Consider the following 54929-nt stretch of genomic DNA (forward strand, 5'->3'; position numbering starts at 1 on the left):
GGGGCGCGGGCCGCGCCCGGGGGGGGGGCCCGGGGGCGCGGCCCCGGCGGGGGGGGGGGGGGGGGGCGGCGGCGCACGGCCCGGCCGTCCGGGGGGCGAGGGTCGCGGCGAGGGACTCGGTGAGCAGGGTGACCACCGCGCGCGCCGGGTCGGGTGTGCGCCGGGGCCGCCTGGTGCTGACGTTCAGCATGCCCAGGTACCGGCCGTCCGCGGCGAACAGGCACTGGGCCACCCCGCCCTCGACTGCCCGCGCGGAGCGCGCCCGACCGTATCGCGCACCGCCCCCGCCACCTCCGCGATCGACGCCACGGCGGGGTGGCCGAGGTCGACGGAGAGCGGCGGCGACGCCATCCCGTAGGCGCATCCGTGCAGATGGGAGTCGTTGATGCCGGGAAGGAGCGTCGCGCCCCGCAGGTCGACGACGCGGGTGCCGGGCCCGATGAGCGGCGCGACGTCCTCCTGCACGCCGACGGCGACGATGACCCCGCCGGTCACCGCCAGGGCCGAGGTGACGGAGAACTCCGCGTCGACGGTGACCACCTGGCCGCCGACGAACACCAGATCCGCATACGTGTCCACAGAAGGGTCCTTTCGAAAACCGGGCGGGCCGGGCACGGCGCGGCCGCCCGCGGAACGATCTCCCGAGGACTATGTCGACGTACCCGGCCCCCGCACATCGGTCATCCCACCGATACGGCCGCGCTCCTGGGGGCGGGCCCCGGGGACGGGCACGTCAGCTGTCGTCCTTGATCTTCTTCATCGTGAGGTGCGACTCCAGGCGCAGGACGGCGGGCAGACCGCTGAGCTTGTCGGTGAGGAACGCCTCGTAGGTGGCGTGGTCGGAGACGGCGACGCGCAGGAAGTAGTCGGGGCGCCCGTACATCCGCCGGAACTCGATGACCTCCTCGTACGAGGACACCGTCTTCTCGAACGCGGTGACCGTCTTGCGGTCCTGCGCGTAGATCTCCACGTCGATGAGGACCTCCAACTCGCGGCCCAGCGCCACCGGGTCGACGACGGCCCGGTATCCGGCGATCACCCCCGCCTCCTCCAGGCGCTTGATCCTGCGCAGACACGGGGGAGGGGTCAGCCCCACCCGCTTGGCCAACTCGACGTTCGACAACCGCCCGTCACGACGGAGGTGAAACAAAATTTCGTGGTCCGTGGCATCGAGGCTGACTTCATTGCTCATACAGAGATCATAAGGTCACTATCGGCAACCAAATGAGGCGGCTTCTTTAATAAAATGTCGGCATGCGAATAAGCACCACCGCTGCCGCCGTCGAGGCCGCACCCACCCGATGTGAACCCCGGACGGCGGGCGAGGCCCGCGCCGCCCTCGGCGACTGCGCGTCGGTGGGCCTCGGCATGCTCCCGCTCGGCCTCGCTTTCGGCGCACTCGTCATCCAGTCCGGGCTCGACTGGTGGTGGGCGGCGCTGTCGTCCGCGCTCATCTACGGCGGCTCGTTCGAGTTCCTGCTGATCGGCATGGTCGCCGCCTGCGCGCCGCTGACCTCCGTCGCCGTGGCCGCCTTCCTCGTGAACGCCCGGCACATCTTCTACGCCCTGTCCTTCCCGCTCCACCGGGTCCAGGGGCGGTTCGCCAAGACGTACAGCACCTTCGCGCTCACCGACGAGGCGTACGCGCTGACCGCGTCCGAGCAGGCCAGGAGCCGGTCCGGCCGGCGCATCGTGTGGATGCAGTTCTTCATGCACCTGTACTGGGCGGGCAGCGCCACCGCGGGAGCGCTGCTCGGCTCCCTGATCCCGGACGGCGTCACCGGCCTGGACTTCGCCCTGACCGCCCTGTTCACCGTCCTCGCCCTGGACGCCGTGCGCGACCTGCGCGGCGACCTCCCCACGCCGCTCCTCGCGCTCGGCAGCGCCCTGGCCGCCCGGCTCCTCTTCCCCGGCGAGATGCTCCTGGCCGCCTTCGCCCTGTTCGCCGCGGGACTCCTGGCCCGCCACCGCACCACCGCCAAGAGGCCCGCCCATGTCTGACACCGGCTACGCCGTCGCCGCCGTCCTCGTCGCCGCCGCCGTCACCTGGGCCCTGCGCGCACTGCCGTTCGCCGCCCTCGCCCCGCTGCGCTCAAGCCCCACCGTGCGGTACCTCAGCACCCGCATGCCCGCGGGCGTCATGGTGATCCTGGTCGTCTACTGCCTGCGCGACACCCCCCTCACCCAGCCGCGCGCCATGGCTCCGGTCGCGGCCCTCGCGGTCACCGCAGGACTGCATCTGTGGCGCAGGAACGCCCTGTTGAGCATCCTCGCCGGCACGACCGTGCACGTCGTCCTGGCCAGCACCGTCTTCACGCACTGACGTCCGGCTTGATTCACTGACACCCGAGTCACACCGTTCCACCGGAGGTACGCACCCCTTGAACACCGGCAGCTATTTCCAGCCCATCGACGAGCACCGCTACAAGCCCACCGCGCACGCGAGCGGCGCCTGGAGCACCGACGAGCAGCACTTCAGCCCGCTCGGCGGCCTCCTCGTGCACGCCATCGAGCGCGACCGCGCCGCGCGGCCGGACACCGGCCTGCTGCTCTCCCGGATCAGCTTCGACATCCTCGGCCGGCTCGCCCTCGACGAGTGCGAGATCCGGGTGGAGACCGTCCGGCCCGGCCGCACCATCGAACTCGTCGAGGCCGTCGCCCTCATCGCCAGCCGGCCCGTCGTACGCGCCCGCGCCTGGCTGCTCGCCGCCGGCGACACCACCGCCGTGGCCGGCGGCGGCGCGGACCCGCTGCCCGCGCCCGAGACGCTCGCGCCGTGGGCGATGGACGACGTCTGGCCCGGCGGGTACGTCGCGTCCGTGGACGTCCGGCCGGTGGGAGCGCCGCAACCGGGCCGTACGACGGCGTGGATCTCCACCCCGCTCGACCTGGTCGCCGGGGAGCAGGCGGGCCCGCTCGCCTCCTACGTCGCACTCGTCGACACCGCGAACGGCATCGCCGTACGACAGCCGCCGACCGCCTGGATGTTCCCCAACGTCGACCTCACCCTCCACCTGCACCGGCAGCCCACGGGCCGGTGGACGGGACTCGACACCACCGTCACCTTCGGCCCCACCGGCCAGGGCATCACCAGCACCGTCCTGCACGACGTGACGGGGCAGGTGGGATACGCCCAGCAGATACTCACCGTCCGCCCCGCGGCACCGGCAGGCCCCTGACCGTCACTCGTCGGCGGTGTCCTGGAGGACGTCGCAGGTGTTCTGGAACTCCTCCATCAGACGGGTGGCCTCGACGACGAGGACGCCGTACGGGCGGGAGGCGTTGGCCAGCGGCAGGTCCTGGTCGCGCGCCGCGGTCAGCACCTTCTGCAGGGCCTCCTGGGCGGTGTTGGCCAGGCCGCACATCTGCTCCGCCTGTTCGGAGAGGGTGTCGCTGTCGATCTCCGCGACGACGTGGGCGATGTCGCGCAGCGTGCCGGCGAAGTCGGCGTAGGCCTCCAGGACGGGGGCGTACGAGTAGGTGTCCTCGGTGTCCTGCCAGCGGCTGAGGCTCCGGGTGAGCGAGGCCAGCTGGTAGACCGCGCGCTCCAGGGCCTCCAGGGACTGGCGGTAGCGGCTGAAGGTGAGATAGCCGCGGTGCTTGGGCAGCAGCCGGCGCGGGTTGAAGGGCAGGCTGCTCTCCGCCGCGTCCAGGCCGGCGCGGGCCTGCCCGACGGCGGACTGGGCGCGTGCCCCCGCCGCACGCCACTGCTCGGCGCGCTCGGCGTCGATGTCGCCGCTGCCCAGGCCGTCGGCCATGTCGTCGAGGAGGGACTCCATCTCGGCGGCGAGCTTGTGCAGGCCCTGTTCGGCGCTGCGGTAGCGCAGCGGGGGAGCGATGCACAGGTTGACGATCAGGCCGATGCCGCAGCCGATGCCGACGAGCAGGATGATCTGCCCGAGTTGCAGGGCCCGGTCGCCGTTGGTCGTGGCCGCCGCGTAGGTGGAGAAGGCGAAGAACGCCGCCGTGCCGATCTGCGACCGCTGTTCGCCGAGCGCCGACCACTGGCCGAGCGCCAGCGCGATGGCGGCGACCACGACGAAGGCGAACAGGTCGGGGCCCGCCGTGAAGCCGATCGCCGCCTGCACCGCCACCCCGAGGACGACCGCGGCGATGTAGCGCAGCGTCTGATACACCGAGCGGTGGATCGTGACGTTCATCGTCAGGACCGCGGAGAACGGCGCGAACGCGGGCGACTTCGCGTGCAGGAGATCCTGCGCGATCCACCACGCCAGCGTCGCGGCCAGCACGCTCTTTGCCACCAGAAGAACCGTGTTGCGTTCGTGCCCGGACGAACCCCACGCCCGCGCCAGCCACGTCCACCCGCTCCGTACCCGATTCACCACGCGCTCCGACTGCCCTCTCCGTGCCCGGCCCCGCGAGTCGTGGCCGGAGCACGACAGGTAACCACAACAAACACGTTGAAACAGGGAGGAAGCAGCTCTGTGCGGCCGGGGCGTCCGCGCGGGTCCGTGCGCGGGCATGAAGCTGCCCCCGTACCGCTCGGCACGGGGGCAGCGCTCAGTTTCTGCGGGGCGGGTGGGTCACTCGGTGGTCAGCAGGCCGGCACGGAGCTTGCCCACCATGCGGGAGATGAGCCGCGAGACGTGCATCTGCGAGCAGCCGAGGACATCGGCGATCTGCTGCTGGGTCTGCTCCTCGACGAAGCGGAGGTGGATCAGCATGCGGTCCCGCTCGTCGAGCTCCGCGATGAGCGGGGCGAGGGAGTGGAAGTTCTCGACGAGTTCGAAGGACTCCTCGTCGATGCCGATGAAGTCGGCCAGCATCGTGTCGGACTCGTCGTCCGCGCTGTTGACCGCGGCGTCCAGCGAGACGGCGTTGTAGCCGTTGGACGCCTTCATCGCCTCCGTGACCTCGGCCGGCTCCAGCTGCATGAGCTCCGCGAGCTCGGCCGTGGACGGCATGCGGCCCAGGCGGGTGCGCAGCTCCTCGGTGGCCTTGGAGAGCTCGATACGGGCTTCCTGCAGCCGGCGCGGCACATGGACGGCCCAGGAGGTGTCGCGGAAGAACCGCTTGATCTCACCGGTGATGTACGGGACGGCGAACGACGTGAACTCGACCTCGCGGGTCAGTTCGAACCGGTCGATCGCCTTGATCAGGCCGATGGTGCCGACCTGGACTATGTCCTCCATCTCCTGCTGGCCCCGGTGCTTGAACCGGGAGGCCGCGTACTGCACGAGTGAGAGGTTCATCTCGATCAAGCAGTTGCGAACGTACTGATACTCGTGCGTGCCTTCCTCGAGGTGGGTCAGGCGGTCGAACAACCGCTTGCCGACCTCTCGCGCGTCCTTGGGCGCGATGGAGGAGGGGTCCGTGTACGCGCGCTCGACGAGATCTTCCCCGGCCCTGGTGGTCTGGGCCTGTTCCCGCGCCGTCACGGTGATCATTGAGTCCCGCCCTTTCGATTCGAGCTTGGCTGATGTTCCCCGTTGGGCGCCGGTTACCCGCGAAACAGTCGACTACACCCGCCGATTTCGGATGCGATCCGCCATGTTTGCCGGGCGGTTGAGTGGCCACACGAACGAACAGCACATGATGTCGATGCCAAGGAGCGTGAGCGGACCATGAGCGCCAACGAGAAGGCGAAGGCCAAGGGCGAGCAGGCCAGCGGCGCCGCAGCAGAGGCGGCCGGCCGGGCCGTGGGCAACGAAAGTCTCACCGCCAAGGGCCGTGCGCAGCAGATGAAGGGCGACGCGCGGCAGGCGAAGGAGAAGACCAAGGACATCGGCAAGCACTGAGCGCGAGACCGCGAGAACGCTAGAACGCGAGACGCCGTTGGGGCGGCCCCTGTCCAGGGGCCGCCCCAACGGCGTTGCCGGGTACGGACGGGCGGTCTGCGGGGCGTCACGAAGAAGGTCGGACACCTGCGGCGGGCTCGGTGGCGAAGCGGCTCATCGCCTCGATGTTCGCCTCGGGGGTCAGGGGCCGCCCTTCGGACAGCGAGTCGCGCAGCTCCCGGAAGTACTGGACGTACAGGTCCGGCGTGAACGTGCTGAGCATCACGGCCGGTTGATCCGTCACGTTGGCGAACGTGTGCGGGGCGCCGGCCGGGACCATCACGAGTGTGCCCGGTGAGGCGTCGTGATCCGTTTCGCCGACGGTGAACCGCACTGTACCGGCGATGACGTAGAAGCCCTCGTCGTGCTGGGCGTGCCGGTGTTGGGGCGGCCCCGACGTGTGCGGCGCGATCACGGACTCGGCCATTCCCAGCCGGTGCCCGGTGTTGCTGCCGTCCTCCAGGACGCGCATGAGGGTGGTGCCGAGCACGATCCTCTCGCCGTCGTCAGGCCCGACGACGGACACGGCGGGGTCGGCGGGCGGCGCTGCGTCGGTCTTGGTGGCTCCATCGGCCGTGGTGCTGACTTCGTCGCTCATGTCCTTGATTCCAGCGCGGGTGCCGGGCCCCCGTCCAAGACCTCTTCCGTGCCCTCGATACCGCATCGGTATCGTGGCGGCATGGAGCTCCGTGTGCTGCAGTACTTCGTGGCGGTCGCCGAGGAACTGCACTTCGGCAGAGCGGCCACCCGGCTGCACATGAGCCAGCCGCCGCTGAGCCGGGCGATCAAGCGGCTGGAGGCCGAGCTCGGCGCCACGCTCTTCGACCGCTCCTCCGCCGGCGTCGCGCTCACCGCTGTGGGCGCCGTCCTGCTGGACGAGGCGCGCGACCTGCTCGACCGCGCCGACCGGGCCCGGGTACGGGTGAGCGCCGCGGCCGGTACCGCGACCCTCACCGTCGGCCTGCTCGCCGGGGGCGCCGACCGGCACGCGGCCCGGCTGGCCGACGCCTATCGCCGGCGGCACCCGGACGTGGAGGTGCGGATCCGCGAGACCGACCTGACCGACCCCACCTGCGGTCTGCACGCGGGGTCGGTCGACGTCTCGCTGACCCGGGGGCCGTTCGACGAGACCGGCCTGACCGTGCGCGAACTGCGCGCCGACCCGGTGGGGGCGCTGCTGCGCGCCGACGACCCGCTGGCGGGCCGCGCCACCCTGACGCTGGCCGACGTGGCCGACCGCCGCTGGTTCGTGTTCCCGGAGGGCACCGACCCCCGTTGGCAGTCGTACTGGAACGGCGGACAGCCTCGTACGGGTCCGGTGGTGCGGGCGGTGCAGGAGTGCCGGGAGGCGGTCCGGTGGAACGGCACGGTCGGCATGACGCTCCTGGACGACGAGCCGGCACAGGGGCTCACGGTGGTGCCGCTGACCGACATGGAGCCGAGCCGCGCGGTGGTGGCGTGGAGCGCGGCCGACACCAACCCCCTGGTCCGCTCGTTCGTCCGCACGGCGATCACGACGTACCGAACCTGAAGATCCCGCCCGCGGCCCTCGACGGCTCCGCGGCCGTTGGCACGATGGGTGCCCATGACTGACCGAGAAAGCCCCGCCGCTCAGGCGCTCCGCCTGGTCACCACCCTCTTTCCGCACGCCGTGGGCGCCACGCTCGGCGGCTCGGCGGCCCAGGGGCGCGCCACGCCGACGAGCGACCTCGACGTGGCCGTACTCCTGCCGGACACGGACACGAGCCGACGGGAAGTGATCCGCCACGAAGGCCGGTTGGTGGAACTGTTCCTCAACACCGTCGCGGACATCCCGGAGTTCTTCGCCTGGGACCGCGCCCGCCGCCGCGGCACCGTACTGTTCGTCTACGACCAGGGGCTGACCCTGATGGACCCGCACGGTCACCTCGCCCGTACCCGCGAACAGGCCAGGGCCGTGCTCGCCGCCGGACCGCCCCCGCTGCTCCCCGCGGAACGGGAGCGGGGCCGTTACAGCCTCACCTGCTACCTGGACGACCTGGTGGACACCCCGCCGGATGAGCCGTACGAACAGCTCGTCCTCGCCGACTTCACCCTGCGTGAGGCCGCGCACCTGCTCACCGCTCACCACCGCGCCTGGACCGGCATCGGCAAGTGGCTGCCCCGGCGGCTCCTCGCCGCGGACCCGGTGCGCGGCCGGGCCCTGCTGGACGGTCACCAGGCCGTCGCCGCGCACGCCGACCCCGCACCGCTGGCCGCCGCGGCCGGGCAGGTGCTCGATCTGTACGGGGGACCGCTGCGCGAGGGATACGCCCAGCCCTGGCGCCCCTGACCTGCGCGCATCGGAAGAAGCGCCGCCCCGTGTGACGCGAGGGACGTGGGGGTACCCGCTGCCTGCGAGCGCGCGGCCGCCGTTCACCCATCGGGTCCGCCCGGTGTGTGGCGCGCCGCGCAGTACGTGAACCTGTGAAAGGGATTACGTGAACCTGTGAAAGGGATCCCCACGGACCCATATGGCCCCACGGACCCATATGAAGGAGCGCCACGCGCGATGACCGTCTACGGATACTTCCTGTCGTGCGAGGAGTTCGGCCCCGCCGAGCTGCTCGCACAGGCCAGGGCGGCCGAGCAGGCCGGGTTCGAGATGCTCGCCATCTCCGACCACTACCACCCCTGGAACGACGAGCAGGGCCAGAGCCCCTTCGTGTGGTCGATGATCGGCGCGCTCTCGCAGGCCTGCTCGCTGCCGGTGACGACGCTGGTCACCTGCCCCACCATCCGTATGCACCCCGCGGTCAACGCGCAGGCCGCGGCGACCTCCGCCGTGCTGACCCAGGGCCGGTTCCGGTTCGGCGTGGGCACCGGCGAGGCGCTCAACGAACACGTGCTGGGCGACCGCTGGCCCGACGCCGAGGTGCGGATGGAGATGCTGGAGGAGGCCGTCCAGGTCATCCGGCAGCTCTTCACGGGCGAACAGGTCACCCACCGCGGCCGCCACTACACCGTGGAGAACGCCCGGCTCTACACCGTCCCGGACGAGCCGGTACCGATCCACGTCTCCGGCTTCGGCCCACGGGCCGCCGCACTGGCCGGCCGGATCGGGGACGGCTTCGTGACGATGACGCCCGACAGCGACCTGGTGGAACAGTTCCGCAGGGCGGGCGGCGGGGGCAAGCCGGTGATCGGAGGGCTCAAGGTGTGCTGGGGCCCCGACCGTGAGCAGGCCGTCGACACGGCGCACCGGCTGTGGCCGACCGACCATCTGCCGGGAGAGCTGGGACAGCTCCTGCCGACACCGAAACACTTCGAGCAGGCGAGCGAGCTGGTCACACGGGACATGATCAGCTCCGCCGTGACCTGCGGCGACGACGTGGAGGAGCATGTGAAAGCGGTACGCGCCTACGCCGAGGCGGGATTCGACGAGGTGTACGTCAACCAGATCGGACCCGACCAGCAGGGCTTCTTCGACTTCTACCGGACCAGCGTCCTGCCCCGGCTCCGGAGCGGCTCGTGAGCGCCCGGCGCGCCGGCCGCGCGGCGCTCTTCGACGTCGACGGGACGCTCGTCGACACCAATCACCTGCACGTGACGACCTGGTGGGAGGCGTTCCGCCAGGCCGGCCACCGGGTCTCCACGCACGCCATCCACCGGTCCATCGGCCTCGGCTCGACCGACCTCATCGAGCACCTGCTCGGCGAGGACAGGGACACGGACCAGGACGAGCAGATCAGCTCCGCCCACAAGGCGCTGTACGGCGCCTACTCCGATCGTCTGGCGCCCCTCGACGGCGCGCACGACCTGCTGCACGCGCTGGCGGGCCGGGGCTGGCGCACCGTCCTCGCCACCTCCGCGGGCGGCCGGGAGCTCGACGCGCTGCGCCGCGCGATCGACGCGGACGAGGTGATCGTGGGGACGGCGAGCGCGGACGACGTGGCCGACGGCAAACCGGCACCCGACCCGGTCCACCGGGCGCTGGAGCTGGCCGAGGTGGCCGCCGACGACGCGGTGTTCGTCGGGGACACGGTCTGGGACATGCAGGCCGCGGTGCGCGCCGGGGTCCGTCCCGTGGCGCTGCTGTCCGGCGGCATCCCGCGGGCCGAGCTGACGGAGGCGGGCGCGGAGGCGGTCTACCGGGACCCGGCCGACCTGCTCGCACGGCTCGACGACAGCGTCTTCGCCCGGCTGGAGGAGCGCTGAGCGAGGGGCGGACCACGCCCGGGACGACCACGGACACCACCGGCACGAAGGAGACGGCCGCATGAGCCCCACCCAGGAGCTGCGGGTCGGCCGACGCACGGTCGAGATGAAGCGGGCCGACAAGGAGCTGTTCCCCGGGGACGGCATCACCAAGGCCGACCTCGCCGAGTACTACCGGCGCGTGGCACCGCGCATGCTGCCCGAGCTGCGCGGCAGGCCGCTGATGCTGGAGCGGATGCCGGACGGGATCGACGGGAGCCGCTTCTACCAGAAGGAGATCTCCGACTACTTCCCCGACTGGATCCACCGCGCGTCGGTGGCCAAGGAGGACGGCGAGGTCACGCACGTGCTGTGCGACGACACGGCGACCCTGGTGTATCTCGCGAGCCAGGCCTGCATCACCCCGCACCGCTGGCTGAGCCGCGCGGACCGGCCGCGCCGTCCCGACCGCCTGGTGTTCGACCTCGACCCGTCCGGCGACGACTTCGAGGGGGTACGGAGCGCTGCCCACCGCCTGCGCACGCTGCTCGACGAGCTGGAGCTGGCCTCGGGCCTGATGACCACCGGCTCACGCGGCCTGCACGTCGTCGTACCGCTGAACCGGCGCGACGACGTCGACGACGTCCTCGCCTTCGCCCGTGCCGCCGCGGACGTGCTGGCGTCCCGGTACCCGAAGGAGCTGACGACCGAGCCGCGCAAGGACGCCCGCAAGGGACGCCTTTACCTGGACGTCGCGCGCAACGGATACGCCCAGACCGCGGTCGCCCCGTTCGCCGTACGGACCAAGCCCGGCGCCCCCGTCGCCGTACCGCTGGCCTGGGACGAGCTGGACGCGCCGGAGCTGACGGCCCGCCGCTGGACGGTGACCGACCTCGGCGACCGGCTCGACACCGACCCCTGGTCGGGGCTCGCCCGCCGGGCGCGCGGGGTGGGCCCGGCGTCCCGGAGGCTGGAGCGCCTGGCGGCGTGAACGGAGTGACCATAGAGGCATGAGCGAAAACGGCATGAGCGAGAAAGGCGCGAGCGAGAGCGCGGTCATCGTCATCGACATGATCAACACGTACGAACACGAGGACGCGGACGTGCTCCTGCCCGCCGTCCGCGAGATCGTGTCGCCCATGGTCGGGCTGCTGAAACGGGCCAGGGCCGCGGAGATCCCGGTGATCTACGCCAACGACAACTTCGGCGAGTGGCGCTCGCACCACGGGGAGCTCGTCGACACCGCGCTGTCGGGCCCGCACGCCGACCTGATCGAGCCGATCCGGCCCGACGGCGACTCCCTGTTCGTGGTCAAGGCGCGGCACTCGATCTTCTACGAGACGCCCCTGTCGTACCTCCTGTCCCAGCTGGGCGTGCGGCGCGTGATCCTGTGCGGCCAGGTCACCGAGCAGTGCGTGCTCTACTCGGCGCTGGACGCCCACATCCGGCATCTGGACGTGGTCGTCGCCGAGGACGCCGTCGCGTCCATCGACGCCGAACTGGCGGACGCGGCACTGCGGATGATGCGGCGCAACATGGACGCGGAGGTCGCGGCCGTGGAGCACATCGAGTGGTGAGAGCCTGAATTCGCGTGGTGAGAGCCTGAGCGCGGGTCGCCTCGGGCCTCAGGACGTGGCCTTGTGCCGCCGTCCGTCGCGCAGGGCGTCGACGAGCTCGTCCCGGTTCATGCCGGAGCGGCCAGGAACCCCGGCCTCGGTGGCCCGTTCGTAGAGCTCGGCCTTGGTGAGCGTGTCGAGCGACCGCCCTTGCGCGCTCTTCTTGCGGCCCTTGGAACCGCCGCCCCTGGCCCGGCGCTTGGCGGCGGCGTCACTGATGTGCGTGGGCGGCCTGACGTCGTCGGAGGACGCCTTCTTGCCGCTGTCCTTCTTGCCACCGTCCCTCTTGCTGTCACCGCTCTTGCTGTCGTTCTTCTTGCCGCCGCCCGACGGCTTCTTCGCCCGGTCGACGCTCGCCTGCAACGCGTCCATGAGGTCGACGACGTTCGTGGACTCGGCCGGGGGCTCCGCCTTCTCGACCGACTCACCGGTCCGTTTGGCCTCGATGAGCGCGGCCACCTGCTCCTGGTAGGTGTCGTGGAACTCCTCGGGGTTCCACTCGATGTGCAGGGTGTCCACGAGCTGCCGCGCCATCTTCAGCTCGCGGTCGGTGACCTTCGTCTGCTTCGGCAGATCGTCGATCTCCTTGCGCGGGTCACGGATCTCGTCCGCCCAGTGCAGGGTGTGCAGCGTCAGCAGCCCGTCCTCGGCCCGCAACGCGACGAGGTACTGGTGGTTGCGCATCACGAAGGTGGCGATGCCGGCCCGGTCCGCCTCGGAGAGGGCCTTCTCCAGCAAGGCGTAGATCTTGGTGTACTCCTTGCCCTTCGGACCGAGGTAGTACGTCTTGTCGAAGAAGATCGGCTCGACGTCCGCCAGGTCGACGAAGCCGGTGATCTCCACCGACTTGGAGCGGCCGGGCGCGATGTCGTCCAGCTCGTCCGGTTCCACCAGGACGTACTCGTCACCGGCGTCGTACGCCTTGACGATCTCGTCGTAGGGGACCTCCTCGCCGGTCCGCTCGTTCACCCGTTTGTTGCGGACCCGATCGGACGTACCGCGCTGCAGCTGGTGGAAGCGGATGGTGTGGCTGTCCGTGGCGGTGAACATCTGGACGGGCAGCGACACGAGGCCGAAGGTCACGGTTCCGCTCCACACTGGACGCGCCATGCCGGTGCCACCCTTTCCCGTCACTCCCCGTGTCACCGCGGGGACTCTTGGCCTCTCCCCATGGCACCCCGGAGAGCGGCCCGGCGCATCCCGGGCCGGTCCGTTCCGCTCACCGGCCCGCGCGGCTCACCGGCCTACGCAGCTCACCTACCGCGCGTTCACCACGAAGAGCGCCCCGTCCGGGTCCCTCAGGACCGCCTCGGCCGAGCCCTCGTCGCGGAGCAGGACGCTGCCGCCGTGGGCGCGCGCGGCGCTGGCGCAGGCGTCCACGTCGGCGACCGTGAAATGGATCTGCCAGCGCGGGCGGATCGTGGGGTCGGGCGCGGAGTCCACCGCGCCGGAGTGGATGCGGGCCACCACGTCCCCCATGCTGCGCAGGACGACCTCCTCGTCCTCGTAGTCGACCTCGCACGCGCCCGGCTCCGAGGTCGCCCAGCGCAGCACCTCGCCGTAGAAGATGGCCGCGTCGAAGGCGTTACGGGTGTGCAGCTCGGCGAAGGTCGGCGCCGCGGCGCGCCACTTCTCCCAGCCGACCACCAGCTCGCCCTCCCAGATGCCGAAGACCGCGCCGTCCCGGTCGGCCAGCAGCGCCGCCCGGCCCGGCGGGAAGGAGATCGGGCCCACGGCCGTCGTCCCGCCGCGCTCGTGGCTGCGGGAGACCGTCTCGTTCGCGCTCGCCACGGCGAAGTAGGGGGTCCAGGCGACGGTCATCTGCCCGAGGCTGTCCATGGCGGAGACGCCCGCGACGGGCACCCCGTTCACGCTCGCGAACCGGTACTGGTCGCCCAGCCTGCCCTCGCGCCACGTCCAGCCGAGCACCGCCTCGTAGAACCGCTCCGCGGTCGGCAGGTCGCGTGCGGTCAGACTCACCCAGCAGGGCGCGCCATGGACCGAATCCGTGGCCGTGACCTCGCGTGCGACTGCTCCGTGGCTGTTCATCTTCGTACCGTCCTGGGGTATCCGTGCCGTACTGCCGCCGGGGAGGCCCGCGGGTCCGTCATCGTGGCGGGTCAGGGGGAGGGGGAAGAGGTGGGGAACGGGGAGGGCTCGGGGCCCGGGTCCGGCGTGGGATCGGGGCCGGGGGTAGGGACGGGGCCCGGCCCGGGGCGCGGGGGCGGTCCGCCCGGGCCGGGACCGGGCGTCGGTGCGGGGCGGGTGTCGGGGTCGGGCGGGACAGGCACGCTCATGAGGCTCTTCCTCTCGACGACGTCACCCGGGCAGCACGCGGGCAGGTCCGCGCGCGGGTCTCCTCATGGTCTCCGTGATCGCTCCCGTGCGCGAGCGCGCGCCATGAAACGGTATGGACCAGTTTATTCCAATCCGTTTTGGGGTTTTTGTCGCTTATATTTCGGGTAGTCGAATCTCATGATCATGGCAAGCGGCGAACTGTACGTCCTGGCTGCTTCCGGTGCGGAACTCGGGGCGATCGGCGCCTTCATCGGCGGACTGATCCTCGTGGGCGCGCTGCTGTGGGCCTTCTGGCTCGGCAAGCGGGTCCGCCAGCGCGAGTCAGCGCCGCCGCGCGCGGACGAGCAGCCCAAGATGCCCGAGTCCGGTCCCGTCCACGAGATCCGGGAGATGCGCGAGCCGGACGAGGTGCCGCACGCCCACGACGAGAGCGAGCGGCTGCGGCCGGAGAACATGCACCCGGGCGACAAGCGCAGCGACGACCAGGACCCGCGGCGCTGGAAGCCGGGCTCCAGCGGCTCCTTCGGAAGCGGCGGGCCAGGGGCGTAGGACCGCCATGGGCGCGGGCCAGGGGCGTGACACCGCCACTGGCAGGCCAGGGCGTGACACCGCCCGATTTCACGCTGTCCGCCACGACCATGCATGGCGGCCCACTCGGGGGACACCCGTGACGAGTCCGGCGCCACAGCTACGGAAGGAACACCCGAGATGCGTGCACTCACCTGGCACGGCAAGCGAGACGTCCGCGTGGACACCGTCCCCGATCCGCAACTGAAGGACGCCACCGACATCATCGTGCGGGTGACGTCCAGCGGTATCTGCGGATCCGACCTGCATCTGTACGAGGTGCTCGGCCCCTACCTCGACCCGGGCGACATCCTCGGCCACGAACCCATGGGCATCGTGGAAGAGGTCGGCGCGGACGTCACCGAGCTCTCCGTGGGCGACCGGGTCGTCGTGCCGTTCAACATCTCCTGCGGGCACTGCTTCATGTGCGACCGGGGCCTGCAGTCGCAGTGCGAGACCACCCAGGTCAAGGAGCGCGGATCGGGCGCCGCGCTCTTCGGGTTCAGCAAGCTCTACGGCCAGGTCCCCGGCGGCCAGGCGGAGTTCCTGCGGGTGCCGTTCGGCAACACGCTGCCCATCAAGGTGCCCTCGGGCCCGGCGGACGACCGCTTCGTCTTCCTCTCCGACGTGCTGCCGACCGCCTGGCAGGCCGTGGAGTACGCCGACATCCCGCAGGGCGGCACCGTGACCGTCCTGGGCCTCGGCCCGATCGGCGCCATGGCCGCCCGCATCGCGCTGCACCGGGGCGCGAGCCTCGTCGTGGGCGTCGACCTGGTGCCCGAACGGCTGAGCCGCGCCCACGCGGACGGCGTCAAGGCGCTCGACCTGCGCCGGCACGGCAAGGACCTCGGGGACGTCATCCGGGACCTGACCGACGGCCGCGGCACGGACGCCGTCATCGACGCCGTGGGCATGGAGGCGCACGGCGCGCCGGTGGCCAAGGCCGCCCAGTGGGGCGTGGGCCTGCTGCCCGACGCGCTGGCCGAGAAGCTCATGGACCGGGTCGCCGTCGACCGGCTCAACGCCCTCTACTCGGCGATCGACATCGTCCGGCGCGGGGGCACGGTCTCCGTCATCGGCGTCTACGGCGGCGCGATCGACCCGATGCCGGTCCTGACGATGTTCGACAAGCAGATCCAGCTGCGCATGGGCCAGGCCAACGTGAAGAACTGGGTGGACGACATCCTGCCGCTCCTCACGGACGAGGACCCGCTCGGCGTCGACGGCTTCGCCACCCACCACATGTCGCTGGAGGACGCCCCCGAGGCGTACCGGATGTTCCAGGACAAGGAAGACGGGATGATCAAGACGCTGCTCAGGCCCTGAGCGGAAGGGACGTCAGACGATCATGCCGCACTCCACCGAGTCACTCACCGGAGCGACCGCACTGGTCACCGGCGGCTCCCGGGGCCTCGGCCTCCTCATGGCCGACCGGCTCGCCGCCCGGGGCGCCACGGTGGTCGTCGCCGCCCGCGACGCCGACGAACTCGCCGCCGCGCAGCAGAAGCTGCGGCACCGCAACCCCGACGTCGACATCCACACGGCGGTGTGCGACGTACGGGACCAGGAGTCCGTCCACCACATGTTCAAGGCCGCCCACGACAGCTGCGGCGGCCCCGACCTCGTCATCGCCAACGCCGGGATCATCCAGGTGGCCCTGGTCGAGGCCATCGGGGCCGCCGAGTTCCGGGATGCCATGGACACCCTGTTCATGGGGGCCGTGCACACCTCCCTGGAGGCGCTCCCGTACCTCCGGGAGAGCGAGTGGGGCGGCCGCCTCGGGCTGATCTCGTCGGTGGGCGGCCTGCTGGGCGTCCCGCATCTGCTGCCCTACGCGAGCGCCAAGGCCGCGACCGGCATCCTGGCCGAGGGGCTGAACGCCGAGGCGGGCCCCACCGGGGTGAGCGTCACCGCGGTCTATCCCGGGCTGATGCGCACCGGCTCGCACCTGCACGCGCAGTTCGGCGGGGACCGCGGCAGCGAGTACGGCTGGTTCTCCGCCGCCGCGGGCGCGCCCGTCGTCTCGATGAACGCGCAGCGTGCGGCCGAGCGCATCGTCAAGGCTGTGGTCCGCCGCCGCACCCGGCTGGTCCTGACGCCCCTGGCCCGTGCCGCGGACCTGGCCCACGGGGTGGCGCCGACGGCCACGACCCGGCTCAACGGCGTCCTGGCGCGCCTGCTGCCCGGGGCGCCCGGCGGCAGGCGGGGCATGCGGCGCGGGGCGGACGTCGAACCGCCCCACGGCGCCGTGAGCGGCAGGTTCCAGGCGTGGGGGAGCGCGATGAACGAGACGGCCGCCGACGCGTACAACGCTCGCCGCCGGACGTGAGGCGGGGCGCCGGCGTCGGGGCTCCCGGTGCCGGTCCCTCGCCCCGGGAACGGGTGTTTCTCCCACCTGATACGCGTCACCGCTGGTCAGAAGCGTGTTGTGACTGAACGGGCCGATCACGGGCAGGTCAATGGGACGGTACCGCTTCCTTTGACAGGGGTACGAGCCATACTGGTCGGGCCCTGATCACTCACAGAACGACTCCATGACCAAGAACAGCACCCCCACCGCCACTGTCCCCGACACCGTGTGGCTCGCGCGCGGCAGCCATCTCGGACCCGAACCCGAGCAGGACGTCCGGCGCAACCTGATCGCCCTCAAGGCGGCCGGGGTGCTCGACGACTTCCTGGACCTCGACCCCGTCGAGGCGGCCCGCTCCACTGTCCTGTACCCACGGGACGAGACGGCCGACCCGGGCCCGACCGCGCGCCGCCTCTTCGAGGCCCGCTGGCGGGTCGCCGACGACATCACGGTGCGCGCCCAGCTGATCACGTACGACCCCGGGACCCGCCGCAAGGACGGCGAGGGGGTCAACTGGATCCTCGCCGCCGAGGCGGAGGGCGCGTGGGACATGCGCTGGCCCTCGCCCGCCACCATGTTCTGGCCCGACAGCGACCGCATCCCCTGGGACCACGACGCGGTCCCGGGCGTGCGCCTGCGCTCGGCGAACCAGCTGCCGAAGGACGACGACGAACTGCGCCACCGGCTGCGCGACTGCATCCGGCAGAGCTGGTTCATCCACGTCGTGGTGCACGAGGCGATGACGCCGGACGCCAAGGGGCAGCAGCCCGTCTCCGTGTACCTGCCGCCCAGCCTGCGGCACCAGATCGTGGAGCACCGGGGCACTCCGGAGCAGGCGCAGATCGTCGACTTCGCGATGAAGCGGGAGCTCGGCGCGCGGATGCCGCGCGGCGGCGGCGTCGTGCTGCCCACGGAACCGAAACTCCCGGAGTACGACGCGGACCGCTTCACGGTGCGCAGCGTCTTCCTCGACGGCTCGGAGCCGACCGAACTCCTCGACCGGGTCAGGGAGTTCGCCGCGCTGCCGCGGCCGATGGACGAGGAGGCCGAGCGGGCCATCGCGCGGCTGCGCCAGGGCTGGCACCTTCTCACCCCGGAGGAGGAGCTGGCGCACGCCCAGGGCATGGTCATCCGGTACGCCGAGGCGCTGGAGGCGATGACGAACTCCTGCGACCTGTACCGGGAGGCGGCCGAGGCCGCGCAGGCGGCGCTCGCCGAGGCGACGGGCGGAGGCGGGGTACGCATCCCGGGGCCGCTCAAGCCGGCGGCGCCGAAGACGGACGGCTCGCTCCTGAACAGCCTCACGAAGACGTTCGGCCGCTTCCGGGACCCGAACAAGTAGGACCCGGCGCTCCCCGGCCCGCCGCCGCCCCGCACCGGAGTACTCCGGTGCGGGGCGGCGGCTTCCGGCTTGGCCCGCTAGGACTGGGCCCGCTAGGACTGCGGGGGCTGGCCCTGGTCCCGGCCGAACTGGTCCTTGAGTTTGTCCTGGGCGGTGTCGACCTGGCCGCTGTACTTGTCCTGCGTCTTCCCGTCGACGAAGTCGCCCGCCTTGTCGATACCCTTGCCGGCCTTGTCCTCGTGGCCCCCGAGCATCTGCTTGAGCTTGTCCATGACTGACATGGGTGCCTGCCTCTCTGCGTTGCCCCCCACACCAGGCTTGCAGCGCCCGGCCCGGTTCGCATCCGGTGGCCGGTCCGGCCCGCAAAAGACGAGGTCAGAGCCGTTCGCGTCGGTCAGGCGTGCGAAATGCGGGAGCGGGGCATGCGGAGAGGGACAGTCGTGCCCCTGCCTACCCGAGGAGCAGCCCCGCGTGGGAACCGCCGTCCGCGTCCCGCAGACCCGGGACATGATCGGAGAAGAACTCTCCGGTGACGAAGCCTTCACCGCACTGCGCCACTACGGGGGGCTGCGCCTGCTGGTCGATTCCTTCAGCCGGTTCCGCTACGCGGACGGATTCACCAACGCCCGCGCCCTCGCCTTCCAGATGGTGCTCGGCCTGGTGCCGTTCACCGTCGTTCTGGTGGGCCTTGCGACCAGCGTGCACACCGAGGGCGTGGGCCGGGTGGTGGAACTGACGCTGGCCCGCATCGTCCCGGGCGCCAGTTCCGAGGTCGTGGAGAAGGCGTTCGAGGGTACGCGGCGCACCGCCGACAGCGACCTGTGGAGCACGGTGGCGCTCTGGCTCGGCCTTGCCTTCGCGGTGCTGAACCTGGCCTCGGCCATGGGCCAGATCGAGCGGGGAGCGAACCGCATCTACGGCATCGAGCGCGACAGGCCCGCCCCGGCGAAGTACGGCCGGGCCCTGGTCCTGTCCGTCACGGCCGGGCTGCCGATGGTCCTCGGGTTCGTCGTGATGGTGGCCGGTACGGCCGTGGGGGACGCGGTCGCGCGCACCACCGGGGACCATCACGGCGGCATCGGCCGGTGGGGCGCGCTGGAGATACCCGCCGGTCTCCTGCTGGCCTGGATCGCGTCGGCCGTGATCCTGCGCAGGGCCCCGCGTCGCGTACAACCCGGCTACACCTGGCTCGCGTTCGGTTCGGCGGTCCATCTGGCGCTCTGGGTCGCGGCCACCTGGCTGCTGGCCCTCTACGTGGGCGAGAGCGGGGCGTTCGGTGCCATCTACGGGCCGCTCACGGCGTTCATCGCGCTGCTGCTGTGGGCGAATCTGACCGCCGTGGCGCTCTTCCTCGGCATCGCCTTCGCCGCCCAACTGGAAGCCGCCCGCGCCAAAATCAGCGATCCGGTCCACGCCGACCCGGAGGCGGAGTGCCGGTAGCCCGCGCGGCGGAGCCGATATGAAAAGCTGGCGGCCGCCGCTCGCGGACAAGGGGTCATAGGGGCGGCCGAGAGGAGCGACGCGTGCGACAGGACGGCTTTTCCGGTCCCTCCGGGCTTCCCGCCGGGGCGATAGATACCAGCAGGCCGCACCCCGCGCGGATCTACGACTACCTGCTCGGCGGCAAGGACCACTACGAGGTCGACCAGCGCGCCGCAGACGAACTCGCCGCCGTGGCCCCCGAGGTACGGATCGGCGTGCGAGCCAACCGGGCCTTCCTGCAGCGCGCCGTCCGCCACGTCGTCGGCAGCGGCGTGCGCCAGATCCTCGACATCGGCACCGGGCTGCCCACCTCGCCGAACGTCCACGAGACCGCGCAGAAGATCGACCCGGACGTGCGCGTCGCGTACGTCGACAACGACCCCATCGTGAAGACGCACGGCGACGCGCTGCTCGGCGGCTCCGGTGCGACCAGCATCGTCCTCGGCGACCTGCGCGACCCGGACGCCGTCCTGCGCCACCCGGACGTGCGCCGGGTCATCGACTTCGACGAGCCCGTCGCCGTGCTCCTCGTCGCCGTCCTGCACTTCCTCACCGACGCCGAGCAGCCCGGCCGGATCGTCGCCGCCCTGCGCGACGCGCTCCCGGCCGGCAGCTTCCTCGTCCTCTCGCACGCCACCGGCGACTTCGCCGACCGCAGCGACGCCCAGGCCGTCTACACCAAGGCCACCGCCACGCTGAACCTGCGCGCCCGAGCCGAGGTCGAGCGGTTCTTCGACGGCTTCGAGCTGGTCGAGCCCGGCCTGGCGCAGGTCCCGTTCTGGCGCCCCGACGGCACGCCGCCGGAGCGGTCCGGCGAGATCGGCTTCTACGGCGGCGTGGCCCGCAAGTCCGGCTGAAGGCCTCCGTCGGGCCCGTTCAGGGATCGAGGCGGGCCCGGTCCTCGTCGTCCCACGCCCGGGTGTCGCGCGGCTCCACGTACGGTTCCTGGTCGGGCGGGAGGCCGCCCGCGACCGCGCGCTGGCGGGCCATCTCGGCGTCGAACTCGAGGCCGAGCAGGATCGCCAGATTGGTGATCCACAGCCACACCAGGAAGACGATCACGCCGGCGAAGGTGCCGTACGTCTTGTTGTACGAGGCGAAGTTGGCCACGTACAAGGCGAAACCGGCCGAGGAGACCATCCAGATCAGCAGCGCCAGGAGACTCCCCGGCGTGATCCAGCGGAAGCCGCGGACCTTCGCGTTCGGCGTGGCCCAGTACAGCAGCGCGATCATGACCGTGACGAGGATCAGGAGCACCGGCCACTTCGCGATCGACCACACCGTGAGCGCCGTGTCGCCGAACCCCAGCAGGTCACCGGCCTCCTTGGCGAGGCCGCCGGTGAACACCACGATCAGCGCGCTGACGACCGCAAGGACCATCAGGATCACGGTCACCCCGAGCCTTATCGGAAGCACCTTCCACACCGGGCGGCCCTCCGGCATGTCGTAGACGGCGTTGGCGCTCCGGATGAACGCCGCTACGTAGCCGGACGCCGACCACACCGCGAGCAGCAGACCCACGACCGCCATGACCGAGCCGGTCCCGGCATTGCCCTGCAACTGCCGTACGGCGCTGCTGAGAATGTCCCGCACCGAGCCGGGCGCGAGGTCCTCGATGCCGTCCAGGACCTTCTGCGACGCCGACTGCCCGACGATCCCGAGCAGCGAGACGAGGGCAAGGAGCGCCGGGAACAGCGAGAGGATCCCGTAGTACGTCAACGCCCCGGCGCGGTCGGTGAGTTCGTCGTCCTGGAACTCTTTGACGGTGCCTTTGAGCACGGCCCCCCAGGAGCGTTTGGGCAGCTTCGAAGGGGAGTCCGGGGCTTGCCGCTCCACCTGTTCATCGGGCCCGACGGCCGCCCCCGCCCGCTCGTCGTCCGGGTGGGCCTCCGGTGCGTCGCCGCCGTGCTTTCCGTGCCGTTTCGGTGTCCAGACCATCTCCTACGAGTATCCGGAAGAGCGCGGTCCATCCCCGGAAATCCGCATCTTCCCCGGTGTGGGTCAACGCGGCCCCGGCGGACCGGTCTTGTCACCGTCTCAGCGCACGGCCTGGTACCTGACGACGGTGCGCTTGCACTGGCCGGAGCCGAAGACCGCGAGCGCGTCGAGCTCGGCGGGGTCCGCGGCCAGGTCCCAGCGGAGCTTGGTGGCCACCCACTCCGACACGTAGCGGCAGTGCGCGGAGGGCTGGGGAGGCAGCCAGTGCGACGGGTCCTTGGCGCCCCGGGCGCGGTGGGTACGGGAGGTGACGGCCACCAGGGAGGCCGGGGCGCCCAGGTCGTTGGCGTAGGCCTCACGGCGCGCCGCGCTCCACTCGGACGCGCCGGAGTCCCAGGCCTCGGCGAGCGGCACGAGGTGGGCCACGTCCAGCTTGCGCGTGCCCTCGACCTCCTGGGCGTCGAAGTACGAGAGCCACTCGCCGCCGGTGATCCGGCAGCGGCCGCGGACGGTGGGCGCCTCGCTGGCCTCGGCGATCAGCACCTCGGCGCCGGTGTCGCAGCCGTCGGCCTTCGCTCCGGCGTTCCAGTGCCTGAAGCGGGCGCGGGCGTAGCCGTCGCGGTTCTCGTCGGCGGCGGGGATGCGGTGCACGGCGTCGGCGAGGGTGGTGGTCTCGGTCGGCGCCCCGGGGGCGGCCGGTGCGGGCGGCGCGGCGAGGAGAGGGGTCAGAGTGAGGCTGAGCGCGGCGAGGCCGCGGGCGATGTTCTTGATCACCTCGCCAGATTTGCCCTCTGCGCGGGGGCGAACCGGTGGTTGGCCCGAGTGGCGGACGAGGTTCACCGCAGAAACGTCGCGGCGGACGGTGCGGGAGGGCCGGATGGGGGCAGGCGAACGCCCGTAGCGACCACGCACGGGCCGATGGTGCGACGACACGACGACGAGGGTGGGGTGCCGGCCTTGTTCGAAGGCTTCGAGACCGAGCGGATCGAGGTCGACGACGCGTCGATCTTCGTACGGCACGGCGGGGAGGGCCCGCCCGTGGTGCTGCTGCACGGGCACCCCCGCACCTCCGCGACCTGGCACCGCGTCGCGCCCCTCCTCGTGCGGCACGGCTTCACCGTGGTCTGCCCCGACCTGCGGGGGTACGGCCGCTCCACCGGCCCGGCACCCACCGCGGACCACACCGGGCACTCCAAGCGGGCCGTCGCCGGTGACGTCGTCGCCGTACTGCGCTCCCTCGGCCACAGCCGGTTCGCGCTCGCCGGGCACGACCGCGGCGGCGCGGTCGCCCTGCGGCTGGCGCTCGACCACCCGGACGTGGTCGCGCGGGTGGCGCTGCTCGACTGCCTGCCCATCTCCGAGCACCTGTCCCGGATCACGGCCACCTTCGCCACCCAGTGGTGGCACTGGTTCTTCTTCGCCCAGCCGGACATCCCCGAGCGCGTCATCAACGCCGACCCCGACCGCTGGTACCGCGGCGATCCGCGCGTCATGGGCCAGGAGAACCACGACGAGTGGCGCGCGGCCATGCGCGACCCCGACGTGGTGCGGGCGATGCTGGAGGACTACCGGGCGGGCCTCACGGTCGACCGGCGGCACGAGGAGGAGGACCGCGCCGCGGGGGTACGGATCCAGTGCCCGGCACTGGCGTTGTGGTCGCTCCGGGACGACCTGGAGGACCTGTACGGCGACCCGCTGGAGATCTGGCGGCGGTGGGCGCCGGACGTGCGGGGTCACGGCATCGATTCCGGACACCACGTGGCCGAACAGGCTCCGGAGGAACTGGTGTCCGCCCTGGGGGACTTCTTCGCGGCCTGACCCGCACCCGGGCGGCCTCCGGGTGACCCGGACGGGCGGCATAGGCTCACGGTATGGATCTTCGAAGCATCGACCCCCGGGACATCAGGTGGGAACAGGACCACGCCACCTACCGGGTCTACTTCTGGGACCGCTCGACCGGCCGGGCGCACGAGTACGAGGTCTCCGGCGCCGGTGGCGGACATGGTGACGGCGGGGGCGGGGAGGGTGGCGTCGACGTCGGCGAACTCCTGGCGTGCACCGAGGCGCACGCGGCCGAGCGCGGCTGGCTCTACACCCTGTACGCCGTGACGACCGACGACGGCCGGCGAGGCCTGATCCGCCTCGCCGGAGTGCTGGGCGACCCGTTCGCCTGACGGCTGCCGGGGCAGATCGGCGGGGAGGCGGGCGACGCGGACGGGCGGATGACCTCCTTCTGGCGGAAGAGGGTTCGCTCGTTGGAAGGCGGGTGATCGTTTCAGCGGCCGGGGCAGGGACCCGTCACGACATGATCACGACGCCCTGTCCGCGTCCGGAGCAGGGAAAAACCGCCCCCACCCTGTCCCGGAGGTGGCCACCCCGTGGTCCTCGTCATCGTCGTCGCCCTCATCGCCTTGCTCGCCGGCCTCGCGGCCAACCGATGGCTGCGGCCGAGACTGCTCAGTGAGGACGACGACACGGGCATGGCCGTCAAGGACCTCGTCGGGCCGCTGCTCACCCTGACCGTCCTGCTCCTCGCCTTCGTCCTGGTGACCGCCAACGGCTCGTACGGCAAGGCGGAGGTGGCCTCGCGCGGGGAGGCCCGCGCCCTGGACCAGCTCGTGGAGACCGCCGAGTACGCCCCCGCGGAGCAGCGCGCCCAGATCCAGGCCGACGCGGTCTGCTACGCCCGCGCCGTGCGGGCCCACGAATGGCCGGCCATGTCCGACGGCCACGGCTCCACGGTGCCCAGTGTGTGGTCCACCGACGTCCGGCAGAAGTTCCGCGCCCTGGAGGGCAAACCGGTCTTCGGCATGCTGATCGCCGCCGACAACAAGCGGTCCGACGAGCGCGAGGAACGCCTCACTCAAGCCAGTGCGAGCATTCCGGGGACCATCTTCTGGTTCCTGCTCGCCACGCTGTTCATCACGGTGCTCGCGCTCGGCATCTGTCTGCCGCGGAAGGGCAATCGGGGCCAGATGATCATGCTCACGGTGATCACGGCGCTCCTGACGACCATGTTGATCATCATCAGGGACGTGGACCGCCCCTTCGGCGGCATCATCAACGTGTCGTCGACGGCGATCACCGACGTGGAGAAGCAGGCCACGCGCGACTTCGCCGCCCACCACGCGGGCACCCGGCTGCCCTGCGACGGTGCGGGCATCCGCAGCGCCGCCTGACAGGCGGGCCGTGTCCTGCCGGGCCTCCGCACGACGCGCGCCACGCCGGCAGGCAGAATCGCGCGTGTGGAAGGACACCGCGCACCACCGCCGAAGACTCCTGACGGGCACTTCGTCGTCATCAAGGGGAGGAAGTGGCGGGCGACGGATCCGCTGATCCCGGAGGACGTCGCCGCCCGGCTGCGACGGCACCTCATGGCGGCCCGTCGCGCGGTGCGCTCCGCGACCACCGCGGCTGACGCGCAGGCCGAGCGGGCGGCGCGGGCACGCGTGAACCGGGCGAAGATCGCGCTCGGCGAACGGGGCACGCCTTGGTGGGAGCAGTCGGAGGCCGAACGCCGCCGCCGCTGGGAGGAGGGCCTCGCGGGCCTCGACGAGGAGGGCTGACGGGGCGGGTGGTCGGCGTCCGTCGGTCTGCGGTTTGGACGTAGACCGTGGAGCGTCGGCTCCTGCCCCCGGGTGACCGTGCAGGGAGCCTCTGCGTCGGTGGCGCGGTACTCGGCCAGTATCGAGAAATGACCGAGGCGAATGCGAATGCGAACCCGGATGCGCCCCGTGGGACGGCTGACGACAGGACTGACCCTATGAAGGGGACTCTATGAAGGGGTACGTGCCCGTTCCGCCCGTCCCCGACGAGGCCCGTGCGGACTTCTTCGCGCTGGCCGGTACGCAGGACGGCAGTGGCCGTGCCCGGGCGGCTCTGTCCTCGCTGCTGGAGCGGCCCGACATCGATGACGTCCTGGCGGGGGCGTTGGTCTCGCACCCTTTGCGATCCGCTGCCCTGACGGTGGTGCGGGACAAGGTCCGGCGCTCGGTCGACGCGGATGCCGCCTGGCCGCGGGAGGCGGCGCACTGGCTGGGTCTGGCCGGAGCCGACTGGTCCACCAGCGCCGCGTTCTGCGCTCCGCTCGCCTGGTATGCGCGTGCCCGCCGCAACAGCGCCGTACGTCATCTCGCCGATCCGCCGCGATCGTCAGGGCGCGGCGGTCCGGGGCGCAGCCACGACACGGTCTTACGTCATCTGCATCTCGTGGGCCTGCGGTACGACTTCCGTTGCCGGACGATGCTGGACTCACTCCACCGAATGTCGGCCGGTGACGCGCACTCGGACCCGTACACCCGTTCCCTGAAGGCCTTCGCGCTCCTCGCACGGTCCGACCCGAGTGGTCTGGCCGCCGCGGAACGCAGCCTGGCCGAGGCGGGTGACAACCTGCAGGTCTGCCACGCGCTGCTGCACGGCCTGTGGCTCGGCCACGACCTGCCGGAGCAGGCGCGGCACATCCTGGACCTGGCCGCCCGGCCCGCCTTCCCTCCGGACGACCCGATCATGCTCTTCCGCACGGCCACGGCCCTGCGGAAGCTGGGACGCCGTCGGGAAGCCCTGGCGGCGATCGACGACGCGGTGGAAGGCCTGGACCCGTGCCAGCCGGAGGTCCACGCGGACCTGGTGCGGGAACGGACCCTGATCACCGCGTGGGACTGATGTGGAACGAGGAAACCGCGGAGGTCGTGGCATCCCCCGTCGAGCAAGGCGGCGAAGACCTTCCAACTCGCCCGTGGCCAGGCCCAGTCGGGGCATCGCGATGACGCGCGACGTCAGCTTTGGCTTCTCTTTTGGCTTCCCTTGGAACGGCTCAGGCGCGGGTGGTGCCCCGGCGGTCGGGGGTGAGGAGGTAGGCGACGGCCATGTCGCTGAGTTCGTCCGCGTAGCGGCGCAGGTCTGTTTCGCCGGTCGCCGGATCGGGGCGTACGGAGTTGTGGAAGCAGGCGCCGAGGAGGGCGCGGGCCGCGGTGTCCAGCGCCCTCTGCGGCTCGGAGCGGCGGATCTGGTCCGCGTAGGGCGCCGCCGCTTCGAGCAGGAGCCGGTGCACCTCGACGATGGTGCGTGCGCCCCGGTCCGAGGGCTTGGCCCCCCGCGCACGCAGCAGTTCGGGGAAGAGGTTGCTGCTGTCGGCGAAGGATTGCAGCAGGGCGTGGGCGTAGGCGGCCATGACGCCGGACAGTGACGGCTCGGCCGTGCGGAGCTGCTCGGCCACGTACTCCTCACGGCGGTCCAGCATCCGCTCGGTGAGGGCGTTGACCAGCTGTTCCTTGTCCTCGAAGCGGCGGTAGATCGTGCCGACCGAGACGCCGGCGCGTTCCGCGACGCCGGTGATCGTCATCTCCTCCAGGCCGGCCGATGAGGCGATCTCCTCGGCCGCGCGAAGTACGCGGGCCAGGGTCGCGGCGCTGCGCGCCTGCCGGGGCTCCTTGTACGGCGCCGGGCGGTCGTGCTGGTCGGTCATGACCCGCATCGTATCGGCGGTGGTCATGGCAGGAACGGTTGACAAGGGGAGGTCCTCCCTGCGTAACCTCGTGATGCGAATGTGAATTCACATTCGCATCATATCGGAGGTACGACCATGACCGATCGGCAGACTCTCCCCGCTGTGACCGTGACGCTCGAGTCCGGGCCCACCGGCGTCGGCAGCATCGACGACTACGAGCTGTTCTACGCCCGCCGCGCCCTGGACCGCTTCAGGGTGCGCCTGGGTCGCCAGGGCCTGCTCGACCTGCTGGCCGCGGACATCGAGGAGGGTAACGCCTTCCTGCGGGAGTGCGCCCGCGCGTCCGACGGCCAGTTCAACGCGGGTACGACGGTGCTCCAGGCGCGCGGCCTCACGTCCGGTGAGTTCCTTGCGTGGATGGACGCGGCCTTCGCGGGCGACGACTCCGGCCCGCTCTTGGCTGCGCACCCCGAGCACTACGTGATGGGCACCGAGGAGATCGGGGCGCGCGTGGTGGAGAACATCGTCCCCCACGTCTGTTCCTTCTACATGGGCGGCTGGGGTACGGCCGAGATGGCCTGGGCCGACGACGCGGCCGAACTCCTCCCGGAGGCGGAGTTTCCACGCAAGATGTCCTCGAACCTCTTCCTGGAGGACGGCACCGTCGTCGGGCGGGCGCTGATCCAGTTCGGCGACACGGCCGACGGGTTCACCGCGAACCTGACGGTGTACTTCCCCACGGCCTGTCCGCAGGAGGTCCTGGAGCACCACATGCGGCACTACGCCGTCGAGTTCAGGAACTGGATCGTCGCGGCGGCGGAGGCCCGCGCCTGACGGGTACGGGCCTCCGCCGGCTGAGGTCGTCGGCCGGAGTGCCGGGCGACTCCGACCCCGAAAGAGACGGAGTCGCAGCCGCCCGGCATGTCGGAGCCTGGTCAATCCCTGAGCGGGACCGGATGCGGGCTCATGACGTCTTTGCGGCTGGAAGGTCTACTTCACCTGTGCCTGAGAGGACGGTCAGGCGTACTTGTAGGACACGTGCGCGACGCTGGAGGTCGGCCACGAGAGGTCGCCCTCGCTCCAGTCCGGTCCGGACGCCGTTCCGTCGCCCGAGGCGCGGAACGTCCAGTTCTTCTTGCCCTTCAGGCTGATGGTCTTGCTGGTGCACGTTTTGGCGAGCTTGCAGCCGTCCAGCGACTTCGTGAAGGTCTTGCCGTTCTCGCCGGACAGAGCCACGCTCGCACGGACGACGGCCTGCCGCTTGCTGCACGTCAGCTTCGAGTAGGCGAACATCTTCCCGCCGTCGCGCCACATGACCACACTGTTCTTGCAGCCCTTGTACGACTTCCCGCTGTCCGACTTGAGGTGGCTGACCGCCGCCTGCGACTCCGTGACCGGCAGCAACACCAGAAGACCGGTCACCGCCCCGGCGGCCATCCCCTTGAACACGCGCTTCATCTCGTACTCCCCGTATGTGTGCGAACAAGACGTCGGCCGGTCGTTCGCCGACGCCTCGGCAACCTTAGGTGCATGCGCCACCTAACAACAGGGAATTGAGAGAGATTTGATCTTCCCAGGGGAGCGCCGGCTCGGGCGTCGGCCCGCCCGGAGGCGGCGTGTTCGGCGACGTTCGGCAGCGCTTCCTGAACGACCCGATTGACCCGGGCGGCGCTCCAGGACGGATTGTTGCCCGCGCGTATGCACATCTCGATACGTCGACGATATGTGCCCACTCGTATCCTCCAGGACATGCGTGTCTTGATTGTCGAGGACGAGCCCTATATGGCAGAAGCCATCCGCGATGGCCTGCGCCTGGAAGCGATCGCGGCCGACATCGCCGGTGACGGCGACACCGCTCTGGAACTGCTGAACATCAACACCTACGACATCGCCGTCCTCGACCGCGACATTCCCGGCCCCTCCGGCGACGAGATCGCCAAACGCATTGTCGCCTCCGGCAGCGGCATGCCCGTCCTGATGCTCACCGCCGCCGACCGTCTCGACGACAAGGCATCCGGGTTCGAACTCGGCGCCGACGACTATCTGACGAAACCCTTCGAACTCCTGGAGCTCGTGCTCAGACTCAGGGCCCTCGATCGCAGGCGCGCCCACAACCGGCCTCCGGTGCGGGAGATCGCGGGCCTGCGCCTCGATCCGTTCCGCCGCGAGGTCTACCGCGACGACCGCTACATCGCGCTCACCCGCAAACAGTTCGCGGTCCTCGAAGTCCTCGTGGCCGCGGAAGGCGGTGTCGTCAGCGCCGAAGAGCTCTTGGAGCGCGCGTGGGACGAGAACGCGGACCCGTTCACCAACGCCGTACGCATCACGGTCTCCGCCCTGCGCAAACGCCTCGGCGAACCCTGGCTCATCGCCACCGTGCCAGGCGTCGGCTACCGCATCGACACAGCACCCGTCATCGGGCGTGGGGGCGGCGACCGTGGATAGGCGGCCCGGCCTGAGCATCCGCCTCAAATTCACCCTCAGCTACGCCGGACTCCTCCTGCTCGCGGGGGCCTTGCTGCTCGTTGTCGTGGGAGCGTTCCTTCTGCGATCGGGGTATTTGCGAACCAACGAATCGGGGGCGGTGCGAGCAAATCCGGTCATTCAATTCGGGCGCGATTTCGCCCCGACGGCAGCCGCGGCAGTGGTGTTCCTCCTGGTGTTCGGCCTCCTGGGAGGCTGGATCCTCGCCGGACGCATGCTCGCCCCCCTGGACCGCATCACCCACGCCACCCGCACGGCCACGGCCGGATCGCTGTCCCACCGGATCCGGCTGCCGGGCCGCAAGGACGAGTTCCGCGAACTCGCCGACGCCTTCGACATGATGCTCGCCCAACTCGAAGCCCACCTCGCGGAACAGCAGAGATTCGCCGCCAACGCCTCGCATGAGCTGCGTACCCCACTGGCGATCTCGAAGACACTCATCGACGTCGCGCGCGCCGATCCGGACCACGACACCGGCGAACTCGTCGACCGCCTGCACACCATCAACACCCGGGCCATCGACCTCACCGAGGCACTGCTCCTGCTCAGTCGCGCCAACCAGCGGTCCTTCACCCGAGAAGACGTCGACCTGTCACTCGTCGCGGAGGAAGCAGCCGAAACGCTCCACCTGCTCGCGGAAAAGCACGGTGTCACCCTCGAGACCAGCGGCGACATCGCCCTCACGAGCGGTTCGCCCGCGCTCCTGCTGCAGCTCACCACGAACCTCGTCCACAACGCGATCGTCCACAACCTGCCGCGACAGGGCGCCATTTGGCTCCACACCGGCGTCCGCCCCAAGACCGTGGTGCTCACGGTGGAGAACACCGGCGAGCGGCTCACCCCCCAACGGGTCGCGACCCTCACCGAACCCTTCCAGCGCGGCACCGAACGTATCCACAACGACCAGGCAGGCGTCGGCCTGGGCCTGGCCATCGTCAAGACCATCACCGAGGCGCACGACGGAACCCTCACGCTCACCCCACGTCCCGCCGGCGGGCTCCGCATCACCGTGGAACTGCCCGCGGCACCGGGAGGGTGAGCCAGGGCGCGGCTGCCTGCGGCGGACCGAATTTCTGCCAACGCTGCGCCTCGTTGGGGTGGTTGGCACCGTCGGACGTCCCCCAGCTCTAGGCTGGCCATATGGCGACCAACGACTTGCGAGACGACGAGCTGTGGCCGATCCCGCCGCCCTGGCTGATGGCCTGCGACGAGTGCACGCGCCTGTATCAGCGCATGATCGCGGTGCGGGAGGCGGTCGCGGAGGCTGAGCTCGCGTCGGCGCCGGGGGTGGACTACGACCCGTTCGACTCCGGGCTCTCCGCGCAGCTGGCCCTCGCGCAGCACATGGCGAGCGAGCACGTGGAACTCCTGCCGGATTTCGAGGCGGCGTGCCCGCAGTGCAGGACGTGCCGGGAGGATCTGGAGCGCCCGGCCATGTCGGACCGAACTGCCGGCTGGGCGATCATCAAGGCAGCCGAACACCGGGCGCGGCACCTGATCGTGCCGCCGGTGATGACCGAACGGCTCTGATCCGGCAGCATCGGTCGTACGAGTCGAAGGGGGTCGACTTAGGCCCACCCGGTGGGACACCGAGCGGGCCTCGCCGGTCATGGGCGGTGCAGCGTCAGTCGGCGTGCTCCTGCTGCCCGCGTCCAGGTGCTGTGCCGGCGGTGCGCGTCCGTGGCCAAGCGCCGCAGGGACGACGCGCGGCCCGGCCCCGCGCGGGCTTCCTGGAGGAGTGGGCGGTGCGCCTCTATGAACAGCAGGTCGGTGCCGACGGGCAGGAGCGCGCGCATGTTCCAGCCGAGTCAGGACACCCTCGCGGACGTGGGCGAACGCACCTTGCGGATCCTGCTCGCGGGGATCGACGCGGAAGTTGTGGTCACGTACGTCGACGAGCGGTTCCCCGCACTCGCGCACCGGGACCGCGGCGACCCGCGGATCGGACATCAACACCAGAGGGTTCATGGCTTTTCCCTGTGACGGCTTGTACTGCGTCGGCGGGGTGGTGGACGCAGGTGCCAGGTCGGTTTCGCGCACGATACGCGCGACGGTGTCCGGCAGCGTGCTGTCGGCCGGGCCCGCGGTGCGCTGACCGCCGGGCAGCAGACCAAGTTCGCGGTGCCCGGAGACGAGGTGGCTGTGACCTTCGGTTTCGCTCACCGGATGCCTGAGCGTAGGGCGCGGGCCCGTGAGTGGGGGAGGGCGCAGGGAGCCCGGTGGTAGTAGGGCGGCGTGATCCATTGGTTCTCCTGTGGACTGGGTGGAGAGGGTGAGGCTGGGCCAATGGCTCAGCGCTGTGGGAACGAGTTGAGCCATCGGGTCGGGAAGTGGTGTGATGTGTCTGTCGATGGCGCTGCGGATCTCCGCGGCGCCTTTTTCATGCGGGCAGGCCGGACGGGTCGGCCAGGTCGAGCTGAACGGGAAGGGGCGGGGAAGCCGTGCTGAAGAGGGTGTTCGTAGCGCCGGATCCGGGGCGGATGCGGTTGCGCTTCGCTTCGCGGGCCGTGCTCGGCATCGCGTTGGCCGTGGCCGTGTGCGGGGCGGCCGGGCATTCGCTCGTGGCCGCGATCACGGGTGGGCTCGCCGCGTTGCTCGCGCTCTTCACCGTGGGCGACGCGACCGTACGGGGGCAGGCCACCACCACCGCCCTGCTGCCCGTCGTCGGATTCCCCGTACTGGCGCTCGCGGCCGTGCTGCACGACGTACCCGTGGCACGGGACGTCGCGTTCCTCGGCGTGATGGGCGCCGGGGTGTACGCGCGGCGCTGGGGGCCGCGCGGGCATTCGCTCGGCGTCTTCGCGTTCATGATGTTCTTCGCCACGCAGTTCCTGCACACCACCCCCGGTCAGCTGCCCGAGCTGTTCGCCGCCGTGCTGCTCTCGCTCTGCGCGTCGTCCGCGGTGCGCTTCGGCGCGTGGTGCTACGAACGCCGGGTGGCCGGCATCACCGTACCTACGCCGCCGAGCGCCCGTGGTCTCGCCCGTACGACCACCCGGCAGGCCGTGCAGGCCGTCGCGGGCGGCGCCTTCGCGCTGGCCGTGGGGCAGCTGCTGTCCGGCGAGCGGTGGTACTGGGCCGTCGGCGCCACGTGGTGGGTGTTCGTGAACACGGCGTCCAGCGGGGAGACGCTGGTACGGAGCTTCCGCCGGGTACTCGGCACCGTCATCGGCATCGGTGCCGGCTTCGTCGTCGCGGTGCCGCTGCACGGGGCGCCCGTCCCCTCGGCGCTCGTCGTCGCCGTGAGCGTCTTCGGGATCTTCTACACCGCCGCCGTGTCGTACACGTGGATGATGCTCGCCGTCACCGTCATGGCCGGGGTCCTGTACGGCCTCCTCGGCGTGCTCAACCCGGGGCTGCTCGCGCTGCGCGTCGCCGAGACCGGCGCGGGGGCGCTCGGGGCCGTCCTCGCGGTCCTGCTGGTGCTGCCCGTCACCACGCACGCCACGACCAACGCGTGGATCGAGCGTGCCCTGCGGTGCGTGCACGCCTGCACGGCGGAGGCCGCCGCGCGACTCGCCGGGTCCGAGACCGCCGATCCCGCGCCGCGCGTCGCCGAGCTGGAGCAGCTGCTCGGCAAGGTGCGGCTCTCGCTCGCGCCGCTGGTGCACCCGGGGAGCCCGTTGCGGGCCCGCAAGGAACGCGCCCGTCAGGTGCTCGCGCTGCTCGACGCCTGCGCCCGCGAGGTGCGCGGGCTCGCCTCGATCGCGGCGGACCCCGAGGCCTCGCACGACGATCGGCTCGCCGCCGCGTGCTGGCGGGTGGAGGCGGCGGTGGAGGCGCTCACCGCGCCGGAGGCGGCGCGCCGCCCGGCCGCCGACGCCCTCACCGCGCCGCAGACCGCCGTGGCCCACCCGGCACTGGCCCACCTGCACGGCCTGGAGAAGGCCCTCGCGGAACTGGCCCACCCCTTGAGCGTCTCGACGAGGACCCCGCAGGGGGTGTGAGGCGCGGCCCGGGGTGGGGGAGGGGCGGGCGGGCGGGCGCCGGACGGGGGTTACGTCGGGGGCGGATGTACGGGTCTGGGGCGCCGGGCTCAGGGCGGCCACCTGGACGGCGACGTGCCTGTTTCTGGCGCTGCCCGGCGGTGCCGGTGGTGCTCGCGCAGGTCAGCCAGGTCAGCCTGCGAAACCCCTGCACGGCATCCGGCCGCCGGCCGCAGCGCCCCGCCGTCGGCCACGGCTGCCGTCCTTCGCCGCGCCCGGCCGCAGCGCAGGCTGGGCGGCGCGGCCCGTCTACCCGCGCCCCACCCCGTACCCCCACGCACCCCCCGTCCACCACACACCCCACCCTCCGCCACCCCACCCCACCCAGCCCCTTTGGTCTAGACCGGGCTGCTAGCGTCAGCCGCAACTGATCGTGGTGCGGCGTCGCAGAAGCGGCGCCGGGTGAGAGGGGACTGGCAGTGGGCGTCGGCAAGCAGGCGGGGCAGGCAGGGCAGACGGGTCCGGCGGGGCAGGCGAGGCGGGCCTACGTCGGGTCCTTCACCGCGGCCGGAGGCCCCGGCGTGGTCGTCGCCGACGTGCACCCCCGCACGGGCGCGCTGACGCTCATCGGCGCCACGGACGCCGTTCCCGACCCCTCCTACCTCGCGCTCTCGCCCGACGGCGAGACGCTCTACGCCGTCAGCGAGACCCCTGACGGCGCCGTCGCCGCCTTCCGGACCACGCCGGGCGGCGTCGAGCTCGCGGGGCGGCCCGTCCCGGTCGGCTCCGCGCCGACCCACCTCGCCCTGCACGCCGGCCACGTGCTGACCGCGAACTACCCCTCGGGCAGCGTCACCGCCGTACCGTTGCGCGCCGACGGGACGCTCGCCCCGGCCCCGTCGAGCGAGCTCAAGCACACCGGCTCAGGGCCCCACCCCCAGCGCCAGCAGGCCCCGCACGCCCACCAGGTCCTCGCCGACCCGAGCGGCCGCTGGGCGGTCGGCGTCGACCTCGGCACCGACTCCGTGCGCGTCTGCGCGCTCGACGGCGGCGAGCTCACCCTCCACCGCGAGGTCGCGCTGCGCCCCGGCTCCGGCCCCCGGCACCTCGTCTTCCACCCCCGCGGCGACCGCGCGTACGTCCTGAACGAGCTCAGCCCCACCCTCACGGTCTGCGCCTGGGACGCCGTCGACGGCAGCCTCAAGCCCCTCGGTGAGCTGCCCGTCCTCGAGGACGCCCCGGACGGCGACACCTACCCCTCGGAGGTCGTCGTCGCGCCCGACGGACGGTTCCTGTGGACCGCCACGCGCGGCGCGGACGTCATCTCGGTCATCGCCCTCGACGAGGCCGGCGACGCGCCCAGGCTGACCGCCACCGTGCCGTGCGGCGGGCACTGGCCGCGCGACCTCGCCGTCGACCCGGCGGGACGGCACCTGTACGCCGCCAACGAGCGTTCCGGCGACGTCACCTGGTTCACGGTCGACCAGGAGACCGGCCTGCCGACCCGCTCGGGCTCCGTCCCGGTGCCCGCCGCCTCCTGCGTGGTCTTCGGCTGAGCCGGATCCGGACGCGGCGAAGGGCCCGCCCCCACATCGGGGCGGGCCCTTCGCCGTACGTACGGAAGTACGGAAGCGCTCAGTGCACCGGTGTGCCCGAGGGCTGCTGCGGCGTGATGCCGAGCGTCGTCGTGTACTTGGCGAGCGCCAGCTTGCCGATCGCCGGGTAGGGGCCGAGCGGCTCGGCGACGGAGCAGCCCGCCTCCTTGGCGGCCGCGTCGAGCAGCCCGGAGTCGAGCTCGGGGCCGATCAGATACGGCGCGAGCGCCAGCTGGGCCGAGCCGGAGCCGCGCAGCTGCTCGGCGGTCGCCGCGATGGCGCCCTCCTCGTCCAGCGCGGCGGCCATGACCGGCACCGCGAGGCGCGCGGCGAGCAGCATGCCGGTGATCCCGGCGGCCTGCACGGCCTCCTCGCCGCCGACCGTGGCGAGGACGATGCCGTCCGCGGCCGTCGCCACGGTGAACAGGCGGGCGCGGTCGGCGCGGGCGAGACCGGCCTCCGACAGGCGCACGTGCAGCGCCTCGGCGAGCAGCGGGTGCGGGCCGAGCACATCGCTCAGCTCGGCGGCGGCGCGGCTGTCCATGACGGCCTGCCGGATGCGGCGCATCAGCGCGGCGTCGGGTCCCGCGAGCAGCGGCACGACGACGGCCACGGGGCCGTCGGGCTCGGCCATCTCGGCGCCGGCGGCACGCGCGCGCTCGACGCGGGCGGTGCGCTCGGCGGCCGCGTGCGCCAGCACGGAGTGCAGCGAGGGGAACTCGGGGAAGGACGTGACGGTGGCGTCTTCCGTACCGTCGAGGTAGCCGATTCTGGCGTCGAGGCCGGGCAGCTCGGAGCGGGCGATGCTCACGACTTCCTCGGCGAGGCTGCGCGTGGTGGTGCTGGGGGCGCCCGGCACGGCGAGAACCAGTGCGGGCGCGCCCTCAGGAGCCGCGACGGGCTCCGGACGGCGGTGCCGGCCCGGCTGACGGGGGCGCGGCATTCGTACAGGCAGGCCGGATGCGGGCCCAGTGGGGGAGCTCATGCGCCCGCATGCTACTGGCTTGCGGGCGCCCGCTGTTCGGGGAGGGTGCAGGTGGGCGGTATAAGTCCGTTTTTGTCTGATGAATTACGCAGAGGTCAACTGTCGTCGTCTCCATGGGACTCGTCGCGATGGTCCCCCGGGCTTCCTCGGCCGTTCCCCGGGGTTCGTTCGACCTCGACATGGATGTCCTCGACGGGGAGGTCGGCGGGGTGGTTTCCGTGGACGGAGAGCATGCGGCCGTCGCGCGGAAGGCGCAGCCGGACCGCGGCGACGTCGGCCGCTATCCGCAGCGCTCCGTCCAGCGGATCGCCGGCCGCGGGAACCCGCCGCGCGTGCGGCAGTTGGTCCGCCAGCTCCTCGGACAGGGGGACGAACAGGGGGTCGCCGACGTGGAACAGGCCGCCCGTGAGGGCCACTTCGCACTCCTCGGTGCGGGGGCAGACGGCGGCCGCCGCCTCGGCGATGTGCCGGGCCGCCTCCCGCAGGATGCCCCGCGCGACGGGGTCGTCCGCCGCGCAGTCGGCCACGTCCGGTGCGAAGGAGGCGAGGACCGCGGGCCGGTCCGGGCGGGGGTAGAGCTGCCCGGGCAGCTCCGGCAGCGGACCGAACCGTTCCGCGGCGCGGGCGAGCAGCGCGGCCGAGCCGCCCCGCCTGCCGTCGTACTGCCGCAGCGCCGCCTCCAGTCCGGCCCGGCCGATCCAGGCGCCGCCGCCGCAGTCGCCGAGGAGATGGCCCCAGCCGTCGGCGCGGTGCCAGGCCGTCGGGTCCATGCCGGTCGCGATCATGCCGGTGCCCGCCGCGACGACGGCGCCGGGGCGGTCACCGAGCGCGCCCGCGTACGCGGTGACGGCGTCCGCGGCGAGCGCCGTGCGGTGGACGCCCAGGTGCTCAGCGAGCGCCGCCGGCAGGTGGGCGCGCAGGTCGTCGCCGAGGCTCGCGAGGCCCGCGGCCCCGACGCAGACCGCCGTGATCCGGCCGCCGCCCGCCCCGTCCAACAGGGCCCGCGCCATGGGCAGGAGCTGTTTGAGGAAGTGGCCGGCGTCGATGCCGCGTGGGCCGGTGTGTACGGGCTCCGCGGAGCGGACGGCTCCCGTGGAGCGAAGGGGTGCCGTGGAGCGGTCGGGTCCGGGTCCGCGCGGGTCGGCCAGGGCGGCCCGGAGTCCGGAACCGCCCGAGTCGACCCCGAGGACGTACTCCCGGTCGGTCACGGCAGCCGCCAGTCCACCGGCTGCGCGCCCTGCCGGACCAGCAGGTCGTTGGCCCGGCTGAACGGGCGCGAGCCGAAGAAGCCGCGGTCCGCCGACATCGGCGACGGGTGCGCGGACTCCACCGACGGCGACTGCCCGAGCAGCGGCCGGAGATTGCGCGCGTCACGCCCCCACAGGATCGACACCATCGGGGTGCCGCGTGCCACCAGCGCCTTGATGGCCTGCTCGGTCACCTCTTCCCAGCCCTTGCCGCGGTGTGCGGCCGGCTTGCGCGGGGCGGTGGTGAGCGCCCTGTTGAGGAGCAGGACACCCTGCCGGGTCCAGGGCGTGAGGTCGCCGTCGGACGGCGGGGGCAGGCCGAGGTCGTCGCCCAGCTCGCGGTAGATGTTGATGAGGCTGCCGGGCAGCGGCCGGACCTCGGGCGCGACCGAGAACGACAGGCCCACCGCGTGACCGGGTGTGGGGTAGGGGTCCTGACCGACGATCAGGACGCGGACGTCGTCGAAGGGCTGTTGGAACGCGCGCAGCACATGCTGTCCCGACGGGAGATATGTGCGTCCCGCGGCGATCTCCGCGCGCAGGAAGTCGCCCATCGAGGCGATCCGTTCGGCCACCGGCTCCAGGGCCTTGGCCCAGCCGGACTCGACGATTTCGTGCAAGGGTCGTGGTGCCACGGCGTCACCCTACTGCCGTAACGGCGGCGTCGATCAACCGACGGCCGCGGCCCGTACACAGAGCACGTCCGGCAGGTGCGAGGCGAGCAACTGCCAGCTGTCGCCGTCGTCCGCCGACGCGTACACCTCGCCGTTGCGATTGCCGAAGTAGAGGCCCGCCGGGTCGCAGTCGTCGCTCCACATCGCGTCGCGCAGCACCGTGCCGTAGTGGTCCTCGTCGGGCAGCCCCGCGCTGAGCGCCTCCCAGCTCCGGCCGGCGTCGGCCGTGCGGTAGACGCGGCAGCGGTGGTCGGCCGGGACGCGGTCGCTGTCCGCGGTGATGGGGAAGACGTACGCCGTGTCGCCCCGGTGCGGATGGGCGACGGCCGCGAAGCCGAAGGTGGAGGGGAGGCCCTCGCCGATGTCCTGCCAGTGCCCGCCCGCGTCGTCGCTGCGGTACACGCCCCAGTGGTTCTGCAGATAGAGCCGGTCCGGGTCGGCCGCGTCCCGCGCGACCTTGTGGACGCACTGGCCGAACTCGGGGTTCGGGTCGGGCAGGAAGGCCGCGGCCACGCCGTTGTTCGCAGGGTCCCAGCTCGCGCCGCCGTCCGTCGTGCGGAACACTCCGGCGGTGGACACCGCGACGGTCACCGCGCGCGGGTCGCGGACGTCGGTCAGCACGGTGTGCAGGCCCTCTCCGCCGCCGCCCGGCACCCACTGGGAGCGGGTGGGGTGCTCCCAGAGGGGACGGACGAGCGAGAAGGACTCGCCGCGGTCCTCCGAGCGGTACAGCGCGGCGGGCTCCGTGCCCGCGTACACCACGTCCGGTTCGGCGGCCGCCGGGTGCAGCTGCCACACCCGCTCCAGCGAGGCCCCGGTGTCCTTGGGGAACTTCACCGCGGGCTTCGACGGCTCCGTCCAGGTCCGCCCCAGGTCGTCGGAGTGGAAGACGGAGGGGCCCCAGTGCGCGCTGTCCCCGCCGACCAGGAGGCGCGGGGTGGGACCGCGGGTGTCGATGGCGACGGAATACACCGCCTGCGCGTTGAAGTACGGGCTGTCGTCGAACTCCCAGGCGCCGCCCCGCCTGCGTCCGATGAAAAGGCCCTTGCGGGTGCCTACGGTCAGGATGATGTCGGACATGCCGACCACCTCCGGGACGTCGTTGTCTCAGGTACCGGCAAGTCTGCACCCCACCACTGACAGTCACCCCCGGAGACGGTGTCCGCGCAGGTCAGCGCCCGTGTCCCAGGCGTGGCGCGGGCGACCGCTCAGGCGCCGGGCCGCTCCGCTCCCAGCTCCCGCGCGACCTCCGCGATCATCGTGGGCCCCACCCGGCAGCACCCGCCGATCAGCCGCGCCCCCGCCGCCCGCCACGCCTGCGCCTGGCCGGCCGAGAAGCGCGTGGGCCCGCGCCAGGACCGGGTCGTGGCGTCCCAGCTCTCGCCGCTGTTCGGGTAGACCACGACCGGCTTGCCGGTGATCCGCGCCGCGAGCGCCACCGCCGGCCCCGCGTCCTGCGGGGAGCAGCAGTTGACGCCGACCGCCACCACCTCGTCCGCGTCGGCGGCGAGCGCGAACGCCTCGCGCAGCGGCTGCCCCGCGCGGGTGCGGTCGCCGGCCACGCTGTACGACAGCCAGGCCGGCACCCCGAGCCCGCGGACCGCCCGCAGCAGCGCCCGCGCCTCGTCGGTGTCGGGAACCGTCTCCAGGGCGAGGACGTCGGGCCCGGCCGCGGCGAGCGTCTCCAGGCGAGGACGGTGGAAACGCTCCAGCGCGTCCACGGACAGTCCGTACCGGCCCCGGTACTCGGAGCCGTCGGCGAGCATCGCTCCGTAGGGTCCCGCCGACGCCGCCACCCACACCTCCCGCCCGAGACCCGCGCCGGCCCGCCGGGCCAACTCCACGCTCAGGGACAGCAGTTCGCGGGTGCGCCCGGCGTCGATGCCGTGCCGCGCGAAACCCTCGTACGTCGCCTGATAGCTCGCCGTGACGGCGACCTCGGCGCCCGCCTCGTAGTACGCGCGGTGGGCGGCCTCGACGGCCGCGGGCTCGTCGGCGAGCAGCCGCGCGGACCACAGGGCGTCGCTCAGGTCGTGCCCGGCGGCCTCCAGCTGGTTGGAGAGGCCGCCGTCGAGGACGAGGGGGCGCTGGGCAAGGGCTTCGGCGAATCTCACGGGTTCGACGCTAGCCGAGGTGCGGGGAGGTTTCCGGCCACCCTCGGAAGGACGCTTCCCTCGCGCTCCCTCACACTGTTAGTCTCGTATCTAACAGTGTTAGAGACGGCTTGCGAGACAACGCGAACAGGACGGTGTGCGATGGCGGCGGATTCCCCCGCCCGGACTGGCCCGAGCCCCTACCGGACGCTCCCGGCGCTGTGTGTGCCGCTGGCCCTGACGATGCTGCAGAGCACGGTGCTCAGCACCGCCCTGCCGGACATCCAGGACGACCTCAACGGCGGCATTCAGGACATCCAGTGGGTCATCAGCGGCTATTCGCTGGCATTCGCCGCGCTGATGCTCACCGGCGGCGCCGTCGGCGACCGCTTCGGGCGCAAGCGGACCTTCCTGGCGGGGCTCGGCATCTTCCTCGCGGGCTCGGTCTTCTCCGCGCTCGCCGGATCGGTGTGGGTCCTGGTGTCGGCGCAGGCGGTGCTCGGCGTCGGGGCCGCGATGCTCATGCCCAACACGCTCTCGATCATCCGGCACGTCTTCACCGACAGCGGCGAGCGCGGCACGGCCATCGGCATCTGGGCCGCGGTCGCGGGCGCCGCCGTGGCCTTCGGTCCCGTCGTCGGCGGGCCCCTGGTGGAGAACTTCGGCTGGTCCGGCATCTTCTGGATGTACGTGCCCATCGCGGTCCTCGGCTTCGTCCTCGCGGTGCCCGCGGTCCCCGAGTCCGCCAACCCCGAACGGCGCCTGGACCTGGCCGGGTTGATCCTCTCCATCGCCGCCATGTCGGCGATCGTCTACGCCACGATCGAGGGCGGCTCGCGCGGCTGGGGCGACGGTCTCGTGGTCGGGGCCTATGCGGCCGGCGGCGCGCTGCTCGTGGCGTTCCTCGTCACGGAGCGTCTGGTGCGCGAGCCGATGCTCGACCTGTCGTTCTTCCGCGACCGGGTCTTCACCGGCTCCGTACTGGCCGGATTCGTCCTGTACTTCGGGCTGTTCGCGATCACGTACTTCCTGATGCTCTGGCTGCAGACGGTCCTCGGCTGGTCCGCGGTCGGCGCCGGGCTCGCGATCCTGCCGGGCATGCTCCTCGCGATGGTCTCCGCGCCGCTCGCCGGCTGGCTGACCACACGGGTGGGCGGTGCGGTGCCGCTCGGGCTCGGCATCCTGTTCGCCTCGGCGACGATGTTCGGGGCCTCGCTGTACGGGACCGGGGCGCGCTACGGGGAGTACTGGTGGGTGATCCTGCTGGTGGGCCTCGGCATCGGCCTCACGCTCACGCCGATCTCGACGCTCGTCATGATGCGGGTGCCGGCGGCCCGTTCCGGCATGGCGTCCGGCGCGAGCAACGCCACGCGTCAGCTCGGCAGCGTCTTCGGGGTGGCCGTGCTCGGCACGCTGCTCACCACCCGCATGACGGACAGCGTCCGGGACCGGCTGGTCGACGCGCATGTGCCGGGGCCGGCCCGCGCCGAGGTGCTGCGGGCCGTCGAGGCCGGCGGCGCGCACAGCACGGGGTCGGGCGGCAGCGCGCGGATCACCGGGATCGTCAACGCGGGCTTCGTGGACGGGTTGCACCTGGCCGAACGGGTCGGCGGGGCGCTCCTGTTGGTGACGGCGATCGCGGCGTACTTCCTGGTGCGGGGGCGCGATCGGGAGGATGTCGACGCGGGCGCGGGTGGGGCCGCGGAGACCGCTGACACCACCGGCTCCGCTGATGCCGCGGACGTTTCCGAGCCCGGCTCCCGCGGTGACGGTCCCGGCGCGGCGCCGGCCCCGGGCGTCTCCGCCGACCGCACCACCTGAGACAGCCGGGCGGGTCCGGCCATCAATCCCCCGCTGGTCGCACCCGCCCGGCGCCGTTCCGGTCGGCCCGGTAAGGGCCGTCACCCCACCCGCACGGGCAGTTCGCGGACACCTCGCATCATCAGGTTGTCCCGCCAGCGCAGTTGGTCCGGCTCGATCGCGAGCCGGATGCCGGGGAAGCGGGCGAACAGGCGCGACACCCCGACCCGCCCCTCCATCCGGCCGACGGCCGCGCCCATGCAGTGGTGGATCCCGTGGCTGAACGCCAGATGCTGCTGCGCCGCCGCGCGACTGCTGTCGACGCGAGCGCTGTCGAAGCGGCCGCTGTCGAAGTGGTCGGGGTCCGGGAATCTGCTCGGGTCGCGCCCTGTCGCGCCGAGCAGGACGAGCACCGGCTCGCCGGCCCGCAGCCGCCTGCCGCCGATTTCGGTGTCGCGCACCGGGAAACGCCAGGTGGGGACCTTGACCGGGCCGTCGACCCGGAGCACCTCCTCGATCAGCGGGTCGATCAGCTCCGGATCCGCCGCGAGCGCGGCGCGTTCGCCGGGGTGGCTCAGCAGCCGCAGCGTCGCGTTGGTGATGAGGTACGCGCTGGACTCGTGGCCCGCGAAGAACAACTGGTAGACCAGCGAGATCAGTTCGTAGTCGTCGAGCTGGTCCGCGCCGTGCGCGTCGACCAGCGCGCTGACCAGGTCGTCGGCGGGTTCCTTGCGCCGCGCGGCGAGCAGCGGGACGAAGTACCCGGCCATCGCGTCGGCCGCCTCGTCGAAGGACGCGTCGTCCTGCAGCTCGGCCTGGACTAGGAGTTGACCCCATTCCTTGAAGCGCGGCCGGTCCGCGGGCGGGATGCCGATGAGCTCGCAGATCACGTCGACGGCGAGCGGCAGGGCGTAGTCGGTGAGCACGTCGAACCCGGGGCGGCCCGCAAGCCCGTCGAGCAGTCCGTCCGCGAACACACCCACCGGCCCGCGTAGTTCGAGCATGCGCCGCGCGGTCAGCGCGCGCGACATCAGGCGCCGCATCCGCGTGTGATCGGGCGGGTCCACGCTGAGCAGATGGCGGCCGAGCAGCGCGGTCTTCTCCTCGGCGCGGCCGGCCGCGATGGCCTCGCGCACGGAGGCGTCGGTGCTTGCCGGGTCCACGCTGAACAGCGGATCGGAGAGCACCGCCTTCGCCTGCTCGTACCCGCTGATCAGCCAGGGGGTCAGGCCGGGGCGCAGGTGTACGCGGGTGAGGGGCACCGTCGCGTGGAGGCGGGCGTAGCCGGGGCCCGGGTCGGCCATGAATGCGGGGTCGAGGAGATCTACCGGAGGTGCCTCATCGCTGCTCATGAGCTTGTTGGTAACAGCAGTCGGGGCGCGCCCGCAATAATCTCGACAATTGCCTCATTAAAGATTTCGCCAAATGGAATACCTGTCGCCGTTTGTGGGTTCGGGCATTCCTCGAACGTCTCTTGCTTGACTGGACAAACACTGTTAGGTTGCGTGGCTGCGAGGCTGAAAGATAGGGCTCGCCGGGGCTTTCCGGGGAAAGTGTCCCGAAGGCCTCGTGTGCAACGTGGACCGAATCACTCTTCGTATCCGAACGAGAGGAGACAGCCATGAAGCTGCAGTCCGAGAAGGTCACCGAACACCGCAACAGCACGCCGCAGGCCGCTCTGGAGCCCTTCGGCGCAGGTCGCGACGAGGCCGTTCTGGTGCCTGGCGCCTGTTCCTGCTGCTGTGGAGCGGTCGTCCGCAAGTAACCGATGACGCCGGCGTGCGGCGGGCCGAGGGTCCGCCGCACGCCGGTCCCGCTCCCCACTTCGGTGACGACGGTACGTCGCACACGACGGCGAATGAATGCAAGGAGCGAATTACATGAGCGATGCGGATACCCCTGCGGATTCGCGTCTTGTTCAGGCTTCGGTGGCCGCGAGCGCCTATCGGACGATGAGCCCGCATGTGCAGGGTGTCGGCCTGCAAACAAATTCCATGCGCTTCGAGAATCTTTCGTCGGACGCCGTAGAACGGCTCGCGGAAGAGTTCTTGATTGCCACCAGAATGCGCCGCTGGGACCGTTCGTCCCTGCTCTCCATCGGCTATTACTTCTCCGATGTCATGGCGGTCGTCCAGTCCCGCCAGGACCGCCTGCCCCGGCAGGGCGCCCCCCGCACTCCGCTGCCCGAGGGCACGGACACCACGGCACCGCTCGACCACGCCGTCTTCGGCCGGCGCAGCGGCCGTGACTTCTCCGGCGCCCCCGTACCCTTCGACGACCTCGCCACCGTGCTCCGCTTCGCCGGGTGCGTCACGGCCGAGGCCGACATCGAGCTCGCCGACGGCTCGCCCCTGACCATGGGCTTTCGCACCGTTCCCAGCGCGGGCGGCCTCTACCCCGTCGAACTCTGGCTCGCCGCCCTGAACGTCGACGGCCTCAACCGTGGCCTGCACCGCCACCTGCCCGTCGAGGACGCCCTGGCCACCGTGGCGGGGCCGGACGCCCTCGCCCCGCTGCTCGCCTCCTTCGACCCGCAGGACGGCTCGATCGACTTCGAGCGGGCGGCAGCCGTCCTCCTGCTCGTCGGCAACCCCTGGCGCTCCATGCGCAAGTACGGCCCCCGAGGCATGCGTTCGATGTTCCACGAGGCCGGCGGCATCGCCCAGAACGCGCACCTGGCCGCCACCGGACTCGGCCTGAACAGCGTGGACTTCTCCGGTTTCTACGACGACGAGGCGCACGCGGCGCTGCACCTCGACGGAGTGCACCGGACGCTGCTGCACACCGTGCTGCTCGGCGCGGGCTGACCACCCGCACAACCGACCCCGGGCCCCAGGGCTCCCGGGCTCCCGTGAAGAGAGGCCCTTTGCATGTCAGACAACCGGCAGCCCCGCGTGCGCCGTTCGTTCTCGGTCGTCGGCCACAGCCCCGACGTGGTCGAGCTGCGCACCGGCGTGTGGAACGCCAAGTCGTACACGCTCACCGACGACTCCCGCTCCGGCAAGCTCTTCAACCTCGTCAGCGGACTCGACGGAACGCTCTCGCGGCGCGACCTCGCCAAGCGCGAAGGCGTCTCCCGCGTCGAGGTCGAGGCGCTCGTCGACCACCTCTACGGTCTGGACGCCATCGAGGAGGGCCCGAGCAGCGCCCTCGACGCCTACCTCGACACCATGGCCACCCTCGGCGGCCGCGGCCAGACACCGGTCGCCGAGGGTGTCGTCCTGCTCGGCGACCCCGAACTCGCAGAACGCACCGCCGCGTTACTGCCCCACGACGTGGCCGGAGACGTCCTGATACCCGGCCCCGACCACCCGGTGCGCGCCCGCCTCGACGCCCTCGCCCCCGCCGTGCTCCACGACGGCCTGGCCTTCGACGAGGCCGTCGAGATCCTCGCCCCGTGGCGCGGCCGGTATCTGCTGCTCGCCGAGAGGACCGTCGACCCGGTCCGCGCCCGGCTCCTCAACCGGCTCACCCGCGCCGCCGGGATCAGCTGGACGTACGCCGCCGTCGACGGGCCGTTCCTCTTCGTCGGGCCCACCATGGTGGCCGGGCGGTCCGCGTGCTTCGAGTGCTTCGAGACGCGGGTGACGATGAACCTCCGGGAGAGCGCGGGCTATCAGCGCTACAAGGAGGCCCTCGTGCGCTCCGCGGTGCACGCCGGCGCGCCGCCCGTCTACGGCCCGGTGCAGGCGCTGCTCTGCTCGCACCTCGCCCTGGAGGCGACCAACTACCTGAGCTGCGGCTCGACGTTCACGATCGAGCAGGTCCTCGGCTGCTACCTGCCGAGCATGGAGATCTCCTACCAGAGCGTGCTGCCGCTGCCCGGCTGCCCCGGCTGCGGCCCGGTGCCCGAACGGGACGACGAGACGCTCCACTTCGACCCGCGCACCTGGCTGGAGGACTGATGCGGCTCACGGTCCACCAGGACGAGAACACCCGTGTCCACCGGCTGCGCCGCCGCATGCACGGGCCGCTGTGTGGGCTCACCACGTCCATGGGGTTCCTCACCCGCTACCCGGGCGGCCCGCGGCTCCTGGTGGGCACCGCCGACATGACGGGCGTGCACGTGCGCCAGGACCAGCCGCCGCCCAAGGCGGGCAGCTACCACATCGGCGGCTACGGCATCTTCCCGTTCGAGAGCCACATCCGCTCCCTGGCCGAGACCCTGGAGCGCTACTCCGGTTACGCGGCCGCCCTGGACGGCAGGTTCACGGCACGGCACGCCCCGTACTCCCAACTCGCCGCCGAAGGCGAACCGTTGCTGCCGCGCTCCGCCTTCGAGCTCTTCACCGAGGAGCAGTACGCGCGCGACGGCTTCCCCTTCTCGCCCTTCGACCCGGACGCCGCGTCGGGCTGGGTGCGGGTTGGTTCGCTCGTCGACGGCGAGCCCTGCTGGGTGCCCGCCCAGCGCTTCCTCCTCGGTTACGTGCGCGAGCGCGAGGAGCCCTGGACGCTGCCCGCCGTCACCACCGGCACCGCCACCCACACCACCCCACAGGCCGCCCTGCGCGCGGCACTTGAAGAGGTCGTGCAGGTCGACGCGGCGATGGGGCACTGGTACGGGCACACCGACTCCGTCCTGATCCGCCCCGACGCACGCACCCGGCACGTCGACGGCATCGTCGACACGTACTTCCCGGCGGGTGCTCCGCGCCCCGAGTTCCACGCCCTGCCAAGCCCCGACCTGCCCGGCTTCACCATCGCCTGTCTGCTGCGCCAGCCCCCGGGCCTTGTCCCGGAGGTGGCGATCGGCCTCGGCAGCGGCGCCTCGCTCGCCCGCGCCATGTACCGGGCCCTGCTGGAGGCGGCGGGCGTGCAGTGGCTCGCGGCGTGGGTGGCCGTCGAGCAGGCCGTCGAGGGCACGCCCGCGGACGCCGACATCTACGACCTCGAAGGCAACGTCGGCCTGTACGCGACGTCCAACGGCGCCCGGACCGTCGAACGCCGCTTCGCCGCCCACACCGAACGGCCCGCCTCCGACCTGCCACCGGACGACGACCGGCCCGTCAAGGAGGCGGTGCGCACCCTCGTCGACGGCTTCCGGCTCTCCGGGAAACAGCTCTACTTCGGCGACCTGACCACCTGCGACCTGCGGGCCCTCGGGTTCCACGCGATGCGCGTGTGGTCCCCGGACACCGTGAGCCTCCCCCTGCCCAGCGCCGTACCCGCCGCCCATCCGCGCTTCGCCGACTACGGGGGCTTCACCGATGACGTCCCTCATCCATATCCCTGAGCTGCGCGACACGGCACTGACCGCGCTCGTCCTGTGCGCGCTCAGCTCCCTGGCGCTCGCCTCCCATCTGCACGTCCGCTTCTTCGACCATCGCGGGGTGCACACGCTCCAGGTGTACACGGCCGTGCTCGCCGCCGTGACCGGGCTCGGCCTGCTCGTGCTCGGCCCCGGTGCGCTCGTCCACGGCCCCGCCTGGGGGCTGCCGGCCGGTCTGGCCCTCGGCGCGGCGGCCGCACCCTTGGTGGCCGCCGCCGACACGGCGGTCACCCGGCGTCTCGGGCGCCGCACCGCCGCGCGGCCGTCACCGCCCGCCGCGACGCCCGCGCCCCGCACCCGGGGCACCCGCGCGGTCGGCCCCGCCGCACGGCTCGCCCGGACCGCGCCGCCGACGGCGACCGAGCGGCGCTGGACGGCGAACCGACGCGACAGCGACGTGGCGCTGCCGCTGGCGTGGCTGGTGGCCGTCGGCGTTCTGGAGGAGTGTGTCTTTAGGGGCACGCTCACCGGCGTAGCGCTGATCCAAGACGCCCTGGTGGTACGGGTGTTGCTGCTCGTCCTCGCCACGGCGGCGTTCGCGCTCTCGCACATCTTCTTCGGCTGGGCCCAGGTGGCCGCGAAGCTCCCGCTGTCCCTGACCGCACTCGCCCTCACCCTCCTGACCGGCAACGTCCTGGGCGCGGTCGTCGCCCACGCCCTGTTCAACGCCCGCATCTGGCGCTACCAGAACACCGTGCGCCCCTCCGGCACCGCCCGCCCCCGGCCGGCCCGCTCATGAGCGCGGCGTCCCAACTGCCCTGGGCGGTCACGGGTGGTGTGCTGCTCGGCGTGGTCGCGTCGGCCTATGGGGTGCTTGCGCCGCGGCTCGCGGGACGGCTCTCGGGAGGGGGCGCCGGGCTCGCGCCGGGCCGGGCCCGCTCGGTGGCCGGAGCAGTCGCCGGGGTCCTGGTCCTCGCCGCGGCTCTCGCGCTCGGCGTGCTCCCGGGAGACCTGGGGTTCGGCGGGCTCGGCGGCGTCGACGCGGCTTTGGTGGTGCTCGGACTCGCCCTGGGCTGCGGGGAGTTCGCCGCCGCCGCCTTCCTCGCGGGGCTCGCCGCGGACATCGGCGCCGGCCTGCGCCCCACCGCCGCGGGACGCGCCGCCCGGCGCCTCGGCGACACCCTGCGCGGCCCCCGCTCCCGGCCGAAGACCGACCCGGCGAGGACCGCCGCCCGGGACAGCCGCGCCCCGCGCCCCGCCTCCGCGGCCGGGCAGACCCACTGGCTCGGCCTCGCGCGCGGACACACCGCCGACGAGGCACGGGCCCGCGTGAGCGGACCCGGCGCCCGCTGGGCCGTCGCCGCGCTCGCCCTTGCCGTGGCGGGAGAGGAGGCCGCCTTCCGGCCCGCACTCATCGAAGCACTGCGCGGATCGGGCGCGGTGGCCGCCGTCGTCGTGGCGGTCCTCGCGCACGCCGCCCTCCGCGTGCGCGGCGCCCCCGCCGGACGCCGCCTCACCCCGGAGAGCTGGGTGCCCGCCCTCCTCGTACCGACCACCCACGCCGTCCTGTACTGGCGCACCGGGACGCTCGTGCCGCTGCTCGCCGCCGACGCCGCCTTTCTCGCGCTGCTCATCCCGACCGAGAGGAAACGACCATGAAACACGGCATCTCGCTGCTCCCCGACTGCAGGCCGGCGACGCGCGGCGCCCAGGAGTACTACCAGGACGTGCTGCGGATCTCCCGGCTCGCGGACGAGGCCGGCCTCGACTACGTGAAGATGACCGAGCACTACCTCAAGGACTACGGCGGCTACTGTCCCAGCCCGCTGACCTTCCTCGCCGCCGTCGCCGCCCAGACCGAGCGGATCGGCCTGATGACCGGCTGCGTCCTGCCCGCCTTCCACCACCCCATCCAGCTCGCCGCGCACACCGCGATGGTCGACGCCATCAGCGGCGGCCGCCTGGAAGTCGGGTTCGCGCGGGCCTGGATGCCGTACGAGTTCGCGGCGTTCGGGGTGTCCATGGACGAGAGCCGCGACCGGTTCAACGACACCATCGCGGCCGTCCTGCGGCTGTGGACCGAGGAGAAGGTCAGCGAGGACAGCCCGTTCTTCTCCTTCCGGGACGCGACCTCGCTGCCGCGCCCCGTCCAGCGCCCGCACCCGCCCGTGTGGGGCGCGGCGGTCCGCTCCCGGCAGAGCTTCGCCTGGCTCGCCGAACAGGGCTTCGGGCTCCTGGTGACGCCCCCGCCGCGGCAGCAGGACCTCGCGGGCGTACGGGACCTGGTGGAGGTCTACCTCGACACCTTCGAGGACGTGCACGGCTCCGGCCCCGAGGCGCCGCGGCCCCGCGTCGCCGTCTCCATCCCGCTGTACGTCGCCGAGACCGACGACGAGGCGTACGCCACCGCCGACCCGCTGCTGCGCGAGTACCTGACGGTGTGGGCCGAGGCCGCCGAGGCCTGGATGCACACCTCGTCCAAGGACTACCCGACGTACTCCCAGATGGCCCTGACCCTGCGCAACCTCGACATCGCGGACTTCCGCAGCCTCGGCACCGCCGTCGTCGGCTCACCCGCCACCGTCCTCGCCCGCGCCACCGAACTGCGGGACCTGCTGTCCGTCGACACGTTCCTGTGGCAGGTCGACTTCGGCGGCCAGGACGGCCCGACGATGGAACGCAGCTTCCGGCTCTTCCGGGACGAGGTGCTGCCGCAGTTGAGGTGAGGAGCGGGTGAAGGTGCCGGGCGGGGTGGCGGGAAGTACTTCCGGCCACCCCGTTCCTCTAACATGGTTAGAGAACATCAGCGGACCGGGAGACCGGGAACCAGAGGGGGTCGGCGCATGCCAGGCCAGCGAGCCGCCAACACGGCCCGGCGCCAGCCGAGACCGTCCATCACGCTGGAGGCCGTCACCGCGGCGGCGCAGCGCACGCTCCAGCGGGACGGCCTCGACGCCCTGTCGATGCGCCGCCTCGCCGACGAACTGTCCATCCAGGCACCCTCGTTGTACTGGTACGTGCGCAACAAGGACGAGCTGCTCGACCTGCTCGCCGACTCCCTCCTCGCCGATCTGCGCCTCGACGTCCACGTGCCCGACGACGGCGACTGGCAGACCGGGCTGCGCGAGATGATGCAGGAGTACCGCAAGTACCTGCTGTCCAAGCGCGATTCGGGCCGGGTCCTCGCGGGCCGGCTGCAGTTGGGGCCGCACTTCCTGCGGCACGCGGAGGTCATCCTCGGCGTGGTGCGCGGCGCCGGCTTCGACGACCAGGACACCGCGGACTCGCTCTACTCCCTCACGCAGTACGTGCAGGGCTTCGTGCTGCACGAGACGTCGCCGCTCTCCGCGGACGTGGCGCGCGGCGCCGATCCCATGGAGTTCCTGGAGGCGGCGCGGGAGCGGCTCGCCGGCCTGTCGGCGCGGGAGTACCCCAACGTGGTCGCGGTCGGCGCCCGGCTCGCGCGCCCCGACATCGAGGCGCGCTTCAACTACGGCCTGGACCGACTGCTCGACGGACTGCGGGACCGGCTCGCGGGACGCGACTCCTAGGGCCTGGTCCTAACCGTTGCCGTTCTGCCGGGCGTCCCTCTCGGCCTGCTCGCGCTGCTGGCGCTCGCGGTTGCGGGCCTGCTCCTCGTCCTGCTTCTTCTGCAGGACGCGCTGCCGGGCGCGGTTGCGGGCCCGTTCCACGGGGTCGCCCTTCCACGGTGCTCGCATGGGAGTTGCCTCCTTGAGGTGGGGATGGATGCGGTACGGGGAATGGATCAGGCCGACTCCGCGGGCCGGGCGATCAGCACCGACTGGGGCGGCGTCGCGGGCAGGACGCGCTCCAGCGTGAAGCCCGCGCGGCGCAGCAGGTCGCGCCACTCGTCCTCGCCGCGCTCGCGTCCGTCGTTGTCGGCGAGCATCTCGATGTCGATGAGCTTGGCCCAGTGGAAGCCGTTGCCCGGCGGCACCACGGCCTCGATGACGAAGAGCCGGGCGCCGTCACCGCCCGCCTCGCGGACCTTGCGGAGCACGGTGAGGGCGGTGGCGTCGTCGAAGCAGTGCAGCATGTTCTTGATGAGGTACGCGTCGCCGCCCGCCGGGACATCCTCCGTCGCGTCGCCCGCCACCAGACGCACCCGGTCCGCGACGCCGAGCCGGTCGAGCCGCTCGCGGGCCAGGTCGATGACATGCGGCCGCTCAACCAGGACACCGGTGCTCCCGGGGGCGCGGGCGAGCAGCGTGCCGAGCAACTCGCCGTCCCCGCCGCCGAGATCGACGAGCGTGCCGTACGCGCCGAAGTCGAGGGCGGGCGCGAGTTCGGCGGCGAGCTCCGCGGTGAGCTCGCCCATCGCGCTCTCGTAGACGGACCGGAAGGCGACGTTCTTGTCGAGGTGCTCGAAGAGCGGCATGCCGTGGGCGGCCTCGAAGGCGGGGCGCCCGGTGCGCACGGTGTCCAGGAGCCGGCCGAAGGAGTCCCACATGGGGCCCTCGGTGAGCATGAGCACCCAGTTGCGGATGGGAGTCGGGGTGTCCTTGCGTAGACAGTCGGCCATCGGCGTCAGCCCGAACCGCCCGTCGGCGAGCTCCTCGAAAACGCCCACCGAGGCCGTGGCGCGCAGACAGCGGTGCAGCGCGGGGGTGTGCGCGCCGACGGCCGAGGCGATCTCCGCGACGGGGAGCGGCCCTTCGGCGAGGACGTCCGCGACGCCCAGCGAGGTGAGCACGGAGAGGGGCTGGGACACCCACTTCGCCGCGGCGAGGGAGAGCACCCTGGCGTGCGGCGGGTCGTACGGGCCTCCGGGGAGGCCGATCGGAGCGGATGCCTCGGCAGTCACGTAACCCCCTGGGGACGGCGCCCTGACCGTGCCCCGCGGACCGGCGAGGCACGCTGTCTAACAGTGTTAGGTGGTACCCAGGCTAGCACCGTGGCCGGATCGAGGCGAGGCCTCGCGCGGGAGGCCGTCCGCGCGCGAGGCCGTCCGTGGGCCCGCTCATCCCCGGGTAAGGCCCGCCTCCGGCACGCGCTCCAGGGGGAAGTGGCAGGCCACCTGGTGTCCCTCGCCGTTCGGTGTGCGGGCCTCCGGTTCGGTCGTGGCGCACACGTCCTGGGCGAGCGGGCAGCGGGTACGGAAGCGGCAGCCCGACGGGGGCTTCGCCGCGGACGGGGTCTCGCCCTCCAGGGGGGTGCGCGCGGCACCGGTGGCCGCCTCGGGGTCGGGCAGGTTGACCGTGTCCAGGAGCCCGCGCGTGTAGGGGTGCAGTGGATGCGCGTACACGCGCTCGGCCGGGCCCACTTCGACGAGCTTGCCCAGGTACATCACGCCGACGGTGTCCGCCAGATGGCGTACGACGGCCAGGTCGTGCGAGATGAACAGATAGGTCAGGCCGCGCTCGCGCTGCAGGTCGCGCATCAGGTTGAGGATCTGCGCCTGTACGGACACGTCGAGCGCGGACACCGGTTCGTCCGCCACGACCAGGTCCGGGGAGAGTGTCAACGCCCGCGCCAGGCCGAGGCGTTGGCGCTGGCCGCCGGAGAACTCGTGCGGGTAGCGGTGCACGGCGCCGCGCGGAAGACCGACGGCGTCCAGGAGTTCGGCGACGAGCTTCTCCCGCTCCGCGCGGTCGCCGACGCCCTGGATGACGAGCGGCTCACGCAGGATCTCGCCGACCCGCATGCGCGGGTCCATCGCGGCGGTGGAGTCCTGGAACATCAGCTGGACGCGGCGCCGGTGCGCGCGCCGCTGCGCCCGCGACATCCGCGCCGGGTCGGAGCCGTCGAACCGCACCGCGCCGCCGGTCGGCTCCTCCAGGCCCGCGACGATCCGCCCGAGCGTCGTCTTGCCGCAGCCGGACTCGCCGACCATGCCGAACGTCTCGCCCCTGCGGACGGTGAGCGACACCCCGCCGACCGCGCTGACCGTGCCGCGGCTGCGCGAGAACGCGCCGCCCTTGAGCGGGAACTCCTTGACCAGCGTGTCGAGTTCGAGGAGTACCTCACCGGGGGCGCCGGAGGCCGGCACGGGCGGGGGCAGCACCACGTCGTCCTCGGACGCGACGACGTCCGGCACCGGGTGGAAGCACGCGAACCGGTGTTCCGCGCCCTGCGCCGGGTCGTCCACGAGCTGCGGCTCCTCGGCGCGGCAGGCGTCCGTGGCGAAGGTGCAGCGCGGCGCGAAACGGCAGCCGGCCAAGGGCGCCGCGAGGTTCGGCGGCAGGCCCGGGATGGTGTGCAGTTCGGTGCCCCGGTCGGCGGCGCGTTCGGGCAGCGCGGCGAACAGCGCCTCGGTGTAGCGGTGGCGCGGGCGCGCGAACAGGCCGCGTACGTCGGACTCTTCGGCGACCTTGCCCGCGTACATCACCGCGACCCGGTCCACCCGGTTGGCGATGACGCCCAGGTCGTGGGTGACCAGGATCATCGCCATGCCGAGGCGGGTGCGCAGGTCGTCGATCAGCTCCAGGATCTGGTGCTGCGTCGTCACGTCGAGGGCGGTCGTCGGCTCGTCCGCGATCAGCAGCTTCGGCTCGCAGACCAGGGCCATGGCGATCGCCACGCGCTGGCGCATACCGCCGGACAGCTGGTGCGGGTAGGCCTTCATGCGCTCGGCGGGCTGTGGCATGCCGACCAGGCGCAGCATCTCCTGGGCGCGGGCCCAGGCCTCCTTCCCGCCGATGCCGGGGCGGTGCAGGAGCAGCGGCTCCGCCACCTGCGCGCCGATGGTCATCGTGGGGTTGAGGGAGGTCAGCGGGTCCTGGAAGACCATGCCGATGGTGTTGCCGCGGACGTCCTGGAGGACGGGGGCGGCCGCGGTGGCGAGGTCCTGCCCGTCGAACAGGACGCGCCCGCCGGTGATTTCGCCGCCCGGAGGCAGCAGGCCGAGGACGCTGAGCGCGGTCATCGTCTTGCCGCAGCCGGACTCGCCGACGACGCCCAGGGCCTCGCCGGGGGCGAGGGACAGGCAGACGCCGTCGAGGGCGTGGACGGTGCGCTCGCGCGAGGCGATGTCGACGCGCAGGTCCTCGATGGAGAGCAGGGGCTCGGTCATCTTCTCGTCTCTCCTGTTACTTCCGCAGCCGTACGTCGAACGCGTCCCGCAGCCCGTCGCCGATGAAGTTGAACGCGGCGACGACCAGCACGATCGCGATGCCCGGCGGGAAGATCAGCCACCAGTAGCCGTTCTGCGTGTAGGTGATGCCGGCCGACAGCATCGACCCCCAGTCGGCCGAGGGCGGCGGGATGCTCAGGCCGAGGAACGCGAGATAGCTGACGTAGAGGATCGCGTCGGCGATCTGGAACGTGCAGTTGACGATGACCGCGCCGATCGCGTTCGGCACGATGTGCTTGAACACGGCGTGGGTGCCGCCGCCGCCCATCATCCGCATGGCCTGCACGTATTCGCGGTTGCGCAGCGAGAGCGCCTCGCCGCGCACCAGCCGGGCGGGGGACAGCCACGCCACCGCCGCGATGATCACGATGAGGACGCCCTTGCTGGGGGTGATGATCGCGGCCACCACGACGAGCAGGAACATCGCGGGGATGGCGAGCGCGGCGTCCGTGATCCGCATCATCGCGGCGTCGATCCAGCCGCCGAAGTAGCCGGATATCGCGCCGTAGACGGTGCCGAAGAGGGTGGCGAGGAGGCCGGCCGCCAGCCCGATCTCCAGGGAGGTCTGCCCGGCGACCATCAGCCGGCCGACCATGTCGTAGCCGAGGTCGGTGGTGCCGAGGAGGTGGCCGGAGCTGCCCGGTGACCGGTTCGCCTGCGCGAGGTCGGTGTGGATCTGCTCGGTGTCGTACACCAGCGGCCCGAGATAGCTGAACGCGAGCAGCAGGAGCAGCACCACCACGCCCGTCAGGGCAAGCTTGTTGCCGGTGAAGACCCGGAGCGTGCGGCGGGCCAGCGAGGGCGTGGCCTGCGCGGCGTCCTCATGGCCCG

59 protein-coding genes (1 of these 59 running past the window's edge) are annotated in these 54929 nt (G+C 72.0%); 37 read left to right on the plus strand and 22 right to left on the minus strand.

The features are described 5' to 3' along the window. Nucleotides 1-183: 183 nt before the first annotated feature. Both ACFYO9_RS34530 and ACFYO9_RS34535 read right to left on the minus strand, forming a co-directional pair. Nucleotides 184-579 (minus strand): amidohydrolase family protein, encoded by a 396-nt coding sequence (locus tag ACFYO9_RS34530; RefSeq protein WP_355815146.1) that lies wholly within the window; start codon nt 577-579, stop codon nt 184-186. Nucleotides 580-733: 154 nt separating this feature from the next. Next, complete coding sequence (locus tag ACFYO9_RS34535) at nt 734-1192, minus strand: Lrp/AsnC family transcriptional regulator (protein ID WP_355815149.1); 459 nt, start codon at nt 1190-1192, stop codon at nt 734-736. Nucleotides 1193-1368: 176 nt separating this feature from the next. Here ACFYO9_RS34535 and ACFYO9_RS34540 point away from each other — a divergent pair, with 176 nt between their 5' ends. The 3 genes from ACFYO9_RS34540 to ACFYO9_RS34550 are packed head-to-tail and all read left to right on the plus strand — an operon-like array spanning nt 1369 to nt 3179. Further along, complete coding sequence (locus tag ACFYO9_RS34540; RefSeq protein WP_355815300.1) at nt 1369-2001, plus strand: AzlC family ABC transporter permease; 633 nt, start codon at nt 1369-1371, stop codon at nt 1999-2001. Further along, entirely contained in the window at nt 1994-2323 is a 330-nt protein-coding gene (locus ACFYO9_RS34545) for an AzlD domain-containing protein (protein ID WP_355815152.1), read from the plus strand. Before ACFYO9_RS34540 ends, ACFYO9_RS34545 begins: the two co-directional genes overlap by 8 nt. A 58-nt stretch (nt 2324-2381) precedes the next feature. Continuing rightward, complete coding sequence (locus ACFYO9_RS34550) at nt 2382-3179, plus strand: thioesterase family protein (protein ID WP_355815154.1); 798 nt, start codon at nt 2382-2384, stop codon at nt 3177-3179. A gap of 3 nt (nt 3180-3182) precedes the next feature. Here ACFYO9_RS34550 and ACFYO9_RS34555 read toward each other — a convergent pair whose 3' ends face one another. After that, complete coding sequence (locus ACFYO9_RS34555) at nt 3183-4262, minus strand: aromatic acid exporter family protein (RefSeq protein ID WP_355815157.1); 1080 nt, start codon at nt 4260-4262, stop codon at nt 3183-3185. Nucleotides 4263-4544: 282 nt separating this feature from the next. Further along, entirely contained in the window at nt 4545-5408 is an 864-nt protein-coding gene (locus ACFYO9_RS34560) for a SigB/SigF/SigG family RNA polymerase sigma factor (RefSeq protein ID WP_355815160.1), read from the minus strand. A 177-nt stretch (nt 5409-5585) separates the two neighbouring features. Between ACFYO9_RS34560 and ACFYO9_RS34565 the strand changes: the two genes are divergently transcribed. Next, nucleotides 5586-5759 carry a CsbD family protein gene (locus tag ACFYO9_RS34565; protein ID WP_355815163.1) on the plus strand — a complete coding sequence of 58 codons (174 nt, stop codon included), beginning with the start codon at nt 5586-5588 and terminating at the stop codon, nt 5757-5759. A 106-nt stretch (nt 5760-5865) separates the two neighbouring features. Here the strand turns inward: ACFYO9_RS34565 and ACFYO9_RS34570 are convergent, their stop codons facing one another. Further along, nucleotides 5866-6396 (minus strand): cupin domain-containing protein, encoded by a 531-nt coding sequence (locus ACFYO9_RS34570; RefSeq protein WP_358779330.1) that lies wholly within the window; start codon nt 6394-6396, stop codon nt 5866-5868. A gap of 81 nt (nt 6397-6477) precedes the next feature. Between ACFYO9_RS34570 and ACFYO9_RS34575 the strand changes: the two genes are divergently transcribed. From ACFYO9_RS34575 to ACFYO9_RS34600, 6 genes are all read left to right on the plus strand, one after another. Continuing rightward, nucleotides 6478-7329: a LysR substrate-binding domain-containing protein gene (locus tag ACFYO9_RS34575; RefSeq protein ID WP_358779331.1), complete on the plus strand. Its 852-nt coding sequence runs from the start codon at nt 6478-6480 to the stop codon at nt 7327-7329. A 54-nt stretch (nt 7330-7383) separates the two neighbouring features. After that, on the plus strand, nt 7384-8109 hold the full coding sequence (locus tag ACFYO9_RS34580) for a nucleotidyltransferase domain-containing protein (protein WP_358779332.1): 726 nt from the start codon (nt 7384-7386) through the stop codon (nt 8107-8109). Between the two features lie 219 nt (nt 8110-8328). Next, a complete protein-coding gene (locus tag ACFYO9_RS34585) occupies nt 8329-9291 on the plus strand; it encodes an LLM class F420-dependent oxidoreductase (RefSeq protein ID WP_358779333.1) in 963 nt (320 codons plus the stop codon). Then, on the plus strand, nt 9288-9974 hold the full coding sequence (locus ACFYO9_RS34590; protein ID WP_358779334.1) for an HAD family hydrolase: 687 nt from the start codon (nt 9288-9290) through the stop codon (nt 9972-9974). The genes ACFYO9_RS34585 and ACFYO9_RS34590 overlap by 4 nt, the downstream gene beginning before the upstream one ends. Before the next feature lie 61 nt (nt 9975-10035). Continuing rightward, nucleotides 10036-10944, plus strand: a complete 909-nt coding sequence (gene ligD / locus ACFYO9_RS34595; RefSeq protein WP_358779335.1) for a non-homologous end-joining DNA ligase — start codon at nt 10036-10038, stop codon at nt 10942-10944. A 19-nt stretch (nt 10945-10963) separates the two neighbouring features. After that, entirely contained in the window at nt 10964-11530 is a 567-nt protein-coding gene (locus ACFYO9_RS34600; protein ID WP_358779336.1) for an isochorismatase family cysteine hydrolase, read from the plus strand. Between the two features lie 48 nt (nt 11531-11578). Here the strand turns inward: ACFYO9_RS34600 and ACFYO9_RS34605 are convergent, their stop codons facing one another. Together ACFYO9_RS34605 and ACFYO9_RS34610 are read right to left on the minus strand one after the other, a co-directional pair. Continuing rightward, nucleotides 11579-12679, minus strand: a complete 1101-nt coding sequence (locus ACFYO9_RS34605; RefSeq protein ID WP_358779337.1) for a Ku protein — start codon at nt 12677-12679, stop codon at nt 11579-11581. Nucleotides 12680-12826: 147 nt separating this feature from the next. After that, nucleotides 12827-13618: a VOC family protein gene (locus ACFYO9_RS34610; RefSeq protein ID WP_355815188.1), complete on the minus strand. Its 792-nt coding sequence runs from the start codon at nt 13616-13618 to the stop codon at nt 12827-12829. Nucleotides 13619-14050: 432 nt separating this feature from the next. Between ACFYO9_RS34610 and ACFYO9_RS34615 the strand changes: the two genes are divergently transcribed. From ACFYO9_RS34615 to ACFYO9_RS34630, 4 genes are all read left to right on the plus strand, one after another. Next, nucleotides 14051-14416: a DUF6479 family protein gene (locus tag ACFYO9_RS34615; RefSeq protein WP_355815190.1), complete on the plus strand. Its 366-nt coding sequence runs from the start codon at nt 14051-14053 to the stop codon at nt 14414-14416. Nucleotides 14417-14575: 159 nt separating this feature from the next. Continuing rightward, nucleotides 14576-15760 carry a zinc-dependent alcohol dehydrogenase gene (locus tag ACFYO9_RS34620; protein WP_358707873.1) on the plus strand — a complete coding sequence of 395 codons (1185 nt, stop codon included), beginning with the start codon at nt 14576-14578 and terminating at the stop codon, nt 15758-15760. Between the two features lie 22 nt (nt 15761-15782). Then, nucleotides 15783-16763 carry an SDR family NAD(P)-dependent oxidoreductase gene (locus ACFYO9_RS34625; protein WP_358779338.1) on the plus strand — a complete coding sequence of 327 codons (981 nt, stop codon included), beginning with the start codon at nt 15783-15785 and terminating at the stop codon, nt 16761-16763. A gap of 205 nt (nt 16764-16968) precedes the next feature. Further along, nucleotides 16969-18126, plus strand: coding sequence for a hypothetical protein (locus tag ACFYO9_RS34630; RefSeq protein WP_358779339.1), 1158 nt, complete (start codon nt 16969-16971; stop codon nt 18124-18126). A gap of 92 nt (nt 18127-18218) precedes the next feature. Here the strand turns inward: ACFYO9_RS34630 and ACFYO9_RS34635 are convergent, their stop codons facing one another. After that, entirely contained in the window at nt 18219-18407 is a 189-nt protein-coding gene (locus ACFYO9_RS34635) for an antitoxin (protein WP_355815198.1), read from the minus strand. A 190-nt stretch (nt 18408-18597) separates the two neighbouring features. Here ACFYO9_RS34635 and ACFYO9_RS34640 point away from each other — a divergent pair, with 190 nt between their 5' ends. Both ACFYO9_RS34640 and ACFYO9_RS34645 read left to right on the plus strand, forming a co-directional pair. Next, a complete protein-coding gene (locus ACFYO9_RS34640) occupies nt 18598-19566 on the plus strand; it encodes a YihY/virulence factor BrkB family protein (protein ID WP_358779282.1) in 969 nt (322 codons plus the stop codon). Nucleotides 19567-19649: 83 nt separating this feature from the next. Next, the gene (locus ACFYO9_RS34645) at nt 19650-20465 is read left to right on the plus strand and encodes an SAM-dependent methyltransferase (protein WP_358779283.1); all 816 of its coding nucleotides are present in this window, start codon (nt 19650-19652) and stop codon (nt 20463-20465) included. 19 nt (nt 20466-20484) lie between these two features. Here the strand turns inward: ACFYO9_RS34645 and ACFYO9_RS34650 are convergent, their stop codons facing one another. Beyond that, nucleotides 20485-21546: a YihY/virulence factor BrkB family protein gene (locus ACFYO9_RS34650; RefSeq protein ID WP_358779284.1), complete on the minus strand. Its 1062-nt coding sequence runs from the start codon at nt 21544-21546 to the stop codon at nt 20485-20487. A 99-nt stretch (nt 21547-21645) separates the two neighbouring features. After that, nucleotides 21646-22320 carry an HNH endonuclease family protein gene (locus ACFYO9_RS34655; protein ID WP_358779285.1) on the minus strand — a complete coding sequence of 225 codons (675 nt, stop codon included), beginning with the start codon at nt 22318-22320 and terminating at the stop codon, nt 21646-21648. Between the two features lie 183 nt (nt 22321-22503). On the opposite strand from ACFYO9_RS34655, the gene ACFYO9_RS34660 reads away from it, so the two are divergent. The 5 genes from ACFYO9_RS34660 (at nt 22504) to ACFYO9_RS34680 (ending at nt 26208) form a co-directional block, all read left to right on the plus strand. After that, entirely contained in the window at nt 22504-23364 is an 861-nt protein-coding gene (locus ACFYO9_RS34660; protein ID WP_358779302.1) for an alpha/beta hydrolase, read from the plus strand. A gap of 53 nt (nt 23365-23417) precedes the next feature. Continuing rightward, nucleotides 23418-23720, plus strand: coding sequence for a hypothetical protein (locus tag ACFYO9_RS34665; protein WP_358779286.1), 303 nt, complete (start codon nt 23418-23420; stop codon nt 23718-23720). A 204-nt stretch (nt 23721-23924) separates the two neighbouring features. Then, on the plus strand, nt 23925-24725 hold the full coding sequence (locus tag ACFYO9_RS34670; RefSeq protein ID WP_358779287.1) for a hypothetical protein: 801 nt from the start codon (nt 23925-23927) through the stop codon (nt 24723-24725). 66 nt (nt 24726-24791) lie between these two features. After that, the gene (locus ACFYO9_RS34675) at nt 24792-25112 is read left to right on the plus strand and encodes a hypothetical protein (RefSeq protein WP_358707855.1); all 321 of its coding nucleotides are present in this window, start codon (nt 24792-24794) and stop codon (nt 25110-25112) included. 223 nt (nt 25113-25335) lie between these two features. Continuing rightward, a complete protein-coding gene (locus ACFYO9_RS34680) occupies nt 25336-26208 on the plus strand; it encodes a hypothetical protein (RefSeq protein ID WP_358779288.1) in 873 nt (290 codons plus the stop codon). Nucleotides 26209-26359: 151 nt separating this feature from the next. Here the strand turns inward: ACFYO9_RS34680 and ACFYO9_RS34685 are convergent, their stop codons facing one another. After that, complete coding sequence (locus tag ACFYO9_RS34685; protein ID WP_358779289.1) at nt 26360-27037, minus strand: TetR/AcrR family transcriptional regulator; 678 nt, start codon at nt 27035-27037, stop codon at nt 26360-26362. A 117-nt stretch (nt 27038-27154) separates the two neighbouring features. Between ACFYO9_RS34685 and ACFYO9_RS34690 the strand changes: the two genes are divergently transcribed. Further along, complete coding sequence (locus ACFYO9_RS34690; RefSeq protein ID WP_358779290.1) at nt 27155-27826, plus strand: hypothetical protein; 672 nt, start codon at nt 27155-27157, stop codon at nt 27824-27826. A 183-nt stretch (nt 27827-28009) separates the two neighbouring features. Here ACFYO9_RS34690 and ACFYO9_RS34695 read toward each other — a convergent pair whose 3' ends face one another. Further along, entirely contained in the window at nt 28010-28450 is a 441-nt protein-coding gene (locus ACFYO9_RS34695) for a hypothetical protein (protein WP_358707847.1), read from the minus strand. A gap of 291 nt (nt 28451-28741) precedes the next feature. Here ACFYO9_RS34695 and ACFYO9_RS34700 point away from each other — a divergent pair, with 291 nt between their 5' ends. The 6 genes from ACFYO9_RS34700 (at nt 28742) to ACFYO9_RS34725 (ending at nt 34958) form a co-directional block, all read left to right on the plus strand. Continuing rightward, nucleotides 28742-29437, plus strand: a complete 696-nt coding sequence (locus ACFYO9_RS34700) for a response regulator transcription factor (protein WP_358779291.1) — start codon at nt 28742-28744, stop codon at nt 29435-29437. Then, on the plus strand, nt 29430-30515 hold the full coding sequence (locus ACFYO9_RS34705; protein ID WP_358779292.1) for a HAMP domain-containing sensor histidine kinase: 1086 nt from the start codon (nt 29430-29432) through the stop codon (nt 30513-30515). Before ACFYO9_RS34700 ends, ACFYO9_RS34705 begins: the two co-directional genes overlap by 8 nt. Before the next feature lie 101 nt (nt 30516-30616). Further along, nucleotides 30617-31006, plus strand: a complete 390-nt coding sequence (locus ACFYO9_RS34710; RefSeq protein ID WP_355815236.1) for a hypothetical protein — start codon at nt 30617-30619, stop codon at nt 31004-31006. 264 nt (nt 31007-31270) lie between these two features. Then, nucleotides 31271-31459 carry a hypothetical protein gene (locus tag ACFYO9_RS34715; protein WP_358779293.1) on the plus strand — a complete coding sequence of 63 codons (189 nt, stop codon included), beginning with the start codon at nt 31271-31273 and terminating at the stop codon, nt 31457-31459. 458 nt (nt 31460-31917) lie between these two features. Further along, the gene (locus ACFYO9_RS34720; protein WP_358779294.1) at nt 31918-33423 is read left to right on the plus strand and encodes an FUSC family protein; all 1506 of its coding nucleotides are present in this window, start codon (nt 31918-31920) and stop codon (nt 33421-33423) included. A gap of 458 nt (nt 33424-33881) precedes the next feature. Further along, on the plus strand, nt 33882-34958 hold the full coding sequence (locus tag ACFYO9_RS34725) for a lactonase family protein (RefSeq protein WP_358779295.1): 1077 nt from the start codon (nt 33882-33884) through the stop codon (nt 34956-34958). Nucleotides 34959-35037: 79 nt separating this feature from the next. On the opposite strand, the gene ACFYO9_RS34730 is transcribed toward ACFYO9_RS34725, so the two are convergent. From ACFYO9_RS34730 to mmuM, 5 genes are all read right to left on the minus strand, one after another. Then, nucleotides 35038-35982, minus strand: a complete 945-nt coding sequence (locus tag ACFYO9_RS34730; protein ID WP_358779296.1) for a hypothetical protein — start codon at nt 35980-35982, stop codon at nt 35038-35040. A 95-nt stretch (nt 35983-36077) separates the two neighbouring features. Continuing rightward, nucleotides 36078-37190 carry a BadF/BadG/BcrA/BcrD ATPase family protein gene (locus ACFYO9_RS34735; RefSeq protein WP_358779297.1) on the minus strand — a complete coding sequence of 371 codons (1113 nt, stop codon included), beginning with the start codon at nt 37188-37190 and terminating at the stop codon, nt 36078-36080. Beyond that, complete coding sequence (locus tag ACFYO9_RS34740) at nt 37187-37864, minus strand: uracil-DNA glycosylase (RefSeq protein WP_355815251.1); 678 nt, start codon at nt 37862-37864, stop codon at nt 37187-37189. Before ACFYO9_RS34740 ends, ACFYO9_RS34735 begins: the two co-directional genes overlap by 4 nt. Before the next feature lie 33 nt (nt 37865-37897). Continuing rightward, on the minus strand, nt 37898-38983 hold the full coding sequence (locus ACFYO9_RS34745) for an exo-alpha-sialidase (RefSeq protein WP_358779298.1): 1086 nt from the start codon (nt 38981-38983) through the stop codon (nt 37898-37900). A gap of 128 nt (nt 38984-39111) precedes the next feature. Beyond that, nucleotides 39112-40017: a homocysteine S-methyltransferase gene (gene mmuM, locus ACFYO9_RS34750; protein ID WP_358779299.1), complete on the minus strand. Its 906-nt coding sequence runs from the start codon at nt 40015-40017 to the stop codon at nt 39112-39114. A gap of 141 nt (nt 40018-40158) precedes the next feature. Between mmuM and ACFYO9_RS34755 the strand changes: the two genes are divergently transcribed. Further along, nucleotides 40159-41817 (plus strand): MFS transporter, encoded by a 1659-nt coding sequence (locus ACFYO9_RS34755; protein ID WP_358779300.1) that lies wholly within the window; start codon nt 40159-40161, stop codon nt 41815-41817. Between the two features lie 80 nt (nt 41818-41897). On the opposite strand, the gene ACFYO9_RS34760 is transcribed toward ACFYO9_RS34755, so the two are convergent. Further along, nucleotides 41898-43148 carry a cytochrome P450 gene (locus ACFYO9_RS34760; protein WP_358779301.1) on the minus strand — a complete coding sequence of 417 codons (1251 nt, stop codon included), beginning with the start codon at nt 43146-43148 and terminating at the stop codon, nt 41898-41900. A gap of 269 nt (nt 43149-43417) precedes the next feature. Here ACFYO9_RS34760 and ACFYO9_RS34765 point away from each other — a divergent pair, with 269 nt between their 5' ends. The 8 genes from ACFYO9_RS34765 to ACFYO9_RS34800 all read left to right on the plus strand — a co-directional run bounded on the left by ACFYO9_RS34765 (nt 43418) and on the right by ACFYO9_RS34800 (nt 50556). Further along, nucleotides 43418-43561, plus strand: a complete 144-nt coding sequence (locus ACFYO9_RS34765) for a hypothetical protein (RefSeq protein ID WP_208033602.1) — start codon at nt 43418-43420, stop codon at nt 43559-43561. 115 nt (nt 43562-43676) lie between these two features. Then, nucleotides 43677-44603, plus strand: a complete 927-nt coding sequence (locus tag ACFYO9_RS34770; protein WP_388667025.1) for a SagB/ThcOx family dehydrogenase — start codon at nt 43677-43679, stop codon at nt 44601-44603. 63 nt (nt 44604-44666) lie between these two features. Further along, nucleotides 44667-45701, plus strand: a complete 1035-nt coding sequence (locus tag ACFYO9_RS34775) for a TOMM precursor leader peptide-binding protein (protein ID WP_355815269.1) — start codon at nt 44667-44669, stop codon at nt 45699-45701. Continuing rightward, nucleotides 45701-47029, plus strand: a complete 1329-nt coding sequence (locus tag ACFYO9_RS34780) for a YcaO-like family protein (RefSeq protein ID WP_358779170.1) — start codon at nt 45701-45703, stop codon at nt 47027-47029. Before ACFYO9_RS34775 ends, ACFYO9_RS34780 begins: the two co-directional genes overlap by 1 nt. Then, nucleotides 47004-47804: a CPBP family intramembrane glutamic endopeptidase gene (locus ACFYO9_RS34785; RefSeq protein WP_358779169.1), complete on the plus strand. Its 801-nt coding sequence runs from the start codon at nt 47004-47006 to the stop codon at nt 47802-47804. Before ACFYO9_RS34780 ends, ACFYO9_RS34785 begins: the two co-directional genes overlap by 26 nt. Continuing rightward, nucleotides 47801-48664, plus strand: a complete 864-nt coding sequence (locus ACFYO9_RS34790) for a type II CAAX prenyl endopeptidase Rce1 family protein (protein ID WP_358779168.1) — start codon at nt 47801-47803, stop codon at nt 48662-48664. The genes ACFYO9_RS34785 and ACFYO9_RS34790 overlap by 4 nt, the downstream gene beginning before the upstream one ends. Beyond that, entirely contained in the window at nt 48661-49731 is a 1071-nt protein-coding gene (locus ACFYO9_RS34795) for an LLM class flavin-dependent oxidoreductase (RefSeq protein ID WP_358779167.1), read from the plus strand. Before ACFYO9_RS34790 ends, ACFYO9_RS34795 begins: the two co-directional genes overlap by 4 nt. Before the next feature lie 117 nt (nt 49732-49848). After that, nucleotides 49849-50556 (plus strand): TetR/AcrR family transcriptional regulator, encoded by a 708-nt coding sequence (locus ACFYO9_RS34800; protein WP_355813247.1) that lies wholly within the window; start codon nt 49849-49851, stop codon nt 50554-50556. Between the two features lie 9 nt (nt 50557-50565). Here the strand turns inward: ACFYO9_RS34800 and ACFYO9_RS34805 are convergent, their stop codons facing one another. The 4 genes from ACFYO9_RS34805 to ACFYO9_RS34820 form a co-directional block, all read right to left on the minus strand. After that, nucleotides 50566-50724: a hypothetical protein gene (locus ACFYO9_RS34805; protein ID WP_358707812.1), complete on the minus strand. Its 159-nt coding sequence runs from the start codon at nt 50722-50724 to the stop codon at nt 50566-50568. Between the two features lie 47 nt (nt 50725-50771). After that, complete coding sequence (locus ACFYO9_RS34810) at nt 50772-51830, minus strand: methyltransferase (RefSeq protein ID WP_358779166.1); 1059 nt, start codon at nt 51828-51830, stop codon at nt 50772-50774. 156 nt (nt 51831-51986) lie between these two features. Beyond that, entirely contained in the window at nt 51987-54038 is a 2052-nt protein-coding gene (locus ACFYO9_RS34815; RefSeq protein ID WP_355813239.1) for an ABC transporter ATP-binding protein, read from the minus strand. Nucleotides 54039-54054: 16 nt separating this feature from the next. Further along, nucleotides 54055-54929 carry the 3' portion of an ABC transporter permease gene (locus ACFYO9_RS34820; RefSeq protein ID WP_355813236.1) on the minus strand. 31 nt of this gene lie beyond the right edge of the window, so the window shows 875 of its 906 coding nt (coding positions 32-906); its start codon lies off the right edge, out of view; it ends in the stop codon at nt 54055-54057.

Source organism: Streptomyces sp. NPDC005863, from assembly GCF_042871345.1.
In the GTDB taxonomy this organism is placed as follows: Bacteria; Actinomycetota; Actinomycetes; order Streptomycetales; family Streptomycetaceae; genus Streptomyces.

What these genes read in the sequence shown, in the direction of transcription:
- ACFYO9_RS34770 (WP_388667025.1), top strand. Translation starts at nt 43,677, where the DNA reads ATGAGCGATGCGGATACCCCTGCGGATTCGCGTCTTGTTCAGGCTTCG.
- ligD (WP_358779335.1), top strand. Translation starts at nt 10,036, where the DNA reads ATGAGCCCCACCCAGGAGCTGCGGGTCGGCCGACGCACGGTCGAGATG.
- ACFYO9_RS34730 (WP_358779296.1), bottom strand. Translation starts at nt 35,982, where the DNA reads ATGAGCTCCCCCACTGGGCCCGCATCCGGCCTGCCTGTACGAATGCCG.
- ACFYO9_RS34580 (WP_358779332.1), top strand. Translation starts at nt 7,384, where the DNA reads ATGACTGACCGAGAAAGCCCCGCCGCTCAGGCGCTCCGCCTGGTCACC.
- ACFYO9_RS34765 (WP_208033602.1), top strand. Translation starts at nt 43,418, where the DNA reads ATGAAGCTGCAGTCCGAGAAGGTCACCGAACACCGCAACAGCACGCCG.
- ACFYO9_RS34745 (WP_358779298.1), bottom strand. Translation starts at nt 38,983, where the DNA reads ATGTCCGACATCATCCTGACCGTAGGCACCCGCAAGGGCCTTTTCATC.
- ACFYO9_RS34755 (WP_358779300.1), top strand. Translation starts at nt 40,159, where the DNA reads ATGGCGGCGGATTCCCCCGCCCGGACTGGCCCGAGCCCCTACCGGACG.
- ACFYO9_RS34700 (WP_358779291.1), top strand. Translation starts at nt 28,742, where the DNA reads ATGCGTGTCTTGATTGTCGAGGACGAGCCCTATATGGCAGAAGCCATC.
- ACFYO9_RS34665 (WP_358779286.1), top strand. Translation starts at nt 23,418, where the DNA reads ATGGATCTTCGAAGCATCGACCCCCGGGACATCAGGTGGGAACAGGAC.
- ACFYO9_RS34620 (WP_358707873.1), top strand. Translation starts at nt 14,576, where the DNA reads ATGCGTGCACTCACCTGGCACGGCAAGCGAGACGTCCGCGTGGACACC.
- ACFYO9_RS34790 (WP_358779168.1), top strand. Translation starts at nt 47,801, where the DNA reads ATGAGCGCGGCGTCCCAACTGCCCTGGGCGGTCACGGGTGGTGTGCTG.
- ACFYO9_RS34560 (WP_355815160.1), bottom strand. Translation starts at nt 5,408, where the DNA reads ATGATCACCGTGACGGCGCGGGAACAGGCCCAGACCACCAGGGCCGGG.
- ACFYO9_RS34650 (WP_358779284.1), bottom strand. Translation starts at nt 21,546, where the DNA reads ATGGTCTGGACACCGAAACGGCACGGAAAGCACGGCGGCGACGCACCG.
- ACFYO9_RS34545 (WP_355815152.1), top strand. Translation starts at nt 1,994, where the DNA reads ATGTCTGACACCGGCTACGCCGTCGCCGCCGTCCTCGTCGCCGCCGCC.
- ACFYO9_RS34710 (WP_355815236.1), top strand. Translation starts at nt 30,617, where the DNA reads ATGGCGACCAACGACTTGCGAGACGACGAGCTGTGGCCGATCCCGCCG.
- ACFYO9_RS34630 (WP_358779339.1), top strand. Translation starts at nt 16,969, where the DNA reads ATGACCAAGAACAGCACCCCCACCGCCACTGTCCCCGACACCGTGTGG.
- ACFYO9_RS34760 (WP_358779301.1), bottom strand. Translation starts at nt 43,148, where the DNA reads ATGAGCAGCGATGAGGCACCTCCGGTAGATCTCCTCGACCCCGCATTC.
- ACFYO9_RS34535 (WP_355815149.1), bottom strand. Translation starts at nt 1,192, where the DNA reads ATGAGCAATGAAGTCAGCCTCGATGCCACGGACCACGAAATTTTGTTT.
- ACFYO9_RS34565 (WP_355815163.1), top strand. Translation starts at nt 5,586, where the DNA reads ATGAGCGCCAACGAGAAGGCGAAGGCCAAGGGCGAGCAGGCCAGCGGC.
- ACFYO9_RS34785 (WP_358779169.1), top strand. Translation starts at nt 47,004, where the DNA reads ATGACGTCCCTCATCCATATCCCTGAGCTGCGCGACACGGCACTGACC.
- ACFYO9_RS34805 (WP_358707812.1), bottom strand. Translation starts at nt 50,724, where the DNA reads ATGCGAGCACCGTGGAAGGGCGACCCCGTGGAACGGGCCCGCAACCGC.
- ACFYO9_RS34775 (WP_355815269.1), top strand. Translation starts at nt 44,667, where the DNA reads ATGTCAGACAACCGGCAGCCCCGCGTGCGCCGTTCGTTCTCGGTCGTC.
- ACFYO9_RS34715 (WP_358779293.1), top strand. Translation starts at nt 31,271, where the DNA reads ATGTTCCAGCCGAGTCAGGACACCCTCGCGGACGTGGGCGAACGCACC.
- ACFYO9_RS34575 (WP_358779331.1), top strand. Translation starts at nt 6,478, where the DNA reads ATGGAGCTCCGTGTGCTGCAGTACTTCGTGGCGGTCGCCGAGGAACTG.
- ACFYO9_RS34635 (WP_355815198.1), bottom strand. Translation starts at nt 18,407, where the DNA reads ATGTCAGTCATGGACAAGCTCAAGCAGATGCTCGGGGGCCACGAGGAC.
- ACFYO9_RS34600 (WP_358779336.1), top strand. Translation starts at nt 10,964, where the DNA reads ATGAGCGAAAACGGCATGAGCGAGAAAGGCGCGAGCGAGAGCGCGGTC.
- ACFYO9_RS34540 (WP_355815300.1), top strand. Translation starts at nt 1,369, where the DNA reads ATGCTCCCGCTCGGCCTCGCTTTCGGCGCACTCGTCATCCAGTCCGGG.
- ACFYO9_RS34615 (WP_355815190.1), top strand. Translation starts at nt 14,051, where the DNA reads ATGGCAAGCGGCGAACTGTACGTCCTGGCTGCTTCCGGTGCGGAACTC.
- ACFYO9_RS34610 (WP_355815188.1), bottom strand. Translation starts at nt 13,618, where the DNA reads ATGAACAGCCACGGAGCAGTCGCACGCGAGGTCACGGCCACGGATTCG.
- ACFYO9_RS34685 (WP_358779289.1), bottom strand. Translation starts at nt 27,037, where the DNA reads ATGACCACCGCCGATACGATGCGGGTCATGACCGACCAGCACGACCGC.
- ACFYO9_RS34625 (WP_358779338.1), top strand. Translation starts at nt 15,783, where the DNA reads ATGCCGCACTCCACCGAGTCACTCACCGGAGCGACCGCACTGGTCACC.
- ACFYO9_RS34780 (WP_358779170.1), top strand. Translation starts at nt 45,701, where the DNA reads ATGCGGCTCACGGTCCACCAGGACGAGAACACCCGTGTCCACCGGCTG.
- ACFYO9_RS34605 (WP_358779337.1), bottom strand. Translation starts at nt 12,679, where the DNA reads ATGGCGCGTCCAGTGTGGAGCGGAACCGTGACCTTCGGCCTCGTGTCG.
- ACFYO9_RS34585 (WP_358779333.1), top strand. Translation starts at nt 8,329, where the DNA reads ATGACCGTCTACGGATACTTCCTGTCGTGCGAGGAGTTCGGCCCCGCC.
- ACFYO9_RS34695 (WP_358707847.1), bottom strand. Translation starts at nt 28,450, where the DNA reads ATGAAGCGCGTGTTCAAGGGGATGGCCGCCGGGGCGGTGACCGGTCTT.
- ACFYO9_RS34570 (WP_358779330.1), bottom strand. Translation starts at nt 6,396, where the DNA reads ATGAGCGACGAAGTCAGCACCACGGCCGATGGAGCCACCAAGACCGAC.
- ACFYO9_RS34795 (WP_358779167.1), top strand. Translation starts at nt 48,661, where the DNA reads ATGAAACACGGCATCTCGCTGCTCCCCGACTGCAGGCCGGCGACGCGC.
- ACFYO9_RS34800 (WP_355813247.1), top strand. Translation starts at nt 49,849, where the DNA reads ATGCCAGGCCAGCGAGCCGCCAACACGGCCCGGCGCCAGCCGAGACCG.
- ACFYO9_RS34815 (WP_355813239.1), bottom strand. Translation starts at nt 54,038, where the DNA reads ATGACCGAGCCCCTGCTCTCCATCGAGGACCTGCGCGTCGACATCGCC.